Below are 57,671 nucleotides of genomic sequence, written 5' to 3' on the forward strand. Positions count from 1 at the left end.
TACGGGGGCGGCGTGTCGGGCGCCCAGGCCCCCCCGCCGCCCCGCCGTCGTCGCGTGCCGTGCCGCGCCTGCGCGCGCCCGGACCGCCGGTCGCCGTCGGCGACGCGTCAGTCGACGCTGGGCAGGATGTGCGGTTCGGCGAGGTCGTCCTCGTAGCCGGCGAGCCTGATGGGGGCGGAACGCGCCCACACCTCCAGGCTGCCGAGTGGTCCGTCGCCGTCGGCCGCGCTCCGGCCGGCGGGCGCCTCGCTCGCGATCGCCGTCATGGACGTCGTCTTCTCCGGTGTCACCGCGCACTCCTCATGTTGGGTCACCCTCGAGGCGCGGCGTCGTGGTGGTGCTCGACGCCCGGGCGCCTCCCGGGTGCGGGTCGGTCGGGAGGCCTTTCGGGCGCGGTGGCGCCGGTACCTCGATGTGGGCAGGCCGGTGTGTCCGGCTTGTCCGGCGACGGCGGTGAGGGGCCGGTACGGCCCGCCACGCTCTCCGTCCACCCCAGAGTAACCAAATGAGCGGGCTCCCGCTCGATAGCGCCGAAAACTTTGCGTTACCGTCTCACGACGCCCCGGTCACCACGCCCCGGTCACCACGCCCGGGCGGACACCCCGCCCGGGGTCACCGCATCCGCACGGGTCGCCCCGTCCGCACGGTCACCGAGTCACCGAGTCACCACTTGCCGGGCGCGTAGTCCTTCAGGAACACCCCGTACAGGTCCTCGCCGGCCTCGCCGCGCACGATGGGGTCGTAGACCCGGGCCGCACCGTCGACCAGGTCCAGCGGGGCGTGGAACCCCGCCTCGGCGAGACGCACCTTGTCCGGGTGCGGGCGCTCGTCGGTGATCCAGCCGGTGTCGACCGCCGTCATCAGGATGCGGTCCTTCTCGAACATCTCCTCGGCGCTGGTGCGCGTCAGCATGTTGAGCGCGGCCTTGGCCATGTTGGTGTGGGGGTGGCCGGCGCCCTTGTACCCGCGCCCGAAGACCCCTTCCATCGCCGACACGTTGACGATGTACGTGCGCCGGTTCGGCGAGGCGGACATCGCCTGGCGCAGCCGGCTGATGAGGATGAACGGGGCGGTGGAGTTGCAGAGCTGGACCTCCAGCAGCTCCACCGGGGTGACCTGCTCGACGGACTGCACCCAGCTGTTGGTGTCGTGCAGGTCGGGGACGAGTCCGCCGGCGTCGATGGCGGTGCCGGCCGCGATCCGCTCCAGGGAGGCGGAGCCGGAGACCAGCGCGAGGTCGGTGACCTCCTGGGCGCTGACGGCCCCGCCGCCGGCCACCGGCAGCGCGGCGACGGCACCGGAGCCGAACGCGCCGATCACCCGGGCGGACGGCAGCTCGCCCTGGGGCAGCGGCGCGGACTCGGCGGCGACCAGTTCGCTGTAGGCCTGCGGGGAACGGCGCACCGTCTGGGCGGCGTTGTTGATCAGGATGTCGAGGTGCCCCTGCGCGGTCACCGAGTCGGCCAGCGCGACGACCTGGGCGGGGTCGCGCAGGTCGATGCCGACGATGTCGAGCCGGTCGATCCACTCGTCGCTGTCCGGCATCGCCTTGAAGCGGCGGATGGCGTCGTTGGGGAAGCGGGTGGTGATGGTGGTGTGGGCGCCGTCGCGCAGCAGGCGCAGCGCGATGTACATGCCGATCTTGGCGCGGCCGCCGGTGAGCAGCGCCCGCCGGCCGGTCAGGTCGGTGCGGGCGTCGCGGCGGGCCCGGTTCTCGTCGGCGCAGTCCGGGCAGAGCTGGTGGTAGAAGTAGTCGACCTCGACGTACCGGCCTTTGCAGGTGTAGCAGGAGCGCGGGCGCTGGAGTATGCCGGCGATCCGGCGGCCGTCGTCCACGGAGGAGGACGGCAGGATGCCCGCCGTCTCGTCGTCGATGCGCTGGGCGGAGCCGGTGGCGGTGGCCTCGGTGACGGCGCGGTCGTGCGCGGTCTTGGCGGCGCGGCGTTCCTGGCGGCGGCGCTGCTTGACCGTCCGGTAGATGTGCGAGGTGGCGCGCCGCACCTGGACGGCGTCGGGGTGGTCGAGCTCGATCCGGTCGAGCTCCTCCAGGACGCTCAGGCAGACCGCCAGGCGCTCGGGGTCGATGCCGGGGCCCCACTCGCCGGTCTCCCCGGTGCCCTCGGTCTCCCCGGCCTCGGCGGCGCCCCGCCCGGCGTCCTCCGCCCGGAGCGTGTCCCGCTCCGGCGTCCGCGCCTCGCCCTGCGCGGGGATCCGCGCGGGGCCGTTCGTCTCCTGGGCGCGCGTGGCAGTGCCCTGGCCGTCGTCCGTCACCGTCATCGCCGCTGTGTTCCTCGTGTCACTCGCCCAGCCGCGTAGCTCGATCGAGTGACCGCGCGGCTCCCACATGAAAAGCGGTGGGAGCCGTGTCGCGGATCGCCGTCCGGTTCTGTCCCACCAGGTGGGGAGGATACTGACGCCCGGGAGGCTCCGCCAAATGAACGGCGGCCCGGGCGTCACGTCTCACATGGGGGCCGGGACGGGCTGCGCCTTGCCGAGGACGACGACGCCGTTGTCGGAGACGGTGTACAGCTCGGCGTCGCGTTCGGGGTTGACGCCGATGGTGGCCCCGGGCGGGACGTCGATGTTCTTGTCCAGGATGGCGTTGCGCACGACGGCGCCGCGGCCGACCCGGACCTTGTCGTGGAGCACGGAGTTCTGCACCACGGCGTCCTGCTCGATCACCACGCCCGGGGAGAGCACGGAGCGGGTGACCTGCCCGCGGATCAGGCAGCCGGCGCTCACGATGGACTCGGTCGCGTTGCCCCCGGCGTTGAAGCGTGCCGGGGAGAGCATCGGGTGGTGGGTGTAGATCGGCCAGTCGCGGTTGTAGAGGTTGAACACCGGCCGGTCGGCGAGCAGGTCCATGTGGGCGTCGTAGTAGGCGTCGATGGTGCCGACGTCACGCCAGTAGCCCTGGTCGCGCTTGGTCTCGCCGGGGACGTGGTTGGTGCTGAAGTCGTAGACGGCGGCGTCGCCGCTCTCGGTGAGCATGGGCAGGATGTCGCCGCCCATGTCGTGGTCGGAGTCGTCGTTCTCGGCGTCCCGGTGCAGGGCCTCCACCAGCACGTCGGTGGTGAAGATGTAGTTGCCCATGGAGGCGAGGATCATGTCGGGGTCGTCGGCGAGCCCCGGCGGGTCGGCCGGCTTCTCCAGGAAGCGCTCCACGGTCCGGCCGTCGGCGGCCGGCGTGATCACGCCGAACTGCGAGGACTCCGACCGCGGTACCCGGATGCCGGCGACGGTGGCCCCGGCCCCGCTCTCGATGTGCTGGCGCAGCATCTCGCGGGGGTCCATGCGGTAGACGTGGTCGGCGCCGAAGACGGCCACGTAGTCGGGCTGCTCGTCGCGGATCAGGTTGAGCGACTGGTGGATCGCGTCGGCGCTGCCCAGGTACCACTGCTTGCCGAGCCGCTGCTGGGCGGGCACCGGGGTGACGTAGTTGCCGAGCAGGCTGGACATCCGCCAGGTGGTGGTGATGTGGCGGTCCAGCGAGTGCGACTTGTACTGGGTCAGCACGGCGATGTGCCGGATGTCCCCGTTGACCAGGTTGGACAGCACGAAGTCGACGAGCCGGTAGGTACCGCCGAAGGTGACGGCAGGCTTCGCGCGGTCCGCCGTCAGCGGCATCAGCCGCTTTCCCTCACCGCCCGCCAGCACAATGCCGAGTACGGAAGGCCCACCACGACGCATCGCCGCTCCTCTCACCGGTTCACCCGCCCCCTTGGTCCTGAACCGAGTGCCCCCTGCCCCGACCTGCTAAGCCTGCCCCCTGAGGAGGCCCGTGTCACCCGTCCGGGGGAGGATCGCGCCTTTCCGGGTACTCCACCGTCAGGAGGATCCGTGAAGGACGGAAGGACGCCTCCGGAACGACGACGAAAGAGGGCGTGACCGGCATCGTGAGTTCCGTGCGAGATGAGCGCGTGCCGGAGTGCCGCCGATGAGCGCCCTGATGTGGTCCGTCGTCCTGTCGCTCGTGTCCGCCGTGGCGTACGCCGGCGGGGCGATCGTCCAGGAGCGGGTGGCGTCGGTCCGGGGCGCTTCCGTCCCGCTGGGCGACCCGGTGTGGTGGTCGGCGGTGCTGCTCAACGGCCTGGGGGCGGCGCTGCACGTGGCGGCGCTGGCGCTGGGGCCGCTCAGCGTGGTGCAGCCGATGGGGGCGCTGACCATCGTGTTCGCGCTGCCGATGGCGGCCCTGTTCGTGGGCCGCGCGGCCGGCGACCGGAACGCCTGGCGGGGGGCGCTGCTGGCCACGGCCGGGCTGGCGGGACTGCTGGCGCTGGTCTCCGGCTCGGGCACCCGGACGCCCTCGGGCGGGGAGCGGATCGCGCTGCTCGCGGTGACGGCGGGCGTGCTGGCGCTGCTGCTTGCGGTGTCCCGCATGCCGCGCACGCCCGACGCGGTGAGGGCCGCCGTGCTGGCCACCGGGGCGGGCGTCGCCCACGGCCTGGCCTCGGTCTTCACCAAGGCGGTGGCCGCCGACCAGTCGGACGGTTTCGTCCTGGCCGGCCTGCCCTCGGTCGGGGCGGTGCTGGCCCTGTCGGCGGCGGGCCTGGTGCTGTCCCAGTCCGCGTACCACGTGGGCGGACTGCACGCGCCGCTGGCGACGCTGACCGTGGTCAACCCGGTGGCCGCCACGGTGGTGGGCCTGGTGCTGTTCGGCGAGTCGTTCCGCATGGGAGCCCTAGGGGCCGTCCTGGCGGTGGGCTGCGGCCTGGTCGCGGTGGCGGGGCTGGCCCTGCTGTCCGCGGGGCGCGCCCACGCCGCGGCGGTGCCGGCACAGGGGACCCCGGACCACGACCGGGACGGCGCCGGGCACGACGACCGGGAGGGGAAGGACGCTCACATGGCGACGCCGCCGGCCCGCAGGTAGGCAACCGGATCGATGTCGCTGCCGAAGCCGGGGCCCGTGCGGACCTCGAAGTGCAGGTGCGGGCCGGAGCTGTTGCCGGTGGAGCCGGAGCGCCCGAGCCGCTGTCCCGCGGTGACCGACTGCCCCGCCTTCACGGAGATCGCCGACAGGTGGGCGTACTGCGAGTACCGCCCGTCCTGGTGACGGACGACCACCTGGTAGCCGAACGACCCGCCCCAGCCGGCCGTGACGACCTGTCCGGCGCCGATCGACTTCACGGCGGTGCCGGTGGGCACGGGGAAGTCGATGCCGGTGTGGTAGCCCTTCGACCAGGAGGAGCCGTGCTTGCGGTAGGCCGTGCCGAGGGCGGCGTTCACCGGGGCGACCCGGGTGCGGGTCGCGGCGGGACGGGAGTCGTTCCCGCGCCGGTCCGCGGTGCGTTCCTCGTTCTTCCGGGATTCGGTCTTCTTCGGCTGCGTCTTGCGCTGCTCGGCCTTCTTCCCGGCCTCGCCGCCGCCGGCCTTCGCGGCCTTCTCGCTCTTCTCGGCCTTCTCGGCCTTCTCCGTCTTCTTCTGTCCGTCGGCCTTGTCCTGGCCGCGGGACTTCTCCTTCGCGGACGAGTCGGGCCGCGGGGCGGGGGGGGTCGAGCCGTCGGGCATCCGCAGGCGCTGGCCGGGCATGATCAGGTCGGGGTCGGAGCCCACCGTGGAGCGGTTGACCGCGTAGAGGGACTGCCACCCGCCGTCCACGTCACGGGTGTCCGCGATGGCGGAGAGGGAGTCGCCGCGGACCACGGTGTACAGGTCGGTCTGCCCGGCGCGGGACTGCGGCGTGGTCTGCGGCCGGACGTCCTTGCCGCTGTCCTTCGTCCCCGTCCGTGCCGCCGCCTTGCCGCCGGTCCCGCTGCCGGGGGCCTTGCGGTCCGAGGCCTTCGCGGCGGCGCCGCCGGAGCCGTCGCCCAGGTCGGGCGCGGGGCCGCCGCGGGTGAGGCCGGCGCGACCCGAGCAGACCGGCCAGGCGCCGGGTCCCTGGACGTCGAGGACCTTCTCGGCGACGGCGATCTGCTCCTCGCGGGAGGCCTGGTCGGCGCGGGGCGCGTAGACGCGGCCGCCGAAGCCCTCCCAGGTCGCCTGGCTGAACTGGAGCCCGCCGTAGTAGCCGTTGCCGGTGTTGATGTCCCAGTCGCCGCTCGCCTCGCAGGCGGCGACCCGGTCCCAGGTGGAGGCCTCGGCCGCCTCGGCGGTGCCGGTCCCCACCAGCGGAAGCGCGATGCCCGCGCCACTGGCGGTGACGGTGAGCGATGCGCGGTTGAGTCTGTTGGGCTGGTACCGGCGGTGCCGACCGCGTGCGGCCATTGGTGCCTCCTCGACACAGGTCAGGAGACACAGAACGTAAGCGCAGTGACAGAGGGTCACAAGCAGGAATTCGGACGGCTGCGCGCGACAGGAAGCCGGTAAACCCGCAGTTGACGGATATCGCCGGACGAATATGCCGGGGTGAACGCGGTGCGGGGCGTCTGGCGCGAAAGCGTCGGACGCCCCTGAGGTTCAGCTCACAGCGCCGGGTCGCCGGAGCGCGGCGGCCCGGGTTCCGGGTCGGGCACGGGCTCCGGACCCGGCGGCCGCGGGATCGGCGACGGCGAGGGCTCCGGCGGCACGGGCCCGGGGGCCGGCGGGGTAGGACCCGGCGGCGTCGGTCCGGGCGGGGGCGGGCCGGGGGGTTCCGGACTCGGGACCGGGTTGGGGCCGGGCTCGGGCACGGGATCCGGGAACGGGTCCGGTCCGGGCCCCGGCGCGGGGGTCGGGCCGGGCTCCGGGAACGGCTCGGTCATGGCTTCGTCTCCCATCCGGTCGGCTCCGGCGGCGCCGCGCCGGCTTCTGGACCTGTTCCACGCCTGCCCGCTCCGGGCGGTCTCACTCACCCCGACGGGGTACCGGCCGCGGAAAACGGGTCCGCCCGTGTTCGGGCCGGCGGGACCGCGCCCGGTCAGGCCACCGCCTCCGGCACCGCTCCGGTACGCGCCCGGTGCAGTTCGGCGTAGCGGCCGCCGAGGGCGAGCAGCTCGTCGTGGGTGCCGCGCTCCACCACGCGGCCGGCCTCCACGACCAGGATCAGGTCCGCGCCTCGGATCGTGGAGAGCCGGTGGGCGACGACCAGCGCGGTCCGGCCCTCGAGCGCCTCGGCGAGCGCCTCCTGGACGGCGGCCTCGGAGGGGTTGTCGAGGTGGGCGGTGGCCTCGTCGAGCAGGACGACCCGCTGGCGGGCCAGGAGCAGCCGGGCGATGGTCATCCGCTGGCGTTCGCCGCCGGAGAGCCGGTAGCCGCGCTCCCCCACCACCGTGTCCAGGCCGTCCGGCAGGGACCGGACCAGCTCCTCGAGGCGCGCGCGGCGCAGCACGTCCCACAGCTCGTCCTCGCCGGCCCCGGGGCGGGCGAGCAGCAGGTTGGCCCGGACCGTGTCGTGGAAGAGGTGCCCGTCCTGGGTGACCATGCCGACCGCCCCGCGCAGCGAGGCCGCGCCCACCTCGCGGACGTCGACGCCGCCGACGCGGACCGTGCCGGAGTCGACGTCGTACAGGCGCGGGAGCAGCTGGGCGACGGTGGACTTGCCGGCGCCGGAGGAGCCCACCAGGGCGACGGTCTGCCCGGGCTCGGCGCGGAAGGAGATGCCGTGCAGGACCTCCGCGCCGCCGCGGGTGTCGAGGGCGGCGACCTCCTCCAGGGAGGCCAGCGAGACCTTGTCGGCGGACGGGTAGGCGAACCGCACGTCGTCGAACTCCACGGAGAGCGGGCCGTCGGGCAGGTCGCGGGCGTCCGGGCGTTCGCGGACCAGCGGCTCGAGGTCGAGGACCTCGAAGACCCGCTCGAAGCTGACCAGCGCGGTCATCACCTCGACGCGGGCGCCGGCCAGCGAGGTGAGCGGGGCGTAGAGCCGGGTGAGCAGCAGGGCGAGGGCCACCACGGCGCCGGGTTCGAGGCTGCCGCGGAGCGCGAACCAGCCGCCGAGGCCGTAGACGAGGGCGAGCGCCAGGGCGGAGACCAGGGTGAGGGCGGTCATGAAGACCGACTGGGCGGTGGCGGTGCGGATGCCGATGTCGCGGACCCGCCGGGCGCGTTCGGCGAACTCGGCGGACTCCTCCTCGGGGCGGCCGAAGAGCTTGACCAGGGTGGCGCCGGGGGCGGAGAAGCGTTCGGTCATCCGGGTGCCCATGGCGGCGTTGTGGTGGGCGGCCTCCCGCTGGAGGCGGGCCATCATCGAGCCCATCCGGCGCGCGGGAACCACGAAAACCGGCAGCAGCACCAGGGCGAGCAGGGTGATCCGCCAGGACAGGGTGAGCATCACGACGAGGGTGAGCACGAGGGTGACCAGGTTGCTGACCACGCCGGAGAGGGTGTTGCTGAAGGCGCGCTGGGCGCCGATGACGTCGTTGTTGAGGCGGCTGACCAGCGCTCCGGTGCGGGTGCGGGTGAAGAAGGCGACCGGCATCCGCTGGACGTGGTCGAAGACGGCCGTCCTGAGGTCCAGGATGAGGCCTTCGCCGAGGGTGGCGGAGAGCCTGCGGGCGACGACGCCGACCACCGCCTCGGCCACGGCGATCAGCGCGATCAGCAGGGCCAGCCGCACCACCCGGCCCTCGTCGCCGCCGGAGACGACGGCGTCGACCACCCGCCCGGCGAGGACGGGGGCCGCCACCGCGAGCAGGGCGGTGACCACCCCCAGGGCGAGGAACAGCGCGATCCGGCGGCGGTGCGGGCGGGCGAAGGCGGCGACGCGGCGGAGCGTGGCGCGCGCCAGGGGGCGGCGGACCTGGTCGTCGGCGTTCACCAGGCTGTGGAGCTGCGTCCAGGCGGTGGTCTCCATACTCATGCCGGGAACCGTAGAACCTCAAGTTCACTGGAGGTCAACGCCGTCGCGGCCCGGTTCCTGCGGCATGGTGGGCGTCGGGCCGTCGCGGGCGTCGGGCCGGGCCGTCAAGGCCGGTGCGGCGCGGGCCGGATGACGGTGCGTCGGCCGGGTGGGGCAGGATGTGTCCGCCCGCCCGGATCGCACGCCTGTCCGGGCGGTGAGCGGCAGATCCCCCGAAGAACCGAACAGGTGACAAGGTGACGAGACTCCCCCTCCGTCCGACGGCGAGCTCCGGAGGCGCCCGGTGAACCGAGCGCTGGAGCTGCAGGACCTGATCCGCGCGGGCGTCGCGGTGGGCGCCGGCCTGGTGCTGGCCTTCCTCGCGCGGACGCTGATGCGCTGGCTCGGCCGGCACGCGGAACGCACCCGCTGGCAGGGCGACGACGTGATCGTGGGCATGCTGCGCACGGTGGTGCCGTGGGCGGCCGTGCTCGGCGGTCTGGCGACGGCCTCGGCCCTGCTGCCGCTGACCGCCGCGGTGGACCGGACGGTCGGCCGGTCCCTGACGGTCGTCATGATCACCGTGGTGACGCTGACCGTGGCCCGCGGGGTCGGCGGCATGATCGGCACGATCACCCAGGCGCGGTCCGGGGTGGCCTCCTCGGCCTCGATCTTCGCCAACATCACCCGGGTGTCGGTGGTGGCGCTGGGGTTCCTGGTGATCCTCCAGTCGCTCGGCATCTCCATCGCCCCGCTGCTGACCGCCCTGGGGGTCGGCGGTCTGGCGGTGGCCCTGGCGCTGCAGGACACGCTGGCCAACCTGTTCGCCGGCATCCACATCCTCGCCTCGAAGACCGTCCGCACCGGTGACTACATCCGGCTGACCAGCGGCGAGGAGGGGTACGTCGTCGACATCAACTGGCGGCAGACCACCATCCGCAACCTGTCGCAGAACCTCGTGATCATCCCCAACGGGAAGCTCGCCGGGACCAACATGACCAACTTCAGCCGTCCCGGCGAGGACATGACGATCATGGTCCAGGCGGGCGTCGGCTACGACAGCGACCTGGAGCACGTGGAGCGGGTGACCGCCGAGGTCGTCACCGAGGTGATGAAGGAGGTCGAGGGCGCGGTGCCGGAGCACGAGCCGGCGATCCGCTTCCACACCTTCGCGGACTCGCGGATCGGCTTCACGGTCATCCTGGGCGTGGGCGAGTTCAGCGACCAGTACCGGATCAAGCACGAGTTCATCAAGCGCCTGCACCGCCGGTTCCGGGCGGAGGGCATCAGCGTGCCCCCGCCGATCCACGACGTCACCGTGCGGCAGCAGGACCCGGCGATGCCGCACCAGCGGGCGGCCCAGGCGGCGCCGGGCCTGCCGGGCTGAGCGGGCGCGGGACGGACGGCCGCGGCCCCGGGGGAACCGGGGTGCGCGGCCGTCCGCGCGTCCGCGCGGCCCTCCGTGTCCGGAAGGGGCGGGCCGGGGGTCGCGCCACCGCGATCACGAGATATCTTGATGTCGAGCAATGTTGCAGACGTGGAGCGGAGCACCCGGTGACTGACTCGACCATCATCTATACGCACACCGACGAGGCGCCGGCGCTGGCGACGTACTCGTTCCTGCCGGTCGTCCGGGCGTACGCGGCCCAGGCCGGTGTCCCGGTGGAGACCCGTGACATCTCCCTGGCGGGCCGGATCCTCGCCGTGTTCCCGGAGTACCTCACGGAGGACCAGCGCATCCCGGACGCCCTGGCGGAGCTCGGCGAGCTGGCCAAGAAGCCCGAGGCCAACATCATCAAGCTGCCGAACATCTCGGCGTCGATCCCGCAGCTGAAGGCCGCCGTGGCGGAGCTGCAGGCGCAGGGCTACGCGCTGCCGAACTACCCGGACGACCCGAAGACCGACGAGGAGCGCGAGGTCCGCGCCCGTTACGACAAGGTCAAGGGCTCCGCGGTCAACCCGGTCCTGCGCGAGGGCAACTCCGACCGCCGTGCCCCCGCCTCGGTGAAGAACTACGCCAAGAACCACCCGCACCGCATGGGCGCCTGGTCCTCCGACTCGAAGACCGACGTCGCCACCATGGGCGAGAACGACTTCCGCTCCACCGAGAAGTCCGCCGTGATCGCGGAGGAGGGCTCGCTGCGCATCGAGCTGGTCACCGCCTCCGGCGAGACCAAGGTGCTGCGCGAGTCGGTGCCGGTCCTGAAGGACGAGGTCGTCGACGCCTCCGTGATGCGCGCCGCCGCCCTGCGCGAGTTCCTGACCGCGCAGGTCGCCCGCGCCAAGGAGGAGGGCGTCCTCTTCTCCGTGCACCTCAAGGCGACGATGATGAAGGTCTCCGACCCCATCGTCTTCGGCCACGTGGTCCGCGCCTTCTTCCCGAAGACCTTCGCCGAGTACGGCGAGAAGCTGGCCGCCGCCGGTCTCTCTCCCAACGACGGTCTGGGCGGCATCTGGAAGGGCCTGGAGTCCCTCCCCGAGGGTGACGCGATCAAGGCGTCCTTCGACGCGGAGCTCGCCGAGGGCCCGGCCCTGGCGATGGTCGACTCCGACAAGGGCATCACCAACCTGCACGTCCCGTCCGACGTCATCGTCGACGCGTCGATGCCGGCCATGATCCGCACCTCCGGCCACATGTGGGGCCCGGACGGCCAGGAGGCCGACACGCTGGCCGTCCTGCCGGACTCCAGCTACTCCGGCGTCTACCAGGCCGTCATCGACGACTGCCGCGCCAACGGCGCCTTCGACCCGTCGACCATGGGTTCCGTCCCGAACGTCGGCCTGATGGCGCAGAAGGCGGAGGAGTACGGCTCCCACGACAAGACCTTCGAGATCGCCGAGGCGGGCACGGTCCGCCTGGTCGACGCCAAGGGCGACGTCGTCCTGGAGCAGCCGGTCGAGCCGGGCGACATCTTCCGCGCCTGCCAGACCAAGGACGACCCGATCCGCGACTGGGTCAAGCTGGCCGTCACCCGCGCCCGCGCCACCGGCGACCCGGCCGTGTTCTGGCTGGACGCCGAGCGCGCCCACGACGCCAAGCTGATCGAGAAGGTCGAGGCGTACCTGCCGGAGCACGACACCGAGGGCCTGCAGATCGAGATCATGGCGCCGGTCGAGGCGACCAAGTTCTCCCTGGAGCGCATCCGCAAGGGCCTGAACACCATCTCGGTCACCGGCAACGTGCTGCGCGACTACCTCACCGACCTGTTCCCGATCCTGGAGCTGGGCACCAGCGCCAAGATGCTGTCGGTCGTCCCGCTGATGGCGGGCGGCGGCCTCTTCGAGACGGGCGCGGGCGGTTCGGCCCCCAAGCACGTCCAGCAGCTGGTCAAGGAGAACTACCTGCGCTGGGACTCGCTCGGCGAGTTCTTCGCCCTGGTCCCCTCCCTCGAGCAGTTCGCCGAGGTCACCGGCAACGCCAAGGCCAAGGTCCTGGCCGACGCCCTCGACCGCGCCACGGCGACCTTCCTCAACGAGGACAAGTCCCCGACCCGTCGTGTCGGCGGCATCGACAACCGCGGCTCGCACTTCTACCTGTCCCTGTACTGGGCGCAGGAGCTGGCCGCGCAGAAGGACGACGCCGAGCTGGCCGCCGCCTTCGCGCCGCTGGCCAAGAAGCTCTCCGCCGACGAGGCGAAGATCGTCGAGGAGCTGAACGCGGTGCAGGGGCAGCCGGCCGAGATCGGCGGCTACTACCAGCCCGACCCGGAGAAGGCCGCCGCCGTCATGCGTCCCTCCGCCACCTGGAACGAGGCGCTGGCGTCCCTGAACGCCTGATCGGCTCGCAGCGTCGCACCGCCCCGCCCGGACACCGGGCGGGGCGGTGCCCGTTTCGCCGCGGGGTGGCCCGGGCGGGTCCTTGTGGGGCCGCACGGAGCAACCGGACGCGACACCGGCCCCCGACCGGCCCAGGGTGGTGCCATGACCCAGGAGATCACCGCCCCGACCCCGCCGCCGCCCGTCCGGGACTGGGTGCCGCCCGAGATCGACGGCCCCGGCTTCGACCCGCTGCTGGCGGAGCTGATGCGCGAGGCCCCGCTGACCAGGATCCGGCTGCCGCACGGCGAGGGCTGGGCCTGGCTGGCCACCCGTTACGAGGACGTCCGCGCCGTCACCAACGACCCCCGTTTCGGGCGGGCCGAGGTGACGCGCCGCCAGGTCACCCGCCTCGCGCCGCACTTCAAGCCGCGGCCCGGCTCCCTGGCCTTCGCCGACCAGCCCGACCACAACCGGCTGCGCCGCGCCTTCGCGGGCGCGTTCACCGTCGGGGCGATGAAGCGGCTGCGCCCCCGCGCCCAGGAGCTGCTCGGCCCGCTGGTGGACGGGCTGGTCGCGCAGGGACCGCCCGCCGATCTGATCGCCACGGTGCTGGAGCCGTTCCCGCTGGCCCTGGTGAGCGAGGTGATGGGGGTCCCGGAGGCGGACCGTGAGCGGGTGCACGCCTGGACCCGGCAGATCATCTCCACCTCGGGCGGCGCCGAGGCCGCCGAGCGCGCCAAGGCCGGGCTCTACGGGTGGATCACGGAACGGATCCGGGCCGGGCGCGCGGACGCGACGGACGCCGGGGACGCGGCGGACGCGGCGGACGCCGGGGACGGCGCGCGGGGCGGCGTGCTGGCGATGCTGGGCGCGGCCGTCGGCCGGGGCGAGCTCTCCGAGGAGGAGGCGATCGGGGTGGCCGGTCCGCTGCAGATCGGCGGCGAGGCGGTGACCCACAACTGCGGCCAGATGCTGTTCCTGCTGCTCACCCGCCCGGAGCTGATGGCCCATCTGCGGGGCGTGCTGGACCGCCCGGCCCGGCGGGACGCCGCCCTGGAGGAGCTGCTGCGCTGGATCTCGCACCGCAGCACCGTGGGGCTGGCGCGGATCGCGCTGGAGGACGTGGAGCTGGCGGGCCGGACGATCGCCGCCGGCGAGCCGGTATACGTCTCGTACCTGGCGGCCAACCGCGACCCGGAGATCTTCCCGGACCCGGACGGGATCGACCTGACCCGGGACCCCAATCCGCATCTGGCCTTCGGCAACGGCCCGCACTTCTGCACGGGCGCCGTCCTGGCCCGGCTGCAGACCGACCTGCTGGTCACCACCCTGCTGGAGCGGCTGCCGGAGCTCAGGCTCGCGGTGCCGGCGGAGCAGGTGCCGTGGCGGCGGCGCACGATGATCCGCGGGCCGAAGGCGCTGCCGGTCGCCTGGTGACGGCCGGCGCCCCGGGGCCGGGCCGCCCGGCCGCGGCCCCGGGGGTCGCGGTCAGACCCGCAGCCACTCGGTGACGACGACCTCGTCGCCGGTCCGCACCCTGAGGGCGAACGGGCCGGTGACCTCGACCGGGCAGGAGAACCCGCCGGTCTCGTCCGCCGCGCAGGACGCGGCCGCCTCCGGGGAGGGCCGGGTGAGGACCTCGACGGCCGCCTCGCGGGGCGGCAGGAGCTGGCCGAGCAGTCCGTCCTCGCCGACCTCGACGTCCACGGTGAGGTCGCCGGCCGCGAAGGTGAGCATCCGCGGGCCGTCCTCGGCGCCGCGCACCGGCGCGGCGTCGAGCAGCGAGTCGAAGGTGAGCTCGGCGAGCCGGGCGTCCAGGTCGTGGAGGGCGAAGGCGGCCAGCGCCGCGTCCCGCAGCGCGTACGGCACCGGGTCGCAGACCAGGGCCGCCTCCCTCAGGAGGGCCTCCACCTCCGCCAGTTGGGCCTCGTCGAAGGGCTCGTCGGCCTCGTCGAAGGTGGTCTCGCCGTTCACAGAACCCCCCGGTCGCTCAGGCGCTTGCGCAGTCTGCGCAGGCACCTCTGTCGAATCGGTCCGATGGACCCCACCGCGATCCCCAGCGACGCCGACACCTCGCGGTAGCTGGGCGGCGGCTGGGCGATGATCAGGCGCAGCAACTGCCGGCAGCGGTCGCCGAGCGCGTCGAACTCCTCCCACACCGTCCGGTGCCGGTCGGCCTGTTCGGCCTCCGCCTCGGAGTCCAGCACCTTCTGCTCGGGCGAGCAGCTGTCGCAGGGCCGGTCCAGCACCTGCGGGTCGTCGGTGGGCGTCCAGCGGCGCATGGACCGCAGCACCTTCAGGCATTCGTGCCGCGCGGTGGCGGCGAGCCAGGAGCCCGCCTTCTCCGGCTCCCGGATCCGTCCCAGGTGCTGGGCGAACCGGAACCAGGCGATCTGGTAGACCTCGTGGGCGTCGGCCTCGGAGAGCCGGTGCCCCCGGACCACGGACCACACCAGCGGGCTCAGCCCGTCCACCAGTCCTCGCCAGGCGTCCTGGTCGCCCTCGACCGCGGACTTCACCAACGCGGCGACTGTCGCTCGTTCCACTCCCCCACCCCTCGTGTACGGCACGTCATGGTACGCCGTACGGAAGTGGATCAAGGCAGCGGCCGTCATGCCTGGTCCGCGGGGGACTCGACGGGACGCCAGGTGGGCGGGCGCAGCACGGGCGCCTTGGTGCCGCGGACGGCGGCGGTGCTTCTGAGCTGGCCGAGCAGGTCGCGGCGGGCGCGGCGCGGGTCGGTCTCCTTGTGGGCGGCCATGTGCGCGGCGATCATGGCGGCGGCCACCGGGGTGGCGAAGGAGGTGCCGCTCCAGCGGGCGTAGCCGGTGAACTCGACGCGCTCCGGCTCCCCCGGGGACTCGTCGCCGTCGGCGCTGAGCACGCCGTGACGGACGGGGTGGCGGCAGGTGCAGGAGTAGTCGCCGCCGTGCCGGCACTCGTCGTAGCTGGAGTGCTGGTAGACGTACGGGACGGGGGTGTCGAAGCCGGTGAGGGGGCCGGTGAGGCGCTCGCCGGGGGCGTAGACGTCCACCCAGGGGCCGTGGTTGCTGAAGCAGGCGGGGCCCTCGCCGTCGCCGCGCAGGGCTCCGACGGAAAGCACCGCCTTGGCGTACTTGCCCTTGGCCGCGTAGGCGGCGGGGAAGAACGGGATGTCGTTGCCGTTGTTGCCGGCCGCGGCGACCAGCAGGGTGCCGGGGTGGTCGAGCAGTTCGGCCATGAAGCGCTCGAGCCCGATGAGTCCCGCGTCGTCGGCGGTGGAGGTGCCGGCGGAGAGGCTGATCAGGGCGGGCCAGCCAGCCTGTTCGGCGGCGTCGAGGAGGAGGTCGCCGAACTCGGACTCCAGGACGGCCCCGGCGTCGTTGAGGGCGTTGGTGACGGTGATGTCGGTGTGCGGGGCGACGGCGGCCAGGACGCCCGCGATGAAGGTGCCGTGTCCGGCGTACTGCCGCAGCAGGCCCTCGGAGTCCCGCTCGGACTTCTCCAGGTCGCCGTGGACGCCGCCGAGTTGGGCGCAGCGGGCGTGGTCGCTGGTGAGGCCGGTGTCCACCACGAGCACGCCGACGGCCGGGCCGGGGTGGTGGACGGCGGCCGCGGGGGCGGGGTTGGGCGCCTCGCCCGGCTCGGCCGGGACCGGCTCGTCGCCCGGGCAGGCGTTGGGGGTCACGGAGATGACGTGGTTGCGGGAGGCCAGCCGGCGTCCGGCGCGGGCCTCGACGGCGCGGACCGCGCGCAGCGCCCCGGCGACGGCGGGGTCGGCGTCCTCGGCGGCGGCGGTCGGTTCGGCGACCCGGATCCGCACCACGCCGGAGCGGTTGCCGGGTCCGGCGAGGCCTATCCGTTCGCGGCGGGCGGCACCGGGTATGTCCGCGAGACCGCCGCGCACGGTGTCGGCGACCAGGCGCGCGTCCTCCCCGTCGCGCACCAGCAGGTGCCCGCGCTCGTAGAGGTACCCGGCCCGCTCGTCCACGGCCAGTGGCACGTCGGGCATGGAACGTCGGACCTGCTCGCACTGCTCGCTGAACCGCCGTGCCGGCATAGGGTTTCCTCCCCCGTGGACTGCTGATGTCTCGGTGACTTCGGTGTCGAGTCGACTGCCGTGTCGTCAGGGAGAGTCTGCCTCACCCATTCTGATACACCGCCTTCACATCGCACCGGGTGAATGCCCTGGCCAGGGCCACTACGATGCGTCGGGTGACAGCGGGAAGCGGAACCGTCCTCGAACTGCTGCCGATGGTCTTCGCCAGTCCGGCCGTGGCCCTGCGCAGGGCGGAGCGGCTCCTCGAGTCCGGTCCGGCGCCCGAGGACGCGTCGGTGGCCCACCAGGTGATCGGCATCTGGCAGCGGGACTTCGGTGATCTGGACGTGGCGCTGCGCCATCTGCGGCGTGCCCGGGACCTGGCGGCGCGGGCCGGGTCCGAGGACCGGGAGGCCGACGTGCTGGCCACCCTCGGGGTGGCGCTGGTGCACGCGGGCCGGACCCGGCAGGGGCTGGCGGCGTTCGAGCGGGGGGTGCGCCGGGGTTCGGCGCACACCCGGGCGCGGGTGCTGTACCGCAGGGCGTACTCGTTCTGGGTGCTGGGCCGTCACCGTGCGGCGCTGGACGACGTGCGGCGGGCCGTGCCGGTGCTGCGGCAGGCCGAGGACGTGATCTGGGTGGCGCGGTCGCTGACCCTGCGGGCGACGGTCCACCTGGCGCTGGGCGCGGTGGACCGGGCGGCGGCGGACTTCGCGGCGGCGGAGCGGCTGTGGGGCACGACCGGCCAGGACCACGACAAGGCGGACGTGGTCGAGTGGCGGGCGATGACGGCGTTCCGCGCCGGCGACATCCCGGCGGCGCTGCGGCTCTTCGACGAGGCGGCCGAGCGGTACACGGCGCTGGGCACCCCCACGTTCATGCTGAGCATCCGCCGCTGCGAGGTGCTGCGGGCCGCCGGTCTGGCGGCGGAGGCGCTGGCCGAGGCGGACGCCGCGGTCGCCGCCCTGGACCGGGTGGGCGGGCAGCGCACCCGCAAGGCGGAGCTGCTGCTGGCGGCGGCGCGGGCCGCCGGTCCGGCGGGTGCCCCGGAGACGGCGGTGGACCGGGCGGCCGCGGCGGTGCGGCTGTTCTCCCGGCAGCGGCGGCCGTGGTGGGAGGCGCACGCGCGTCTGGTGCTGGCGGAGGCCCGGTTCGCGGCCGGGCGGCGTACGGGCCGCATGGTCGCCCAGACCGCCGCCCTGGCGGAGCGGCTGGCCTCCTTCGGTTCGCCGTCGGCGCCGGAGGCCTCGCTGCTGGCGGGCCGGATCGCGCTGGCCCTGGACCGGCCGGCGGAGGCCGAGCGGCAGCTCGCGCTCGCCGCCCGGGCCCGCCGGAGCGGGGCGCCGCAGGCCCGGGTGACGGGCTGGGTGGCGCAGGCCCTGCGGGCGCGGGCGGCCGGTTCGCGCCGCGGGGTGCTCCAGGCCTGCCGGCGTGGGCTGGACGTGCTGGACGAGCACCGCACCACGCTGGGCGCCCCCGAGCTGCGGGCCCGGGTCACCGAGCAGGGCGCCGAACTGGCCGCGTTGGCGCAGGAGGCGGCGCTGGCCTCGGGCGGGTCGCGGCGGTTGCTGGAGTGGAGCGAGCGGTGGCGGGCGGCGGCGCTGGCCGCGCCGGTGGCCCGGCCTCCGGCGGAGCCGGAGCTGGTGGGCGCGCTGGCGTCGTTCCGTGAGATCGCGTCGCGGGCCGAGGAGGCGCGCCGGGACGGCCGTCCGGTGCCCGCGCTGGAGCGTGAGCAGCGGCGGCTGGAGCGGGACATCCGGGCGCGGACCCTGCGGGCCCGGGGCGGGCGCGAGGGGGACGGCCGGCGGTTCGACCCGGTGGCGCTGCTGGGGCGGCTGGACGGCGACGGGGCGCAGCTGGTCGAGCTGGTGGTGCTGGACGACCGGGTGCGGGTGCTGCTGTGCGAGGGTGGCCGGGTGCGGCGGTTCACCGGCGGGTTGCTGTCGCGTGCGGTGGCGGAGGCCGAGATGGTGCAGGCCGGTCTGCGGCGGCTCGCCCATCCCGGCGGCGCGGCGCGGCTGCCGCTGCTGGAGGCGGCCGGGCGGCGGCTGGAGGAGCTGCTGCTGGGCGACGCTGCGTCGGCCCTCGGGCCGGGGCCGGTGGTGGTGGTTCCGCCGGGGCGGCTGCACCGGGTGCCGTGGGCGCTGCTGCCGGCGCTGCGGGAGCGGGTGGTGAGCGTGTCCCCGTCGGCGGGTGCGTGGCTGCGTGCGCGGGAGACCACGGCGCCGGTGGCGGGGCGGCACGTCCTGGTGCGCGGGCCCGGGCTGGCGACGGGCGGTGCCGAGGTGCCGGAACTCGCGGACCACTACGGGCGGTTGACGCTGCTCGAGGGTGGCGGCGCACGGGCCGGGGAGGTGTTGCGGGCCCTGGACGGGGCGTCGCTGGCGCACATCGCCGCGCACGGGGTGTTCCGTGCCGACAACCCGCTGTTCTCCTCGCTGCGGCTGGCCGACGGTCCGCTGATCGTGCACGACTTCGAGCGGCTGCGGCGGAGCCCGTACCGGCTGATCCTCTCGAGCTGCGACACGGCCCGGCTGGCGCCGGTCGGCTCCGACGAGCTGCTGGGCCTGGTCACGGCGCTGCTGCCGCTGGGCACGGCCGGTGTCGTGGCGAGCAGCGCGCCGGTGAACGACGCGGCGGTGGTGCCGTTGATGCTGGCGCTGCACAAGGCGCTGGCCTGCGGTCTTTCCCTGGCCGAGGCGCTGCGGGACGCCCGCGCGGCGCTGCCGGGGGACGCGGTGCACCAGGCGACCGGGTGGGCGTTCACCGCCTTCGGGGCGGCCTGAGCCGCGGGGCGGGCGGATCGGCGCGGTCGGTGGGCACCGGGGGTGCGTCGCGGGTGGCGCGGGCGGTCGGTGTGCCGGCGCGGGGCCGGGCCGTGTCAGGCCTCGCGGGCGGCGAGGCGTTCGGCGCGGGTCTCGGCGGTCGCCGCCCTGCGGCGCGTCTCCCCGAGGCGGCGGGCGGCCTCGCGGGCGCGGTCGCGGGAGGCACGCTGCTCCGCCTCGGCGGCGCGGGCCCCGGCGCGGGCGGCGCGCAGTTCCTGTTCCAGTTCGGTCACGCGTCGTTTCAGGTCCCCGACGCGGTCGGACGCCTCCTGGGCCTCCCGGTCGGCGTCGGCGGTCTCCTCCTCCGCCGCCGCGAGGGCACGGGCGGCCTCCTCGGCCTCCCGCCGGGCGGCCTCCCGTTCGCGACGGCGTTCCCGCTCGGCCGCCTCCCGCTCGGCAGCCCTGCGTTGTGCCGCCTCGCGTTCGGCGGCCTCACGTTCGGCCGCTTCGCGCTCCCGGGCGCCGGGTTCCTGCTCTGCCGCGTCCCCGCGGGCGCGCCGGCCCTTCGCCGCCGTGCGGGCCCCGCCGCGCGGGGCGGCGCGTCCATGTGACGGCGGCTCTTGGCCCTCCGCCCGGTCCGGCGGCGGCACCAGCCGGAGGTCGGGCGGGGCGGCGCCGCCCAGTGCGGCGGCGAAGCCGGGGGCCGCGGTGAGCGGTTTCGCCAGCCGTCCCTCCGCCCAGGCCCTGGCGGCCTCGGGGTCGGCCAGTACGGCGCGGAGGGTTCCCTCGACCTCCTCCCGCGCTCCTTCCCCGACCCGGTGGCCAGCAGCCGCGGTCAGCTCGACGGCCTGCCGGGCGAGTGCGGCGACGAGAAGGTTCTGCTGCCGGGACAGTTCGCGCAGCGATCCGCCGTCCAGGTCGAGGTGTGCCTGCCGCAGGGCCTCGCCCAGGGCGAGCAGCGGCTCGATCTCCTCCTGGCGCTCCCGGACCAGCAGGTTGCAGGCCCATGCGGAAAGGGTCGGCTTCCGCAGGGCCTTGATGCTCGCGGCCAGCTTCCGGTCGCCCTCCGTGCGGGCCTGCGCCGCGCGCTCGTCACGCAGGCCGGTGAACGCGTCGGGGCGCGCCCCGTAGAGCTCGTCGGCGACCTCCTCGAAGTCCACCCGCGCCTCCCTCCGTCCGGGACACCGAGTCTGTCACCGTTCGCGCGCGGGCCCTCGGCGGACGTCCTCCGTCCGGCGGATCCGCGACACCCGAGGCAGAGCTGGGGTGTATGCGGCGAGCACCAGGTCCGCCCGTCCACCCGTGGCCCGCCTGAACGGACAGCACCGTCATGCTCGGCTCCGCCGTCACCGCCCGGTCTGCGCCCGGACCGCCTCCAGCAGCGCCTCGTGGGTCTGCCGGTCGGCCGCCGCGATCAGACCGTTGCGCCCGGTGTACGGGGCCCGCCCGTCGAGCCCGGTGACCACGCACCCCGCGGCCTCGCAGAGGGCGGTTCCGGCGGGGAAGTGCACACTGTCGCGCAGGTCGCCGTCGGTGACGTAGGCGGCGCGGCGGCCCGCCGCGACCCAGGCGACGGCCAGCGTGGTGGAGACGACGCGGGGCCGGAAGCGCCTGGTGAACGCGGGGTCGGACAGGAGGCGGGCGGCGAGGAAGCTGGGGGCGTTCGGGAACGGCGGGTCGAGGTTGAGGTCGACCAGGGCGGACCCGGCCGAGGGGGTCAGGTCCGTCTCGGCACCGCTGCCGGCGAGGAGGCGGGCGCGGTCGCCGTCGGTCCAGTACACCTCCTCGCTGAACGGGTCCGCGGTGGCGGCGGCCACCACGCGGTCACCGGCGCGCAGGGCGACGTTGACGCCCACCAGCATGGAGTGCACCGCGTAGTTGAGCGTGCCGCAGAGCGGATCGACCAGCCACCGGCGGCGGGCCCCTGCCTCCCCGGTCGCCCCGCTCTCCTCCCCGGTCACCGCGTCGCCCGGCCGCAGGGCGCGCAGCACGTCCAGGACGGCCTTCTCGGCGGCGAGGTCCGCCGCGGTGGCGAAGTCCCCGCCTTCCTTGTCGAACCGTTCCGGCGCACCGCCGAACATCTCGCGCACCACCACCGCCCCGGCCCGCGCCGCGACGACCGCCACCCGCGCGTCCGTGTCGCCGGCCCCCTCGCCCATCGTCAGCATGCCGCGAGCCTAGTGGCGGGGTCGACCTGGACCGACCGGTCGGATCGCCGAGCACGCGAGGGGCCCGGACCTGGCACCCGCCGTTTCCGGTATCGGTGCCGGCCCGTCACACGCTCGCGAAGGCGGAGATCAACGTGTCGGCCCGGAGGCGGAGTTCGCGGTTCGGGAGGCCGGTGACGGTGACCATCAGGACGTCGCCGCCGGCGGCGCGGGCCAGCGACACCTCCACCTCGGCGCGGGTTCCCACCAGGGGGTAGGCGTACCAGCCGTCCGCGCGCTCGTCGTCGGTGTCCTCGATGCCCGCCGCCACCGTCCGCCAGTCCGTGCCGTCGAAGGCGTAGCCGACGTAGTGGGAGAGCAACTGGAGGAAGGGCAGCAGGTTCTGGCTCCATATCCAGCCGCTGACCGGCTCGGCCATGTTCCCTCCCGCCAGGGAGGGCCCGTCGGTCCGTCCCTGGAATTCACCTTGCCCGAAACGGCGTTCGTCTGCGAGCCTCCCCGCATGACAGAACGAAAGGACATCCGGGCCCTCGTCCGGTGACCCGCACAGACTCGTGGGACCTCGGCGGTCCCCTCTCCGACGGCCCCTCGCTCCTCGACCTGGCCCGAACGCCGAAACCGTCCCTCCCCCGGGACCCGTGCCCCAGCGCATCGGACCGCGGCGACCGTGCCGCGCCCCGCCTCGTGGCCACCGTCGCCCGGGTCGTCTCGTCCTCACCTCCGCCGCGGGACCTGCTGGCGGTGCTGGACCGGCGGCTGAGGCGGATCCGGTGGGACGTCCAGGAGCGCCGGCTCCAGGCGCTGATCCGGCAGCGGGCGCTCTGCCCCGACCGCCTGCGCGCCCTCGCCCGGTGGCTGGTCCGGCACTCCACGCACTCCAACGCCGTGCGCCTCGGCATCCAGCTCCTCGCTCTGGTCGGCACCGAGGACGACCGCGACAGCGAGGTCCTCATCACCCTGGGCGCCCTGGGCGCCTTCTCCCGGCAGATCGCGCCGGCTCTGGAGCGGTGCTCCCGCGATGCGTGGCGTGCCCGCTTCGAGGTCGCGCGGCGTTCCGAGGGGTGGGCCCGTGTGGACGCGGTGGGACGCCTGGAGGGGGCCACGGACCCGGCAATCAAGGAGTGGCTCGTGCGGGACTCCTGCACCGGTGACGTCCTCGACAGCTACTTCGCCCTGACCGCCGCCCGCACCGGCGACCTGGCGGGCTTCCTCGCCCGCGAGGTGCTGGACGCGTCGGCCCTGGACGGCGCCTCCCTGCTCATCGAAGCGCTCACCGACCTCGGCGGCCCGGGCGCCGCCCTGGGCGCCTACCCGGAGGCGGTCACCGCCCTGGAGGGGTTCCTGCGCCACTGCCGGACCGAAGGTGCCTCCCTGCGGCGGCTCTCGACGCTGCTGACGCTGGACGCGTTCCTGGACTCCCGTCTCTCGGCGCACCTGTGGACCGACCCGCGGGTTCCGCGTGTGCGTGCGGAGGTGAAGGCCCTGGCGACCGGCCCCGCGGCGCGGCGGCTCGTCGTGGACGGACTGGAGTCGGACGAGGACCGCGTCTTCCGCCCGGCCGCGTGGGCCGCCCGGCGGATGGGCGTCCGCGCACATTCCGCCCTGCTGGCGCGGGTGGAACGCACACCGCTCGACTCCGGCTTCTGGTACCTCCTGGTCGACGGCTGTCCGGCGGACGACATCGCCCGCGTCGTGGCCGCCGCGGAACGCCTGCTGCCCCTGGCCGAGCTGCGGACGGGACCGTCGACCGATGTCGGCCTCGGCCGGGAGTTCAGGACCGACCAGGTCCTGGACATGATCGTCAGCCGCCTGGGCACCCACCCGGGCCACGGCTGGAATCTCCTGGCCACCGCCCTGCGCAACCGGACCACCCGCAATCGCCGGATGGCCCTGAACGCTCTCGGCGAGTGGCCGGTGGACGCCGTACCGGCCGCCGCCGTACCGCTGCTGGAAAGGGTCGCCGAGGAGGAACCGGAAGCGGAGCTGCGGGAGTTGACGCTGACACAGCTGCACCGGCTGGCCCCGGACGGGCATCCTCCGGTGAGGGCGGAGGCGGATCCGGACCCGGTGGTCCCCGACGAGGTCCTCGCCGCGCACCGCACGGCCGTCGTCGCCGACCTGGAACTCGGCGAGCACTTCCGGGTCCACGGCCCGGTCGCCGGGTGGGACACCAGAACCCGGGCCGCGGGCGCCGAGTTGCAGCGTGCCCGCGAGGCGGCCGGGAACGCGGTGGACCAGGCCGTCCGCGCCAGCGGCCTGAGGGAGTCCCGGGCGGGCCGCCGGGCGCTCGGGCGCGCCCTCGCGCGGGCGGCGGAGGGCGTCGAGGACGCCTGGCGTGCGAGCCGCCTGGAGGAGCCCCGCGGCGGTACGGCAGGATGAGGGCATGAGCGTCGTGAAGATCAACGTCCTGAACGTGCCTGCCGAACAGCGGGAGGTGCTGGAGAAGCGCTTCGCCTCGCGGGCGCACGCCGTGGAGAACTCCGACGGGTTCGAATGGTTCGAACTGCTCCGTCCGGTCGAGGGCACCGACACCTACCTCGTCTACACGCGCTGGCGTGACGAGGAGTCCTTCCAGGCGTGGATGGAGGGTCCGATGAAGTCCGCCCACCAGAACGGCGGCCAGGCGGAGGGTGAGCGCCCGAAGCCGGCGGCGAGCGGGTCCACGCTGTGGTCGTTCGAGGTCGTCCAGCAGGCGGGGCCCGGCGGCGGGCAGAGCGCCTGAACCGTCACCGACCGGCCATGGGCCGCTCCCGCGTCACCCGAGGGTGACGCGGGAGCGGCCCTTCTCGTTGCCCGGCCTCCACCCCCCTTCGAGTTGAACACGTTCAAAAGCGTGGCAGGATGGTGCCGGCGGCCGCGCCCGTGCGGACCGCTTTCCGCGGCATGCCGTGAAGGGGGAGGGAGCATGGCCGGTCGAGGCCGGAACTACGCCTGGATGCTGACGATGTCCCTGCTGGTGCTGGGGTTCGAGGCACTGCTGGGGCTGGTGGCCGTGATGGTGTGGGGGGCCACCCTGGAGACGGCCGACGTCGGCCCCAGCGGCCTGGGGCTGGTGGGCCTGGTGGTGTTCCTGCCGGTCGCCGCCCTGGTGGGGGCCCTGGCCGCCGCCGTGCTGTCGCACGTGGTGGTGCTGCCGGCCGTCTGGCTGGGCGACGCGCTGGCGCGGCTGCTCGGCCGGTCGCCGGCGTGGTGGTGGGTGCTCCTCGCGGCGGTGGCCGTCCCGCTGCCGGTGGTGGCGCTGGTGGAGTGGCGGAACGGCCACGGCCTGGGGTGGGCGACCCTCGCCCGGTGGGCCCTGGTGGCCGCGGTCGCGGTGCCGCCGGCCCTCCTGTGCCGGCTCCGCGGGCCGGGGCGCGGCTGGGCGCCGATCGGTGTGGTGGCGCTCTGGGGCCTCGGCGCGGTGGTCGGAACCGGCCTGTTCGGCGGGGTGGCGCTGGCCACCGGCGTGGTGGAGTCCTACGAGCCGCCGCGCGTCTCCCGCGAGGTCCTCACCGGCACCTGGTCCGACGGTGAGGAGGGCTTCCTGGTCCTGCGCCCGGACGGCACCGCGAGGGCCACCGGGCTCGCCCAGTTCGACTTCGAGGAGCGGGTGGCCCCGTGCAGCGGGGAGGGCACCTGGTCCTTCGACCCCGGCGCCGGCACCTGGGACCAGTCGATCGAGATCGCGATTGCCGAGTGCGCGCAGGACGACTGGCAGCTGATGGGCACCCCGGAACGGCCCACGCTGTACTCGTACATCGGCGACCCGGACTCCGTGGATCTCTACGAGCTCGCCCGGCTCGACGACTGACGCCGGGCGCGAACTCCCGTGCGGCGTGCGGCAGTCGGCTGGGGTCAGGCGGCAACGCGCGAGGGCAGGTGGAGGGCGGCGAAAAAACCGGTGTATCGGCCATGTTCACAGCGGGTCCCGGCTTCTAAGGTGATCACGCACGACCCCCCGGAGAGTTGTCCGCAACCACTGAGGAGTAGGGAATGACTGTGCGCCGTTGGATCGCGGGGCTGGCCGGCATGGCGCTGACCGCCGGACTGGGCACCGCCGCCGTCACCATGACCGCCACGTCCGCGGCGGCGATCCCGCCGACCTCGCACTGCGGCACCGAGGCCTCCGGCTCCGGCAGCAACGGGTTCGTCGACCACGCCCAGCTCACCCGCGCGCTCCAGCAGGTGGAGGCGAGCACCGGCGGCACCGTCGACGTCGAGGTGGCCGGCCACTCGCAGCAGGGCAGAGCCATCCACACCGCGCGGGTCGGCGAGGGCGACCAGGTCGTCCTCATCCAGACCCAGATCCACGGCAACGAGATGCACGGCACCGAGGCGGTGCTGGAGCTGCTCAAGCGGTGGGGCGCGGACACCCCCGCCGCGCGGGAGCTGCGGGAGCAGGTCACCGTCGTGGTCATCCCGCGTCTGAACGCGGACGGCGGCGAACTCGACCGCCGACAGAACGCCATGACCTGGGACGAGGTCGTCGCCGACTTCCCGCAGCTCGCCGGCGTCTCCCCGGCGTGGAACTACAACTCCCGCGTGGGCGGCTTCGACGTCAACCGGGACTTCAACCCCGACCTGGACTACGTGCCCGCGCCGCAGGACTTCCCGGGCAACAGCGCGGACACCGGCTGGTACGTCACCCCGGAGGCCCAGACCTCCCGTGACGTCTACCGGTCGCTGGAGGCCGAGTTCGGCACCGTCGACTACTTCGTCGACCTGCACAACCAGTGGTCCTGCTACGCCACCGAGGACCTGGAGCACATGTCGCCGCTGTCCATCTCCGCCAAGTTCATCGACAACCCGGCGGAGTTCGGCGACTGGCCCAAGTTCGACCTGGAGGCCTCCAAGCGGGCGAACGTCGCCGTGTACGAGGCGCTGCAGAACCAGGGCGAGTCGGGCTTCGGGCACCTCACCCTGTACCCGCAGGACACCAACCTCCCGGGCACGGCGCTCGGCTCCTACCAGCTCCGGGGGTCGGCGGTCGTCCTGTTCGAGACCTCGTCGCAGACCCAGTACGACGGCATGAAGCGCAACGGCATGCTCGCCAAGCAGGTCGAGACCGGCCTCGGCGGACTGGTCGACGCGGTCGCGGACGGCTCGGTGGACCGTCTCGACGAGGGCGTCTACGACTCCATCCCGGAGCGCGTCACCCTGCCCGCCGACTGACGCCCCTGGCGGACACCACACGGGGCCCCGGCCGTCGGCCGGGGCCCCGCCCGTACCTGGCCGTGGACGGCGGGGGCGGACCCGCCGTCCCGGCGAGAGGCGGAGGCCGATCAGGGGACACCGCCGTGGGCCGCGCGGCGGGTGGGGGCGGCCCCCGGTAGAGAGGGGGCATGCCGACCAAGAAGCTCAGCGTCAACCGTGCCGCCCTCGGCCACCGCATCGGCTACACCCTGCGGCACCCGGACCGGGTGCCGCGTCACCTGGTGCGCGCCGCCCGCGACATGTGGTTCCGCCACACGTCGTCGGACCACGTGTCCTACTACCGCGCCGTCATGCGGTCCGACACCAAGGCCGATCCGGACGCGGCGGTCGGCAGCCGCAGCAGGGAACGCTGGATGGCGCTGGGGGCGATGCAGTTCGACTACCTGGTCGGCCACGGTCTGCGGCCGGGGCACCGGATGCTGGACATCGGCTGCGGCAACCTCCGGGGCGGCTGGCGCTTCATCGGGCACCTCGAGCCGGGACACTACTACGGCATCGACATCTCGCCGGACATCCTCTTCGCCGCCCAGGACACGGTCGTCCGGATGGGGCTCCAGGCGCGGCTCCCCGTCCTCACCCCCGTCCAGGACCTCACGCTCCGCTTCCTGCCCGAGGCGCACTTCGACGTGGTGCACGCGCACAGCGTCTTCTCCCACTCACCGCTGCCGGTCGTCGAGCAGTGCCTGGCCAACGTCGGCCGGGTGCTCGCTCCCGGCGGCTGGTTCGACTTCACCTTCGACCGCACCGAGGGGGAGGAGCACCACGTGCTCCGGGAGGACTTCTACTACCGCGCGGAGACCCTGCTCGCCCTCGCGGAGCGGCACGGTCTGAAGGCCTGCTTCATGGACGACTGGGAGCGCCTGCCGCACGGGCAGTCGAAGATCCGCGTGCGCCGGCAGGAGGAGCCTCTCGGCTGAAACCGGGCGGGTCCCCGAAGGCGTCCCTGTGACCGGATCCGATCACGGAAGGGGTACGCCATGGCGGTCGGAGGGCCGTACGGGCAGGTCGCAGGGGTCGTGGGGGACGTGTCGCCCGCGCCGGTGCCCTGGGAGGACGTCGTCGCCTTCCGGCTCGGCACCGCGGAGCGGCCGGCCCGCCGCTGGTTCGGCCGGGCGGTCAGGGGTCCGCTCGCGCTGCGGGTGCGGCAGGGCACCGGCCGGAACCGCGTGTTCCCGCCCTGCGCCTTCCCCGGCCCGCCGCCGGCCGCGGGTGCGGCGGACGGGCCCGTGGCGGCCGCGGGTGCGACCGGCGGGCCGGGGGCGGTCGCCGCGGTCTACGCGGACGCCGGCCGGAACCGGCCGATCTGCACGGTGGACCGGCCGGTGCGGCTGGGCCGCGAGCGCCACTGGGTGGTCCGCGACACCGGGGGCCGCGAGATCGGTGCCGTACGCGAGGTACCCGGACCCTTCCGGCGGCGTCCGCGGTCCTGGCGCATCGAGCAGCCCGGCCGGCCGGGGATCACCGGCCGCTCCGACTGGCTGACCTGGAACCCGCTGCGGGTGGTGTGGAAGCTGATCGGTGGGCTCTGGGGGGCGGTGATGATCGTCTTCTCGTTCGCCCTGGACTCCGGAGACGTCGAACTGCCCGACGATCCGCCGAAGTTGATCTGGCGGACCGGCCGCAGGACCGTGGCCACCTCGCGCGGCTCCTGGAAGTTCCGGGTCCGCGCCGACCGGCTGGACCGCCGGCTCCTCTTCGCCTTCACGGTGATCGACAAGCGGTGACCCGGGCGGGGGTTCGCCCGGAGCCGACCGCGAGACGCCTCCGGGTCAGCTCCGGGCGAAGAACTCCACCTCCGCCAGGGCCAGATGGCGCCCTTCGGTCAGGCCCGCCGGTGAACGCAGCGTGATGCGGACCGTCTTGGCGTCGCTGACGCGGACGGGGAAGGTCTGCGGGCCCGGCTTGTCGCTGAGGGTGAGTTCCTTGTGCCGCCGCTCACCGTCCTTGGTCGTCACCTCGAGGTCCAGCCGGAGAGCGCGGGCCTGCCGGGGGTAGGACTGCGGGTTCTTGGACGGGCCGTTGGTGACGATCAGGTCGACGAAGCGGAACGGTTTGCGGAAGGTGTACGTCACCGAGGCTCCCGGAGCCGGTGCTCCCCAGTAGCGGTTGCTGAGCCCGTCGGTGGTGTGGGTCGCCGGATGCCCGGACGTCTCGGCGCTCGCCTCGACGGTCACCGGTGTCACGGACTTGGACTTGCCGAGCTTGTCCCGGGTGTCCTCGACGAAGGCGCGTCCGGCCGGCAGCAACAGGACGCCGCCCGCGCACAGGGCCGCCACGACGACCAGGACGACCAGGAGCCGCGTCGCCCTGCCCGAACCGGCGCGCACGCGGCGGCGGAACGGCCATGTCGTCCGCCACCACGGCAGCGGCTCGGGCTTCTCGGCAGCGTGCAACAGCGTCGCGCAGCGGCGGCAGAACCGGCGGCCCGGCGCGTTGAGCGCGCCGCAGGCGGGGCAGGGCGTGCCGTCCTCCTCCTGCGGCGTAGCCGCGGCCGGCCGTACGACGGGGCGCGGGGCCACCGCCTTGGCGGGACGGACGGGTCCGACGGCGGAGGGGGTCGTACCGGGCCGGGGGGTCCGCGCGTCGGCGGGAGTCACGCGCGAGGGACTGGTGGGAGGGGTCGGACGCTCGGCCGAGGCCGCCAGGGAGGGGGCGCCCGCGGCGGGCCGCGGGGCGGGGCGGGTGGCGGGGCGGGAGGTGGGCTCGGGGGCGGGAGCGGTGCCGGACGCGGCACTGGCGGCCGAGCCGGAGCCGGCGCCGGTACCGGTGCGCGGTTCCGCCTCGGCCGCTCCGGTCGCGCGCGGGGCCGGTGGGGTGCCCGCCTCCGCAGACTCGCCCCGGTTCCGCCCCGCACGACGGGCCCGCGGTGACAAGCCGCGTGACGGCGGGGCAGGCGGCGCGGTCTCGCCCGCCGGGGCGGCGGACTCCTCGGGCGCCGCCGACGGCTCGGGCTGCGCAGCAGCGGCGGAGGCCGCCTCGGGCGCCGAGGGCGCCGCCGCAGAGGCCGCTTCACGTGCTGAGGCCGCCGAGGGCCCCCGCGTGCCCGGGGGCGCGGGCGCGCCCGGGCACGCGGCGGTCGGCGCCGCGTCCGGTGCGGCCGGGGCTTCCGGTGCCTCGGGTGCCGGGGGCGGGGCAGGCGTGGGCTCCGACCAGCCCAGGTAGGCGCCGCAGTTGCCGCAGAAGTCGTCGGTGGGGCCGTTGAGCACCCCGCACGAAGGACACGCGCGCATGGGCGTCACCTCTCTTCGTCGCTGGACGGGCCGGGGAGGATCTCCACCCGGCAGGCGGTGTGCACCGGGCACATGGCCCGGACGACGGCGTGGACCCGGTCCGGGTCGATCGGGGCCCCGTCGCGGCCCGGCCGGACGCGGACCAGGGGCCCGGCGGGGTCGGTGGCCGGCAGGGCGGCGCCGGGGGTGGCGGACCACACCGCGCCGCCGTCGCCGGTGACCTCGGCGTCCGCGCCCAGCGCGAGCCGCAGGCCCTCGACCAGCCCGCGCGCCGTGCCGCGCCACCGGTGCAGTTCCACGGCGCGGAAGACCGCCTCGCGGCGCAGTGCCGGCGGCCGCCGCGGGTCGTCGACGACACCGACCCAGGACGCCAGCCAGGCCACGAAGTCGTCCGGGGCCACCCGCGGGTCGAGGTAGGCGGCCAGGTTGTCCAGGGTCGCGAAGACCGGGGCGAGGACGGTGTCGAGGCCGGCCGTGAACCGCTGCGCGAAGTCGTCGTCGGCGTACAGGGCGGGCAGTTGGGCGCCGATCGGGTACCGGCTCGGCAGGCCGGGGACGGCGGCGCGGCTCATGCTCCCGCCTCCGGCCGGGAGGAGGTGACGACCACCTGGTGCTGGTAGGAGAAGACCAGCGCGCCCTCGGCGACGTCGATGCGGTCGGTCGGCGCGCCGCGCCGGCCGGTGATCGGGTCGGCGGGGAAGAGGCGGATGTCCTCCACGAGGGCGTCGCCCGCGGCGCGCTGCAGCACGCCGAACACCTCGCCGTACTGCACCGGCCGCCCGAACGGCCACCCGGTGCCGTCCAGCCCGCCGTGCAGGGGGTTGAGGTGCCGGAACAGGGCGTCGAGCGACGCCTCGCGCACCCGGTCGACGTCGCCCGGTGCCGCGGTGAGCCGGGCGACCACGGTGACGCCCTGGTAGACCGGCGGTTCGACCACCAGGCGGGTGCCGATCAGGCGGCGCTCGTCGAGGCTCTCGGTGATCGCCCGCAGGACCTGGTCGGAGGGGATCAGCTGCTCGAAGCGGAGCCGGTCGTCGCCCTCGTCGGCCACCGCGTCCGGCACCACCAGGACCCGGACCGCGCCCGCGCCGTCCTCGGCTGGCAGGCAGCGGACGCGGCGGGCGGAGGGCGCCGCCTGACGGGCGATGATCTCGTGGTCCTCGGCGGTCACCGCCCGTTCCTGCGTCCGCAGCGCCCGCGGCGCGCGCAGTCCGGCGTTCTCCACGGTCTCCCCCGCGACGCCGCCGCGCGCCGCCTCCCGGTTGACGACCCGGGCGACGTACGGGACGGAGGAGCGCAGCACGGAGATGGCGCCGCGGGCGACGTTGCCCTCCGGGCCGCCGCCGGTGCGGTAGCGGGCCACCCGCACCTGGGCGCCCTTGGGCGGGACGGCGCCGCACTGCCGCAGCGTGCCGTCCGGCTCGCGCAGCACCGGCGGGAAGCCGAACTCGCCGGTGGTGGCGTCCACACGCACGTGCCGGTCGTCGGGGCCGGAGCGGCCGAAGTGCTCGACCACGTCCCAGCGTTGCCAGCCCTCGTCCGTGGACACCTCCACCACGGGCGGCTCACCGTCGAGCAGGACGGGCGGGCGGCCGAGCCGGAACGACTGTCCCGCGACCCCTTCGGAGGTGCCGAGCGGCACGTCGGTCACGGTCTCGGCGTGTTCGACGGACATGGTGCCGCCCACGGTGAACACCGCCGCCTCGCGCACCGTCGGGGACTCCGAGTAGAACGGCTGGCCCGGCTCGGCCTCGGTGACGCGGCAGCGCAGCCAGCCGGCCCGGGTGCCGCCGATCACCGACGCCGTGTGGCCGGCCGGCACGTACACCACGACCTCGCCGGGCCTGTTGAGCCCTCCGGTGGTGTCCGGGCCGGTCTCGCAGACCCGCCAGCCGCCGCCGTCCCACGCCTCCCAGGCGAGCGGTGGCTGACGCGGGTCCACGCCGACGCCCTCCACCCGGCTGTCCAGGCGCACCGCCACGATGCAGCCGGGCACGGCCGTCGGCAGTCCGAACAGCAGGGCGTCGCCCGGCTGGGGCGCGGCCTGGAAGCAGGGGATGTCGCGTCCTTCGGCGAGCGTCCCGGTGCGGTCGGTCTGCTCGCCTCCGTGGTGGGCGGTCACCAGGCGGGTCAACTCGCTGGGCAGGATGTGCAGGTCCGCCGTGGTCGTGAAGACCACCGACTCCTCCGCCTCGCCGGGCGCGGTGGTCACCTCGGTGCCCGCGGGCAGCGTCACCGTGTCGGGCTGCGGCGCCGAGAGCCAGAAGTCGACGTCGGCCACGGCCGCGGCCGGCGGGAAGAGGCGGATGCCGAGCAGGTCGAGGAAGGCGATGTAGTTCTTGTCCGGCACCCGGTTCAGCCGGTACAGCAGCTGGTCCACGAGGTACGCGAAGGTCTCGATCAGGGTGACGCCCGGGTCCGAGACGTTGTGGTCGGTCCATTCCGGGGCGCGTTGCTGCACGTACCGCTTCGCCTCGTCGACGAGTTGCTGGAAGCGGCGGTCGTCCAGGTTCGGGGAGGGCAGGGCCATCAGTCGGCGACCAATTCCTCGGCCCCCTCCTCGGAGGGGATCGTGTAGAAGGGAAAGACCAGGTTGCGGCGGTCGTTGGTGGACCGCACGGTGTAGCGCACGTCGATGTAGAGCGTGCCGTCCTCGACGGCGTCGAAGGCGACGACGACGTCGTCCACGGTGATGCGCGGCTCCCACCGTTCAAGGGCCTCGCGCACCTGCTGGGCGACGCGTCCGGCGGTGGCGCCGTCGCCGGGGGCGAAGACGTAGTCGTGGATGCCGCAGCCGAACTCGGGGCGCATGGGGCGCTCGCCCGGCGCGGTGCCGAGCACCAGGCGGATCGCCTCCTCGATCTCCCGTTCCCGGTCGACCAGGGCGATGCCGCCGGTCGGCCCGACCCGCAGCGGGAAGGCCCAGCCGCGCCCGATGAACCGTTCGCTCATCACACTCCCCCGATCAGGACGTTCGGGGCGCCGGTCAGGATCACCGCGCCGCACACGGTCCGGTCGCGCGCCCGCGCGGCGGGCAGTCCGCCGATCAGCACCGTGGCGGCGACCGGGTTGGGCAGGATCACGTTGGCCGGTCCGGTGGCCGCGTGCGGCGGTATCGGGCAGGTGTGGAGGCTGCCCACGACGGCGGCGGGCCGGCCGCCGATCAGCACGCGGGCCACGGTCGCGGCGGCGGCGGGCGGCGGCGTGGCGATCACCCCGCCGTGGGCGGTGGGGTCACCGGTTCGGGCTGCGGCCGGCATGCGTTGCTCCTCGGGGCGTCGGCATCGGGAACTCGGGTCGGGGATTCGGGGTCGGGGACTCGGGTCGGGGACTCGGGGTCGACGGTGTGGGCGGGAACGGGTCGACGAGTGGCGTGGTGTGGTCAGTTGATGCGGATGAGCTTCGCCTTCAGGACGCCCAGCAGGCCGCCGTCGACGGTGACGTCCTGGATGCCGCTGACGCTCACCGAGCGGCCGCCGACCTTCACGCCGACCCGGCCCTGGATGTCCACGTTCCGGCCCGACACGCTCACGTTGCCGCGCCCCGCGTCCAGGGTGATGCCCTGCTTGTCGAGCAGGACGGAGGTGAGGGGCTGCCGGCCCTTGGCGAAGACCGTGAGCTCGATCCGGTCGCGCCGGTCGTCCAGGAAGACCTCGAGGCGCTCGTCCCCGGTGGTGAGCCGGACGCCCGACGGGCCCGGCGCCCTGGCGTCCAGCAACTCCACCCGGTGCCCCGAACGCGACACGACGGAACGGCGGTTGACCTTGCCGGTGGTCCCGTCGATCAGGGGGACGTCGTGCGGCGACGGCTTGTCGACGCCGTTGTAGAGCCCCCCGATGACGTAGGGGCTGTCCAGCAGGCCCTGTTCGAAGCCCACCAGCACCTCGTCGTTGACCTCGGGGCTCACCACTCCCCCGCCGCCCTTGCCGCCCCACTGCACGGTGCGGACCCAGTCGGTGGTGTACGTGTCGTCCAGCCAGGGGAAGCGCAGCTTCACGGCGCCGGTCTCGGCGCCGCCGGGCTCGCGGACGTCCGTCACCACGCCGATCGCCAGTCCCGGCATGCGCGGCCCCCGGCCCGGTGCGTTGGCGCCGGTGACCAGGCCGGTCAGGGAGCGGTCGGGGCTGGCGCTCACCCACACCGTCGTCCGGTATCCGCCGTGCGGTTCCAGGACGTGCTGCACGGCCGTGGCCGTGTACCGGCCGGAGAACGCCTGTCCGACGTTGCCGAGCGCCACCGGCTTGCCGGCCCGCAGCCGCGGGTTGCCCTCGGCCACCGCCTCCAGCTCGCCGAAACCGGCGCTGACCTGGGCGGCCGTTGCGGCAGCCGCCGCCGTCGTCTCCGCCTGGGTGCGGTACGGGGTGTCGGTGACCGTCAGCTTCGCCGACCTGCCGAACCGGGCCGCGAACGCCGGGCTCAGGCCCGGCACCACCGTGTCGCTGTCCACCGACGGCTGCCGGGCCACCAGCGGCCGCTTGGTGGTCACGTCCCAGCCGCGCACCTCCACCTGGGAGGCGCCGTCCGCGGCCGACAGCGAGGCGCGCAGCGCCAGCAGGTTGCGGCCGTACTCCAGCACCATCGGGTTGCGGGCGGCCGAGGTCGCCGGCGCGGGCGCAGCGGACGCCTTGCGCGGCTTGGTGAACTGGAGCAGGCCCTTCTCGTCGACGCGGACCTGCGCGCCGCTCTCGGCCGCCAGGTGCTGGAGGAAGTCCCAGTCGGACACGTTGGCCTGGGAGAGCTGCCGGTAGGTGACCGGCGCCGCCTCCACGGTGCCGCAGGCCAGCCCGGCCCCGGCGGCCACCTTGCGGACGATCGCCGCCGCCGTCATGTTCCGGTAGGCGACCACCTTGCGGCCCCGCTGGAGTCGGTGGGCCTTGGAGAAGGCGCGCACCACCGTGAAGGAGCCCGAGCGGTCCCGGTCCACCTCGAGGGCGGTCACCTCGCCGTCGAAGAGCCGTTCCCGGGCCTGGCCGGACACGGTCACCACCGACACCCTGAGCGGGGTGCCGATGGTGATGCCGGTGGCCCTGAGGAACTCGTGGTCGGGGTCGCGGAAGGTGAGCTGCGCCGCGTCGGGCAGCCCCACGTTCTCGTCCACCACGCAGCTCACCAGCTGCGCCGCCCAGACGGGCGGAAGTTCGCCGGGTGTCTCGACGACGGGATCCGCCGCGAACGACCGGCCGCCCTGTGCTCCGGACGCGCTCACCGCTCCTCCTCACCGCCCGCGTCGCGCAGGCCCGGCACCACCAGTTGGGTGCCGGGCGTCAGCGCCATCGGGTCGTCGATTCCGTTCGCCTCCGCGATGACCCGCCAGGCCGTCGCGTCCCCGTACTCCCGCCAGGCCAGCAGGGCCAGGCTGTCGCCGGCCACCACGGTGTGGGTGCTGCGGGCCGTGCGCGCGCCGGACGTCGGGTTCTGGCCCGGCGGGTCGACGCTCGCCTCCTCGATGGACAGGGAGCAGGTGGCCCGCAGGGGTTTGCCGTCCACGTCGAACAGCGTGTAGCTCACCGAGAGGCTGGTGAGGACGCCGTCGAACGAGGTGGTCCGCGCGCTCCCCCACTCGAACCGCACCCACGGGCTGGCGGGCTTCTTGCGGCCCAGGCTGGCCGGGGTCGGCACGCACGCCTTCATCAGCTTCTCCACCGCCTGCTCCACGGAGTTGTCGTGGGTGGCGGTGGCGTCCAGGAACACCTGCAGGCTCAGCTCGCGCGGGCCGCTGCCGACGAACTCCGGCAGCGCCGACTGCTCCGCCATCCGGGACGGGGAGCGCCGCCACTCGGTGCTCTTGCGCAGCTCCAGGGTGGAGGGGTTGAACTGCAGGTCGAGCCGCGCGATCGTGCCGCCCGGCTTGGCGCCGACCGAGGCCGGGGGCTCCTTCAGCGTCAGCTGGGCCCTGGCCCTGCTGGAGCGGACCGCTGGGGACATCCGGTGCCTCCTTTCCGTGCGGCGGGTGGGTGGGTGGCGGGTCGGGGTCGGGGTCGGGGTGCGGCGGGGCCGGCGGGTGGTCGCGTCAGGACCAGCGCAGGCCTTCGTGGGCGATCTCCAGGCTTTCGACGGCCGCCGCAGGGTTCGAGGGGTCGAAGGACGGGCCCTGCCAGCGCACGGGGACGATCCCGAACACCTGCCAGCTCATGATCGGGGTCAGGTCCGGCCTCAGGGCCACGATCTCGCCGTCCTTGGGCTCCACCCGCTTCAGCGTCTCGTCGAGCCAGCGCCCGATCTTCGCCGAGTCGGCGGTGACCGGCCGGGTGAGCGTGATGTTCGACCAGGTGACGCGTCCGGGCAGTTGCCAGGTGAAGCCGTTGTTGCCGCCCTCGGCGTAGCTCTCCATCTCGACCTCGGCCCCCATGCCGGAGCAGGTGTGGAAGGCCCCCAGGTCGTCACCGCCGATGGCGAGCCGGAAGAACACGCTCGTCGCGAAGATGCTGTCCGTCATCCGTTCCCTGACCTCGTCCGATTCCTGGTTGTTCTCCGTGCCCGCGTCCGCCGCGCCGCTGTCGCCGCCGTGGTCTCAGCGGCGTCCGTCGTGCGGGCGCCCGGTGCGTTCCCGGCCGCGCCGCAGTTCGGCGCGGAGCAGCCGGGCGACCGGGTCGAGCAGGCGGCGCGCCAGGTCGTCGAGGTCGAGGCCGGCGTCCCGCGCCGGATCGGTGCCACGGGCCGTTCCGGCGGCGGAGGCGGAGCCTGGGGTCTGCGCCGTGGCGGGCGAGGACGCCGACCGGGGCCGGCCACCCGCCGGGGCCGCCGTGGCGGGCACGCGCGGAGGGACGCGGTCACCGGCGGTCCCGGACCGTGGCCCGGGGCCGGTGCGCTGGACGGTGGTGGACGCGCCGCCCGAACCGCCGTCAGATCCGGCACGCCTCCAGCGGACGACCGGCACCTCGCCCGCCGCGGCCGGGATGCCCGCCACGGCGGGCGGCCGGTCCGCGAGCGGCGCGGCCTGCGGCGCGGTCACCGGCAGGGCCCGCGCCGGGACGGCGGCGGATGCCGCGGGTGCGCCGGTCCCGGGCGCACCGGTCCCGGGCTCCCGGGAGGCGGGCGGCGCGGGCCGCACGACGGGGACGCGCTGGACGGGCGCCGGGCCGCCGGTCGGCCCTGGGGCAGCGCCCGGCGTTTCATGACGGCCGGTCACGGCACGCCGGCCTGGCACACCCGCCGGGACGGCAGGTGCGTTGCCGGGGCCGGCGGCGGGCGTACGGACCGGAGCGGGTCCGCCCGTGGCCGAGGCGGTGGCAGGCCGGGGGGACACGGTGCGCGCGACGGCATCCGGGGTGGTGGCCCAGCGGGCCGCGACCACCGGTCGGCTGCCGGCCCGGGCCGGAGGTGGGGCGGAACCCTCCGGGAGCATGGTGTTCAGGGAGAGCGGGCGGGCGGCGAGCAGGGAAAGGCTGCGCGACACGGGCAGCGGCCGCGTCCCCATCACGCCCGAGGGACCGTGCCCCACGCCACCGTGACCCGGCGCGGCGCCCTGGGCCACACGCCGGGCGACGACGAGCGGCACGGGGCTCGCCTTGCCGGACGCGGCTCCGGGCGACTGCCCAGCGGCGGGACGCTGCCCGCCCGGCGACGCGGTACCGGGTCGCCGCTGTTCCCGCGGAGCGCGGCCCGGTGCGGCAACGGCGGGCGCAGGAGCTGGACTTCCGGTCACGGTGGTGGGCTGAGGCGGCGTCACCACGGGCGTGGCGGGGCCCTCGACGTGCGGCGCGGTGCCGGGCTGTGCGGTGCCGGGCTGCGTGGTTCCCGGCTGCCCGGTGCCCGGCTGCCCCGTGCTCGGGCCCGAGGCGTCCGCCGCGAGGCTGCGCTGCACGCCGCCCCTGCCCAGCAGCGGCGCGTCCACCGTCGGACGGGAAGGGCGACCACCCGGCACCGGGCCGGAGGCGGGTGCGGAGGCTTGCGCGACCTCGGCGCTCGGCGGCAGCGAGGGCAGGGGTGCGCCCAGGCCGCCGCGTGCGCGAGCGCCCGTGCGGGTCGGTCGGTCCGCCCCACCGGCACGGGGGGCGGAGCCCTCGGCACCGCTCGCGTCGTCCGTGTGGCGCTGGACGACGGGAAGCGCCGGACCGGACGCGCCCCGGCCACCGGGCGGGACGGCGGCGCCGCTGGCCAACGGCACAGCGGTGGGCGGCAGCTCGCTCAGCGGTGCGCCGAGCGGCGCGCGGCTGACCGCGCCCTGCGCCGGGGTGGCCGGTGGGACCGGAGCGGAGCGGGTGACGGGAGCCGGAGGGTGCGCGGGCCGGAGGGCGGGGACGCGGCGCACCGGGTCGGCCGGGCGCCGGGCGACGGTCAGGGCGGGCCCCGCCGGGCGGGGCCGGACGGAGGGGCGGGGCGCGTCCGCGCCGGAGTCCGGGCCGTCCGCGCTCCGCGGCGCGCGTCCGCCGGCACCGGACGCGCGCCCGGAGTCGGTCCCGGGCGCTCCGGACCGTGTCCGTGGGGCGGCGGGACGGTCGGCCGCGGGCCGGGCCGGGGCGCCGTCCGCGGTCGCGCTCGGGACCGCCGCCACGCGCCGCACCAGCGGGATCTCCGGCACGGTGGGCCCGCGGTCGGCGTCGGCGGGCGGCACGACCGGGCCGGTGCCCGGCTCCGCCGTCCGCTGGACGGCGGGAGGCGCGGAGGAGAGCACGGCGGGTGAACTCCCGGACGTCAGACCACGCTCACGCGGAGCGTCGCCCGCACGTCCGCCGCCGGTGGCCCCGTCACGTCCGGGACGCCCCACCACGGGCTCCCCACCGCCCGGGACCGCACCGGACGAAGCCGCACCAGGCACAGCCGAGCCGGCACCGGGCACAGCCGAGCCCGCACCGGACCCGGCCGAGGCCGCGCGGGACACACCCGGTGCCGCACCGGACGTACCCGAGGCCGCGCCGGACGAAGCCGAGGCCGCGCCGGACGAACCCGTGGTGGACGCCCGCCCTCCCGGCCGTGTCCGCCGCGCGACCCGCGGTGTCCGGGCCGTCGGCGGACGGGGCGTACCGCCGGAAGCCCCGGCGTCACGCCCAGCGGCGGCCGCCGCGCGGGTGTCCACCACCCCCGCGTCCGCACCGTCGCCCTGCGGTCCCTCGGCGTCGTCCACCCGCAGTGACCGCAGCAGCAGGGGCCCGCCGCCGCCCCCGGTGGCCTGCGGGGCGGCCGGGCGGGTGACGCCGCGCACCAGGCCGGTCGGTGCCGTGGGCAGCACGGCGTGACCGAGGCCGGAGTCGAAGGACGGGTTCTGCCAGGCGGCGAGGCCCGCCCGGAAGGCGAGGCCGTCGCTGACGCCGAGCGGGGCCCGGGAGACGGTGAGCCGCGGCGGTGGGGTGCGGCGCCAGCCGCCGTCCCAGTCGCCGGGCACGGAGGAGACCCCGGCGCCGGGCACGGAGGAGCCCCCGGCGTCAGGCGCGGAGAGGGCTCCGGCGTCGGGCGCGCTCCGGTCCGCCGCCGCGCCGGACGTGCCGTCCGCGGTGGTCGGTCCGGCGGCCCGGCGGCGCAGCCTGTCCCGCCATGCCATGTGCTCAACCGCCTTCGTTCACGCGGGTGTTGATGCGGGCGATCTCGGCCACCCACTGACGGCGTTCGTCGTGGGTCAGGTCGAGGATCTCCTCGCGGGGCCAGTGGAAGTGATAGGCGACGTACGCGATCTCCTCCCGGAGCCGGGGAAGGGCGTACGTCACGATTCCCCCAGGCGCCCGCCCGAGAGGTCGACCTCGAAGCCACCCTCGCAGTGCGGGCAGGTCACCGCCGCCCGGGTGTGGCCCTCGCTGTTGACGCGGCGGTAGAAGTCCTGGAGGAAGGCGACGTCGGTGGCGTACATCCGTTCCACGATCCCGGCGTGCACATCGGTGATGGAGCCGATCCGGGTGATCACCTGGCTCAGCAGCACCACGCTCAGGTACGCGGGGTTCTCCTTGACCCGCAGGTCGATCTGGGGGCGCAGTTCGTCCCGGGCGGTGGCCAGGCGCATCGCGCCGTGGCGGTGGACGGTGCCCGCCTCGTCGACGTAGCCGCGCGGCAGTTCGAACTCGAACTCGGTGCGCAGCCCGTGTTCCTCCCGGGGCGGCGGCGGGGCGGCGGCGGGGGATGCCGCCGGCTGCTCGGCGGCGGCCCCGGCCGCCTGGGCGGGCGCCGTCACCTGGAGGATCTCCTCCAGGTTGCCCGCCGTCACCGTACGGCGCCTCATTCGACGACGATCTCCTCGAACACGATGGTGACGGTCTCGGTGGCGTGGGAGGCGTCCCCGGCCTTCAGCGACGGACCCTCCCACTTGGAGGCCCAGCCCTGCATCAGCTGGATGCGGCGGACCGTGCTGCCCTCGGTGTCCTTGATCTCGATGGTGATGTTCTGGCGGGCGGCGTTGACCGCGCCGTTGTTCAGGGTTTCCTTGATCCAGTTGGTGAACTCGCTGCTCTGGTCGAGTCCCCGGGTGATCGTGATCTCACCCGCCTGCCGGCCGCCGGGCTGCTTGCGGATGATCTGCTTGCCCTCCGCGCTGACCTGCTTGATCTCGACGACGTCCTCCTCGACGGTCAGCCCGCTGATCTCCTGGATCGACTCGACCAGGTAGCCACCGAGTTGCACGCCGAAGACGTGGGTGGAAAGCGCATCGCCCGTTGCCATGACTGTCTGTCACCTTTCTTGCGGAGCCGTTGTCACGGTCCCCGGGATCACTCGTCGATGAGGCTGGTGCTGTCGGAGAACTGGGCCAGCCGGAACACCACGAACTCCGCGGGCTTGACCGGCGAGACGCCGATCTCGCAGACGACGCGGCCCTGGTCGATGGACTCCTGCGGGTTGTTGTCGCGGTCGCACTTCACGTAGAACGCCTCTTCGGCGGTGCGGCCGAACAGCGCGCCCCGGCGCCACTCCTCGGTGAGGAACGCCGTGACGTTGCGCCGGATGCTCGACCAGAGCCGGTCGTCGTTCGGCTCGAAGACCACCCACTGGGTGCCCAGGAGGATCGACTCCTCCAGGTAGTTGAAGAGCCGGCGCACGTTCAGGTAGCGCCAGGCCGGGTCGGAGGAGAGGGTGCGGGCTCCCCAGATCCGGATGCCCCGGCCGGGGAAGGCGCGGACGCAGTTCACGCCGATCGGGTTCAGCAGGTCCTGCTCGCCCTTGCTGAGCCGCAGCTCCAGGTCGACCGCGCCGCGGATCACCTCGTTGGCGGGCGCCTTGTGCACGCCGCGCTCGGCGTCGCTGCGGGCCCACACGCCGGCGATGTGACCGCTCGGCGGGACGGTGGTGTTGCGGCCGGAGGCCGGGTCGAAGACCCGCACCCACGGGTAGTAGAGGGCGGCGTAACGGGAGTCGTAGCCCGCCTCGTCGTTGCGCCAGGTCCGCACCTGCTGGGCGGTCAGCCCGGGCGGGGTGTCCAGGACGGCCACCCGGTCGCCCATCTGCTCGCAGTGCGAGATCACGGCGAGCTGCACGGTGCGCACGCCCTCGGCGTCGATGTCGCCGCGCCGGTGGGCGCTCATCAGGTCCGGCACCGCGACCATGGTGATCTCGTCGATGGCCTCCAGGCCGCCGAAGCCGGTGCGGTCACCGGCGTCGCCGACGTACTCGGCCGCGCCGAGGCGGGCCACCTCGCCGGAGCCGGAGGACGCGGGTGCGGCCGGCGCGTCGGTCAGCGCCACGGTCTGGTTGGCGGGCCTGGTCTGCGGGGCGCCCTGCTGTTCGGTGACCTCGACCAGCTTGGAGGCGCGGGCCTGGTTGACCAGGTAGCCCTTGACGTTCTTCCGGGTGGAGACCTCGTACGTCTCCGCCACCTGGTCGCCGCGGCGGACCAGGACCTTGAAGCGGTCCTCCGGCGGGTTCTCGCCGTCCGCGTCGGCGATCTCCACCGACACGCCGGTGACGCCGGGCCGCGCCGCGACCAGGAAGCCGCCCAGTTCGGCCGGCCGGGCCGCCTCGGTCGCCTGCCCCGCCGGGGCGGAGGCGTCGTCCGGGGAGCCGCCGACGCGCACGACGTACGCGGTGCCGCCGCCGTTGGCGAAGTAGCCGTGGAGGGCGTGGGCGAGGTAGGTGCCCTCGGTGAAGCCGCCGAAGGTCCGGGTGTACTGGTCCCAGCTGGTGACCAGCGTCGGCGTGTGGAACGGGCCGGTCTCGGCGAACCCCACGAACGCGGCGACCGCGGTGCCCACCCCCTCGATGGGCCGGGCACCGGACTGCACCTCCTCCACGTACACGCCCGGGGTGAGGTACGTCGGCATGCTCGCTCCTTCGGGTCCTGCGGTTCCTGGCGGTGCTGTCACCTGTGTCCAGGCCGAGTCTGCGGGGCGGAACCACGAGGTGACAGGGCCGTGCGGACCTGGCCGGGGGCAGCGCGGCTGCCCCCGGCCGCCCGTGACGACCGCCCGGTCACCCCTCGGGCCTGCCCCCGCGCTGCCCCCCGGGGCCTGGACGCCCCGCGCGTCGGCACGTTCGACTGGGGGCCGCACCAGAGGTGCGTCGACGAGGAGGCAGCGGATGCGGACGTCCAGGTCGCGTGCCGAGCAGGAGGGCAACCAGCGGACGGCCGCCGATGCCGCGGCCGTCCGGAAGGCGTCCCCGCACGGCGCCGCCGTACCTCCCCCGCTCACCGCCGGCGCCCTCCACACCGCCCAGCGCGGTGCGGGCAATGCCGCGGCGACCGCGATGATCGCCCGCCGAGCCCGCTCCGAGGCCGCCCCCGACGCGCCCGCCACCGGTGTGCGCGACGTGCTGCGGTCGGCCGGTAAGCCGCTGGCCGGGCCGGTGCGCGAGGAGATGGAGGCCAGGCTCGGCGCCGACTTCTCCGACGTCCGTCTGCACACCGGTGCGAGCGCTCGCAGGTCCGCGGCGGACATCGGCGCACGCGCCTACACCTCGGGCAGCCACGTCGTGATCGGTGACGGCGGCGGCGACAAGCACACCCTCGCCCACGAACTGACGCACGTCGTCCAGCAGCGCCGGGGCCCGGTGTCCGGCACGGACAACGGCGCGGGCCTCTCCGTGTCCGACCCGTCGGACCGCTTCGAGCGTGAGGCCGAGGCGAACGCGCACCGGGTGATGGCCGGCCCGGCGCCACAGGCCCCGTCGTCGCACGACGGGACCACGCGGGCGGCGACCGCCGGTGCCGGTCACGCCGTCCAGCGCCGTTCCGCGACCCCGCTGGCCGACCGGATCGGTGACGAGGCGGTCCCGGCCGACGTGTCCACCGCCGTGGCGCGCTACGACAAGCTCAAGGATTTCGACCTGCAGCTGCAGATCCAGGAACTGCGGGCGATCCAGGCGCTGCTCCCAAACGCGCCCGGCCCGGTGCGGGACACGGTGGCCGGCGAGCTGCAGTTCGTCACCGCCGAGCTGGAAGCCCTCCGGGCGACCCTGCAGGGCGAGGACGGCGCCTACGACCTGATGACCCAGCAGGGGCTGCTCTGGACGGAGGAGGGCTTCCCTTACAACACGGGCGTCATGGAACGGACCGGGCGGCCCTATTTCGAGGCGCTCTCGGCGGGGAACCTGCAAGGTCTGCAGGCGGAGAACGCAAGCCCGGTGGACGCCGAGTGGTACGGACGGATGCGTGGCGAACTGGAGCAGGAGCTGCGCACCTTCGTCGTCCGCCACTACACCCCGGAGAGGAGGGTCAAGGGCCTCCTCTCCGACGGCATGCAGTCCCGGGCAGGCCTGGAGGCGAACCACGGGGGCGGCGAGAACAACACGGACCCCTACGACGTCCACGTCCTGGCCAACACGGGCTTCGTCTTCTTCTACCTCGAGGCGCCCGATGCCGGGTTCCGCGACTCCCGCTTCACCGGACCAGGCGTGGCGGGCGACGAGGGGCGCAAGACCCGCATCACCCTGGGCCTCGAGGAGTCGGGCCTGCTCAGCAAGGGCTGGATCATGCTCAGCGACTTCTCGGCACGGGAGTTCCCGACCTTGCTGGCCAAGCGCGAACCGGCCGTCGAGCTGCGGAGCGTCTCCAAGAACATCAACCACTTCATCAAGAACAACAAGGGCTTCGCCAGACTGCGCGAGCACAAGCGCGACGGGATCGGCGGGACGCCGGCCCCGCAGGACGTGACCCAGGAACGCCGCACAGAGTGGAACAAGGTGCGAGGCCAGCTGGCCGACGAGGCCAAGGGCAGGCAGGTGTATACAGGCCCCAAGGTCGGGAGGGAGCCGGCCGCCAAGGTGGAGCGCCCCGAACTGCTGCACCAGAACCTGCTGGTCGGCCGGGACATCGTCCCCGGTCTGGTCGAACGCGCCCTAGCCGAGGTGCACCGGATCGACGAGGTCGATCCCAAGGCGGGGCAGGTGCTGCGCGCCAAGAACGCGCGGGACCTGCTGCTCTTCCTCCTCAAGGACGTGATCCGCCCCCAGGCCATGGTGCCGGGCCCGGTCCACGTGGAGGAACGGCACATCGAGTACGCCTGACCACCCCGGAGAGGACGGGGGCCGTCAGGCCTCCGTGGCTGCCGCCAGGTGGGGCCCGAACTCGCTCGGCAGGATCAGGCGGCCCAGCTTGCGGTACTCCTGGGCGATAGCGGTGATCAGCTGGCGCATGGTCAGCGCGGTGCCGGTCTCCGCCGCGAGGTAGGCCGCGGTCACCGCGCAGGAGCGGATGGACCCGCCGGCCAGTTCGAAGCGGTCCGCGCAGAAGGCGAGGTCGAGGTCGTCGGCCCGGGGCAGGCGGTCGCCCAGGCAGCGGTCCCAGAGGGCGAGGCGCTGGCCGGGGTCCGGCACCGGGAAGTCGGCCACCACGTCCAGGCGGCGGGTGAACGCCTCGTCCAGGTTGGCCCGCAGGTTGGTGGTCAGCACGGCGATGCCGTCGAAGGACTCCATGCGCTGGAGCAGGTAAGCGGACTCGATGTTGGCGTGCCGGTCGCGCGCGTCCTTCACCTCGGAGCGCTTGCCGAAGATCGCGTCGGCCTCGTCGAAGAGGAGCACGGCGTTGACCGCGGAGGCCTCGGTGAAGATCCGCTCCAGGTTCTTCTCGGTCTCCCCGATGTACTTGTCGACCACGGTGGACAGGTCGACCACGTAGAGGTCCATGCCGAGGTCCGCCGCGACGACCTCGGCCGACATGGTCTTGCCCGTGCCCGACTCCCCCGCGAACAGCGCGATCACGCCGCGCCCCCGGCCGCCGCCGGGCCGCATGCCCCACTGTCCGAGCACCTGGTCGCGGTGGCGGGCGCGCAGCGCTAGTTCGCGCAGGCGGCGGTGGGTCGTCGGTGGGAGGACCAGGTCGTCCCAGCCGACCCCGGGTTCGACGCGGCGGGCCAGTCGGTCGAGTCCCGCGCCGTTCTGGGCGCGCACGGCGGCGCGCAGGTCGTCGGGGCCGACCGGACGGCCGGCCAGGGCGGCGGTGCGCACCGCGACGTCGGCCGCGCGGCGCAACTGCGCGGAGTCCAGCCGGTGGGCGGCCACCGCCCGGGCCAGCTCGTCGACGCCGACGGCACCGCCGGTGCCGGTGCCGGTGGCCGCGACCCGGTCCAGGGCGTGGCGCCAGCGCTCGGCCTGCCGTTCGGGCGAGGGGGCCGGCACGGTCAGCACGACGGGGCTGTCGGGTGCCCAGAGCGGGTCCCAGCCGCCGGAGCCGTGCGTCAGGAGGGGAAGGCCGCGCAGCGCGCCGCACACCGCCCGCAGCGTCCGCGCCCGCTCTGCGGGCTCCCCGGGCAGCGCCTCCAGCGGGCCGAGGACGACACCGCCCCCCGTCAGACGGCTCTCCAGCGCGGCGAGCCGCGCCACTTCGGGCACGTCGCCGGGGCGCCGGGCGAGCGCCGCCGCGTCCAGGACGAGGGGGCGCAGCCCGGCCGCGCGCAGGGCCGCGACGGCCAGGCCCTCCGCGTCGCCGCCCCGGCTGCGCAGGTGGACGAGACCGCTGCCGCTGCTCGCGGCGGCCGCCGCCCGGTGGACCGCCGCCGGGTCGGCGGCCGGGTCCTCGTGCGCCGCGCCGAGCAGGCCGGCGAGCCGGGCGTCGGGCCGCGCCGCGCCGAGGAGGTGGGCGGTGACCCGGTCGGGGACGACCAGGACGCGGGAGAGCGGCGGCCGTTCCGGCTCGGTGACCGTCAGCAGACCGCCGTCGACCAGCGGCGCTCCGGCGGCGAGCCGGAACCGGCCGGGGCCCGCCGGGGAGAGCCCGCACAGTTCCAGGGCGAGCCCGACCGTGGGCCTGCGGCGCGTCAGGTCGTCGTTGAGGTAGCCGTAGAGCGGCTCGAACCGGGCGTCCAGGTCGGGCGCCACCGCGACCAGGAGCAGGTCGAGTTCCAGCGGCGACAGCCCGAACCGCGCGGCGAGCACGCCGAGGACGGAACCGGCCGGTGGCTGCGGGGGCGCGTGGCCGGGGACGTCCAGCCCGCCCGGCGCGTCCAGGATGCGGGCCGCCGCCTCGGGGGTGAGGTACTGCCCGCGGTACGGATCGTCGGGCTCGGGGTCGGCGGCGCGCCGGACCGTCACGGCGTGCCGCACCCGTTCCTCGACGGCGCGCAGCCGTGCCCACAGCGGGTCGGGGCCTGCCGGGGCGGGTCCCGGTCCGGCGGCGGTCCCGGTCTCCGGCCCCGTCCCGCCCCGGGGGTCGTGGTGCACGGGCGGCTCGGCCACGGGTGACTCGGCGGTGTCCGTCATGGCTGGCGGTCCCCCCGGCGGCGGCGCCGGGCGGGGGCGGCTCCTCGCTCGCGGGGACCGGCGAAGCCCTCCGGTCCCGGGTCGTCCGTCTCCAGGTAGCGCAGCCGGCGTCCGGGCTCCGTCTCCCCGCCCTCGCGCCGGGCGGCGGACCGCACGACGAGGCCTTCGGTGACCGGCGGGGCGGTGGCCGTGGTCGCCCCGGCGAGCGGCGCCCGGACCCGCACCCCGAGGGAGGCCTTCAGCTCACCGCCGAGCGCCGACCACACGTCGGCGGCGGCCGGCGCGTCGGCCGCCGCCCCGGCGGTGTACAGGGCGACGGTGAGGCCCAGTTCGGCGAGCGTGCCGGTGAGCAGCCGCGCGGGAAGGGTGTCGGTGGCCGTCAGGCAGGTGAGCACCTCGGAGAGCAGCCGGTGCTCGTCCTGCGGGCGGCCGGCCCACGCCGTGACGAGGTAGGTCAGCTCGAACCACCGGGGCGGCGTGCGCCGCGCAACGAGGTGCCCGTCCGCGTCGTACACCTCCCCGGCTCCGCTGCCGCGCCGGGTGGCGTCCTCGCGGATGTCGTAGAGGAAGACGCAGACCGTCGGCGCGCTGCGCCGGGCGGCCCATTCCCGGGTGGGCGCGTCGAAGACCACCTCGACGCCCGACGCCTCCAGGCCCGCTTCGCCGAGCAGCCGGCGCAGCCCTTCGTCGACCTCGTGGATCACCGGCGGGTCACCTCGTCGGGCGGCTGGACGGTACCGGTGACCACCAGGAAGTCGGTCTTGACCGGCGAGAACCCGGGGCCGCGGGCGGTGATCACGCGCGGTCCGGTCTGGTCCTTGGCGAGGATGAGCAGCTGGCCGATGAACGTGCCGTCCGCCTCGGGCACGGTCGGCGCGGCCGCCGCGGTGATCCCCGGCTTCCAGGTGAAGCGCACCGGCGCGCCCGGCGGGAAGTCCTCGCCGCGCACGGAGGTGACGAAGCCGGGCTTGCCGATGTCCGGCACCGCGACGATGCGTGGCTGGAGGATGCGCAGCCGCTGCCGGGCGGTGTTGTCGCCGCGGTCGGCGTCCGTCCCGCTGGTGGTGAGTTCGCCGGTGACCTGGCCGGTCAGCGCCTTGTCGGGGCGCAGGACGACCCGGACGACGGTGCTCGCGCCCGGCTCCAGGTCCGGCAGCGCGCACGACCAGGAGGCGTCGCAGCCGGGCGGCCGCGCACCGGCGGCCGGGATGCCGGCGGGAAGCCCGACGCGCAGCCGCAGTCCGGTCGCCAGCGCGTTGCGGCCGTTGCGCACGGTGTACGTGACCACGACGCGCCCGCCGACGTACCCGGGGTTCGGCCGCGCGGTGACCCGCACTCCCGGCCCGGCCTCGGGCGCGGGCGGCGGGACGGCCGGCGGCCGGGTGGTGGGCGGCGCGGTGGTGGGCGGCGGGGTCGTCGGCGGCACGGTGGCCTCGCGCACCGGCACCACCGTCCGGCCGGCGTTGTCGCTGGGCTGCGGGTCGAGGACGGTGCCGGTGACCGACCAGTCGACGGGCGCGTCGCCGGGGACGAGCCCGGTGAGGGTGACGTCCACCGGAACGGTCGTGCCGGGCGGCACCACGCCGACGTCGCACTGGAGGGAGGCGGCGTCGCAGGCGCCCCCGGGCCAGGTGACGGCGGTGACCTGGACGCCGGCCGGGGGCGCGACGGTCAGCCGGGTGCCGGGCGAGGCGGCGGGGCCGTTGTTGACCACGTCGACGCGGACCGTGGTGGAGCGGCCGACGGTGACCGCGTCGACGCCGTCGGGCGCCCGGACCGCGAGGTCCACGGACTGCTGGACGGCGGGTTCCTTCTGCCGGCCCGGCAGGGAGCCGGTGAGGGAGACGAGGTCGCCGGAGGCGAGGTCGAGGAACTTGACGCTCTCGGGGCTGTTGGCGGCGACCCGGGCGCGGGCGCTGAAGACCAGGCCCGTGCCGTCGGCCGTCCAGGCGGCGTCGCGCGGCTGGTGCGGGCCGGTGCCGGAGGTGTCCGGCAGTTCCCGGCCGCAGGCGCCGGCCTGGTCACGGGCGGCGGCGGGCAGCAGGACCCGGCACCGGTCGCCCGACACGGACGTCACGAGGATGCCGTTGCGCTCGTCGACGCGGCCGCCGCCGTTCTTGCGGTTGAAGGCGATGTTCCGGCCGTCCGGGGAGAACGCGGGGCTGTCGTCGATGACCTCGCAGGCGCCCGGGCAGTTGTCTGCGCTCAGGTCGTGCTGCCGCGTCAGGTTGTTCACGGGCGCGGTCCAGACGTGCTTGCTGCCGCCGCGTCCGCCGATCACGTGGTTGCGGGTGAAGGCCAGGGTGGTTCCGTCGGAGGACCAGGTGGGCTGGGCGTCCTGGCCCTGGAGCTCCCCGGCCGGCGGGGTGATCCGGCCGGTGATCTCGCCGGTGGCGACGTCGGCGACGAGGATGCGGCTGGGGCCGGCGGCCTCGCCGACGCCGCCCGGCGACACCCGGGTGAAGGCGAGGCGCTTGCCGTCCGGGGAGAACGCGGGGTCGGTGTCCCAGTCGTCGGGGCCGCGTTCCGCGAGCGGCAGGGGGGCCGCGTTCGCGCCGTCCGCGTCCGCGACCCAGATCCGCTGGGTCCGGCGCTCGGGGGGGCCTTCGAACCGGGTGACCACGATCCGGCGGCCGTCGGGCGTGTAGCTCTGCCGCTCGGTCCACGGGTCGTAGCCGGCTCTGGGCCTGAAGAGCGGGTCCTTGGCGGGGTCGGTGTTGGTGTCGGCCTCCGGGTCCTCGGCGAGGACCTTCAGTCCCAGGTCCCGGGGGTCGGACCCGTCGAGCCGCACGTCCTGCAGCGTCGCCTCCCGCGGCCCGGCCGCCGAGGTGCGCTCCACCACCGCGCGGCCGCCGTCCCGCGGGCCGAGCCAGGTGGGCGAGCGGACCTCGCGGTTCTCGTTGAGGACCAGCGCGGGGGTGGCGGCGGAGTAGGCCGGCGTCCGGAACACGTGGTCCCAGTCGCCCTCGCACTCGCAGGTGATCTCCGGGCTGAGGAACAGGACCTCGTCCCCGCCGGGCAGCCAGGCCGCACCGTGGGCCCGCCACTCGGTCTGCGCGCCGCCGAGCAGCGGCTTGTCGGTGCTCCCGTCGGTGCCGTCCGTCACCCGCAGCCGGGTCCCGCTCTGCCCGTAGCCGGCGGGGTGGGCGGTGTACGCGATGAGGTCGCGGTGGGCGGCGTCGTCGACCGGGTTCCACACCGGCTCGGTGGCCTCGCCCTTCGCGGGGTCGGTCACGCGCACGGCGTCGCCGCCGGTCAGGAGGCGCACGTAGATCTGCCGCCCGGCCGAGGGGCCGCCGTCGCCGGAGTACGCCAGGCGCCGTCCGTCCGGGGAGACGGTGGGCCACTGCTCGTCGGTGGGGGTGTTGGTCAGCCGCGTCGTGCGGCCGGTGCCGTCGGCGCGCACCAGCCACAGGTCGCGCTGCGTCCCGCCGTCGGTGCCGCCGGGGCCGGCCGAGTCGAAGACCACGGACCGCCCGTCCGGCGTCAGCCGCGGGTGTGCCGCGTTCATGCCGGTGGTGAGGCGGAGCACGGAACCGTCGGCGGAGCGCAGGTAGACCTGCGGGTTCTTCTCGTCGCGGCGGCTGGTGAAGACGAGCCGGTCGCCCAGGGCGGACGGCTGTGTGTCGAAGTGGGCCGGTCCCCGGCCGAGCAGCGGGGTGCTGGAGGTGGTGGTGGCCACCCCACCGAGGCTGCGGTGCCGGGTGCCGGCGTAGGCGACCCGGGTGGTCGCGGCGTCCCGGGTCTCCGCCGCGGTCACGCTCGACGCGGGGTCCGCGCCGTCCTGCCGGGACGCGGCGGTCACCCCCAGCAGCGGGAGCAGCAGCAGCGCCACCAGGCCGAACCGCCCCGGGCGGTGCCGCCTGCCGGGGCCAGCGGTCTTCATCAGGGTCCCCCCAGCGGTCGGTGCGGCATCCGGACGTGCCCCCGCCACCCTGCGGCACCGCGGGCGGGCACGGCAGGGCGGCGGGGCCATACCCGGGGGAAGCGCGTCGTGCGCTTTCGGGCAGTGCCCGTTCCCCGGCCGGCCGCGGCGGGCCGGGGAACGGGCTCGCGGTGGGCCGTCAGATCAGGCCGTTGCGCAGCGCGTAGCCGACCGCGTGGGCCCGGTTGCGCAGCTGCAGCCGCGAGATGACCTCGTGCAGGACGTTCTTGACGGTCCGTTCGGAGTAGGCGGTCTTGCGGGCGATCTCCGCGGTGTCCAGGCCCTCCGACACCATGCGCAGCATGTCCGCCTCCCGCGCGGTCAGCGTGGAGAGGGACATGGCCCGCGGGTCGAGCGCCGACCGCTGGAGGCTGCCCACGTGGGTGAGCAGCGTTCCGAGGAGGTCGCCGGGCAGGACGCCCTCGCCGTTGGCCACGGCCAGGACCAGGCTCAGGAGCTGCTCCTGGTCGGCCTCGGACCGCCGCAGCACGGCCGCCACGCCGCACTCGATGACGCGCTGCAGCGAGCCGGCGCCGAGGGTCGCGACCACCAGGCCGGTGCGGGTACGGGAGTTGTGGCGGAGCTTGTGCAGCAGGGCGGCCACCTCGTCGTCGACGTGGTCGACGACCACGAGCGACACCTCGGCGCGTTCGGCGTCGGGGTCGGCGACCAGATCGATCTCGGGGCGCTGGCGTAACTGCTGGACGACGCCCAGCCGCAGCACCGGGTCGGCGGCGTAGACGGCCACGGTCACGCGCTCGGGGCGTTCGGGACGGGAGGTTCTCCGCATGGTCCAGGACTGAGTGGGCACATGTGCCGCGGTGGACACGGCGGCGGAGTCGGCGGGAGCGGCCTTCTCTGCGGTGGGCATAACGGCTTACCTGTCTGGGAGGGGATCCGGTCGGCGGGACGGAGGGAGCAGCCGTACGGCGGCGGGTGGGCAGGGCATGGCACGGTGGGCGGCGCCCGGGGAGCGCCGGGCCGCGGTGACGGCCCGGCGGTACCGTCGTCGGCGCGTGACCGCCGGGGCACCCTGACTGCCCGGGTTCTGCCCCCGCGTCCGTTCCGGTGGTCCGGGGGCGGTCCTAGCGTGGCGGCGTGACGCCTTCTGCAGCCTCTTCCCGTCCCGGCACACCCGGTCTCGACATCCCGGAAGTGACCGTGGTCCCGGGTGACACCGCCACGACCAGCCTCACCGTCCGCAACGACAGCGACATCGTCGAGGCGTACGGCCTGGAGGTCGTCGGGGACTGCGCCGCCTGGACCACGGTGGAACCGGCCCGGGTCTCGCTCTACCCCGGCACCTCCGAGACGGTGACCGTCCGGCTGGCCCCACCCCGTTCCCCGGAGGTCCGGGCCGGTGAGATGCCCCTCGGCGTGCGGGTCCTTCCGGCCGAGCACCCCGAAGCGGTGCGAGTGCTGGAGACCACCGTGCACGTCGAGGAGTTCCGGGACCTGCACACCGAGCTGGCTCCGCGCCGCCGCCACGGCTGGCTGCGCGGCCGCTACCGGCTGGCCGTGCAGAACCGTGGCAACGCGCCGGTGGAGGTGGGGTTCGCCGCCGGCCAGGCCGGTGAGGAGCTGGCCTTCGCCTTCGCCCCGGCGGAGAAGAAGCTGGAACCGGGCGAGTCCGCGGAGGTCGGTCTGAGGGTCCGCACCGGCACCCCGGTGTGGTTCGGCGCGCCCGTGGTGTGGCCGTTCACCGTCGACACCACGGAGACCGCCGGCACCGCCGACGCCGCCGAGTCCGGTGTCCAGGAGGCCCGGCCGGAGGAGACCGCCGCCGTCCGGACGCCGCTGGACGCCGAGTTCGTGCAGATCCCCGTCTTCCCCCGCTGGCTGCTGGTGGTGCTCGCCGCGCTGCTCGCGCTGCTGCTCGCCTGGTTCACGCTGGTCCGCCCGGCCGTGCGCAGCGCGGCCAAGGAGGCCGCCGTCGAGGCCGTCGATCCGAGCCCCGCGGCCGCGGGGGAACGGGCGGCGGGAGAGCAGGCCGCCGGTGACGCCGGTCCCGGAGCGGGTGCCGGCACCGGCGCCGAGGGCCAGGGGGCGGGCGCCTCCGCCGGAGCCGGGGCCGGAGCCGGAGCCGGGGCGGAGAACGGCGCCGCGCTCGGCGGCGGCCCGCAGATCTCCGAGACCATCGACGTGCAGACGGCCGGCGGGGAGACCGAGACCGGTACCTACCGGGTGCCGGCGGGCAGCGTCTTCGGAGTGACGGACATCGTTGTCGCGAACTTCCAGGGCGACGAGGGTCTGCTCACGATCACCTTCGGCGACCGGAAGATCACCACCATCGCGCTGGAAACCTTCCGCAACCAGGACTACCACTGGGTAACCCCCATCAAGATCCCCGAGAACGAAACCGTCACCATCGAAGTGACCTGCGGTAAGCCCGGGACACCGGCGTCCGGCCGACAGGCGCGGGAGTGCCACGAGGTTCTGAACGTGAGCGGCGTACTCAGTCGCACCGCGCAGTGACTCGGGCCTCACCTGTGCAACATTCTCGACCGAAATAGCCCGGCATCGCCAAGAGTTGGCTCTTGCTCCGGCCGGAAACAATCACGATGGGACCGGAAAGCGTCACCTCGGCCCCCGGTGGTGAACACCGGGGGCCGTTGACGTCGTCCCTCACCGGCCTGGGGAGCCCCCGCCGGCCGCGCCACCTCAGCGCGGCACGCCGGCGGGGTCCTCCACGGGGAGGTCGTCGGGCCGCAGCAGGCGCAGGTCGTCCAGGCCGGGCGCGGCCAGCGTGCCGATCCGCCGGGCCTGCCGGGTCATCATCGCCTCCACCAGCCGTCGCCCGGTGCGGGCGTTGCCGAAGTGGCGGTCCCGCGGGATCGCCGCGACGTACCGGCCGATCGCCGCCACGGTCTCCGGCGGGCAGTCGTAGCCGGAGTCCGCGGCCTGCGTGGTGACGATCTCGACGAGCTCCTCGGTGGTGTAGTTCTCGAACTCCACGGTGCGGGTGAACCGCGAGGACAGGCCGGGGTTGGATTCCAGGAACCGCCGCATCTCGGCGGTGTAGCCGGCCGCGATGACGACGATCTCGTCCCGGTGGTCCTCCATCAGCTTCAGCAGCGTCTCCACCGCCTCCCGGCCGAAGTCGCTCGTCGCGCCCTCGGGGGTGAGGGTGTACGCCTCGTCGATGAACAGCACGCCGCCCAGCGCCCGTTCGAAGACCTCCTTGGTGATCTGCGCGGTGTGGCCGACGTACCGGCCCACCAGGTCCGCGCGGGCCACCTCCACGAGCTGGCCCTTGGGCAGCACCCCCAGGGAGTGCAGCAGCTCCGCGTACAGACGGGCGACGGTGGTCTTGCCGGTGCCGGGCGGGCCGGAGAAGACCAGGTGCTGACTGATCCTCGGCGTGGGCAGCCCGGCCGCACGCCGCTGACGGGTGGTGGCCAGGAGGTTCACCAGGTCGGTCACCTCGCGCTTGACCGCGCCGAGGCCGACCATGGCCTCGAGCCGGGCGAGCAGTTCCTCGGAGCTGGTCGTCCCCGGTGCGACGTCGCCCGCGTCGGCGCCGACGTCCTCGGGCAGCAGCAGCGACAGGTCCGCCTCGGCCGGGTCCGTCATCGAACCGAGCCGGAACGCCTGCCGGTCCACCATCTCCTCGAACACCCTGCGCGCGGCGCGGCCGTTGCCGAACGTGGCGCCCCGCTCCATCTGTCCGTAGTGCCGGGCGAGCGCGTCCAGCGTGCGCGGATCCAGCACGTAGTGGTGGGCCTCGCACATCCGCTCGGTGATGGTGACGAGCTCCTCCACCGAGTAGTTGGCGAACTCGATGGTGCGGGTGAAGCGGGAGGCCAGGCCCGGGTTGGAGTTGAGGAAGTCGGCCATCTCGTCGGTGTAGCCGGCGGCGATCACCACGACGTCCTCGCGGTGGTCCTCCATCAGTTTCAGCAGGGTGTCGATCGCCTCGCGGCCGAAGTCGGCACCGCTGCCCTTGCTGTCCGAGAGCAGCGTGTACGCCTCGTCCAGGAACAGCACGCCGCCCAGCGCCTCGTTGAACGCCTCGGTCGTCTTGATCGCCGTACCGCCGATGACCTGGGCGACGAGGTCGGCCCGGCTCACCTCCACCAGGTGCCCCGAGCGCAGCACGCCCAGGTCGGTGAGGATGCCGCCGTACAGGCGGGCGACGGTGGTCTTGCCGGTGCCGGGCGGACCGGAGAAGACCAGGTGGCGGCTCATCGGCGGCACCGGCATGCCGAGCCGGGCGCGGCGCTGTGCCAGCTGGTTGAGGTTGACCAGGGTGCGGACCTGGTGCTTGACGTCGGCCAGGCCGATCAGTGACTCCAGCTCCTCCAGCGGACCGGACGGGGCCGGCTTCCCGGCGCGCCCCCCGCTGCCCGCGTCGCCCCCCGGCGCGGAGCCGGAGACCTCGGCACCCCACACGTCGGGGGCGCCGTTGCCGACGCTGGTCAGGTCCTCCACGGTGCACCGGTCACCGGCGCGGGTCTGCTTCAGTCCGGCGCCCCGGTTCTCCCGTACGGCACAGCCCGTCACGGTGACCGGCTCGGTGCTGTCGACGCGGATGCCGTCGCCGAGGCTGCCCGTGATCGTGCAGGCGTCGAGGGACAGCCGGGCCCCGTCGACGGCCATCACGCCGTGCGCCCCCGCGTCGCTGATCTCGGTGCGCAGCACGGAGAGTTCGCCGCCCTTGTCCACGGCGACACCGGAGGCGCCCGAGCCGTGCACCCGGCCGTCGCGGACCGTTCCCCGGCCGTCGGCGCCGACCTGTATGCCGGCGTCGGCCGCGCCGCGCACGGTGGTGTCCCGCAGGTGCGGGTTGCCGCCGTCGGCGATCCGCACGCCGGCCGCCCCGGCGTCCGCGATCTCGCAGTTCTCCAGCCGGCCGCGCCCGTCGTCCACGACCTCCACGCCGCACCCGCCGGGGGCGGTGATCCGGGCGCGGCGGACCAGCGGGTTGCCTCCGCCCCGGATGAGGACGGCGGTGCCGGCCGCGTCGGCTATCTCCAGCCGGTCGAACTCGGCGGCCGAGTCCTCCTCCAGCACCACGGCGCCCTTGGCGTCCGCGCAGTCGCGCACCGTGGTGTCGGTCAGGGTGGGCGTGCTGCTGCCGATCACGCGGATCGCCGGTCCGCCCGCGGTGTCGAACTCGCACTCCCGGAAGGTGCCGCGGGAGCGCTCGGTGACGGCCAGGCCGTTGCCCTTGGTGCGTGAGGTGCGGCAGCGCAGCACCTCCGGGTCGGCGCCGGTCGCCACGACGAAGCCGGGACCGCTGGTGTCGGACACCGTCACCTGCTCGACCACCGGACGCGAGTCGCTGGTGACGTACACGCCGACGGCCGCGTCGTGGACGCGCACGCGCTGCACCCGGGTGCTGCTGCTGCCCTCCAGGGCGAGGGCGGGCTTCTCCGTGCCGGAGATGTCGCAGTCCTCGACGACGCCCCGGGCCTCGCCGTTGGTGAGCACGCCGTTGCCGCGGGCGTCGCGGATGCGGCACCCCCGCACGGTGGTGCGGCCCTTGTCGCTGATCACGACGGCGGTGGTGCCGAGGTTCTCGAGCACGCAGTCGGAGATCACGCTGCCGGTGTCCGTGGTGTCCACGACGCCGGCGCCGACCGGGTTGCTGACCCGGCAGTCCCGCACGGCCAGGGAGCCCGACTCGCGGGCCAGCAGGGCGGTCCAGCCGGATCCGACGACGGTGCAGCCGTCCATGGCGACCTGGCCGCGTGCCGCGTCGACGACCGGTACGTCCTCGGAACCGCCGCGCAGCGTCAGGTCGGTGAGCATGACCGCGTCGGCCACGAGGACGATCGCACTGCCCCTGCGGGGACAGATCTCGACGCTACCGCGCTCTCCCTCGGCGACGATCGTCGCCCGGGTGCGGACGGTCAGGTTCTCCGGGTAGCGGCCGGGCATGACCCTGACGACGGCGCCGCTGCGGGCCTGAGCCAGGGCTTCACCGATGGTCCCGAAACTATCCGGCTGATCCGGGCAGACGGTGAGCAACTGCCGTGACAAGCTCGATCCTCCTCGTTCCGGCGCCGCGGTCGGCCCTGTGGGACGGCGGGACGCGCCGGATGCAGGCTACGTGACGGCCGCGGGCATCTTCCAGGCGGGTACGGGGAGTTGACGTCTGTTCACCTGGATGTTCCGCACCGTGGGGACCGTCGGGGCCTCTCCCGCGGACGTCATAGGATGCCCGCCATGCGACGCGACCCCACCTCCGGGCGTGCGACCGCGGCCGCCCCGCCGGCCGCCGTACCCCTGCCGGCCGCCGTACCCCTGCTCGCCGCCGTACTCCTGTTCGCCGCCGGTGCGACACCCGCCGCGGCCGACTCCGGCCCGGTGGAGCTGCCGGTCGTCCGTACGGAGCTGGCCCCGGACGAGGCGTGCGCGAAGGCGTCCGGGCGGACCGCGAGGAGCGAGCCGTGGACCACCCGTGCCCTCGGTCTGTCCCGGGCGTGGCAGCAGTCCCGGGGAGCCGGGGTGACCGTGGCGGTGGTGGACACCGGTGTGGGCTCCTCGATCCCGGCCCTGTCCGGCCGGGTGGAGACGGCCGGCGGCGGGGGCGGCGACTGCGTCGGACACGGCAGCTTCGCCGCCGGACTGATCGCCGCGGCCCCGGCCGAGGGTGTGGGTGCCGTGGGCGTGGCTCCCGCGGCGAGGATCCTCGCGGTGCGGGCCACCCGGGAGCGCGGCGCGACCACCCCCGCCCTGCTCGCCGCCGGCATCAGGACGGCCGCCGAATCCGGCGCGAAGGTGATCTACGTCGCGCGGGCGCTGCCGACCGGCAAGGAGGAACTGACCGACGCGGTGGAGTACGCCACCGGCCGCGACGCCCTGGTCGTCGCCCCGTTCGCCCCGGACGCCCTGCCGAGGGACGCGGACGAGGAGGCCGCCCCGCTCTGGTACTGGCCGGCCTCGGCGCCGGGTGTCCTGGCCGTGATGGACTACGGCTCCGGTGGCGGCCGGCCCACCGGGGCCCCCACCGCCCTGGCGGCGGACCTCGCGGCCCCCGGTGTCGCGGTGGTCGGCAACGGGCCCGAGGGCACCGGGCACTACCTGGGTTCCGGGTCCTCCCTGGCGGCCGCGCACGTGGCCGGCGCGGCGGCACTCGTGCGGGCACGCCATCCCGACCTGGACGCCGCCGAGGTGTCGCGCCGGCTGACCGACACGGCGTACCCGGCCTCTCCCCCACGCCTGGACGCCTACGCCGCCCTCACCGCCGTCCTGAGCGACACCGCCGGCACGGTGCCGCGGCAGCCCGCCGCCGAACTGCCCGCGGAGCCCTCGCGGACTCCCCTGGTCCGTGCCGTGGTGGTCGCGTCGGTCGGCGGCGGGCTGGTCGTGCTGGTGGCGGCGGGCGCCGCGGTGATCCCTCGGGGCCGGGCACGCCGGTGGCG

General features: G+C 74.9%; 43 protein-coding genes (1 of these 43 only partly in view). 14 read left to right on the plus strand and 29 right to left on the minus strand.

Going from position 1 to position 57,671, the window contains the following annotated elements; translation table 11 throughout:
- Positions 1–107: 107 nt before the first annotated feature.
- The 3 genes from ACWD3O_RS29160 to glgC all read right to left on the minus strand — a co-directional run bounded on the left by ACWD3O_RS29160 (position 108) and on the right by glgC (position 3,690).
- Positions 108–290: a hypothetical protein gene (locus tag ACWD3O_RS29160; protein WP_356133014.1), complete on the minus strand. Its 183-nt coding sequence runs from the start codon at positions 288–290 to the stop codon at positions 108–110.
- 373 nt (positions 291–663) lie between these two features.
- Entirely contained in the window at positions 664–2,277 is a 1,614-nt protein-coding gene (locus ACWD3O_RS29165; protein ID WP_451417971.1) for an SDR family NAD(P)-dependent oxidoreductase, read from the minus strand.
- Positions 2,278–2,460: 183 nt separating this feature from the next.
- The gene (gene glgC / locus ACWD3O_RS29170; protein WP_451414296.1) at positions 2,461–3,690 is read right to left on the minus strand and encodes a glucose-1-phosphate adenylyltransferase; all 1,230 of its coding nucleotides are present in this window, start codon (positions 3,688–3,690) and stop codon (positions 2,461–2,463) included.
- 247 nt (positions 3,691–3,937) lie between these two features.
- On the opposite strand from glgC, the gene ACWD3O_RS29175 reads away from it, so the two are divergent.
- A complete protein-coding gene (locus tag ACWD3O_RS29175) occupies positions 3,938–4,870 on the plus strand; it encodes a DMT family transporter (RefSeq protein ID WP_451417972.1) in 933 nt (310 codons plus the stop codon).
- On the opposite strand, the gene ACWD3O_RS29180 is transcribed toward ACWD3O_RS29175, so the two are convergent.
- Positions 4,840–6,204 (minus strand): transglycosylase family protein, encoded by a 1,365-nt coding sequence (locus tag ACWD3O_RS29180; protein ID WP_451417973.1) that lies wholly within the window; start codon positions 6,202–6,204, stop codon positions 4,840–4,842. The two genes, ACWD3O_RS29175 and ACWD3O_RS29180, sit on opposite strands and share 31 nt — an antisense overlap.
- A 631-nt stretch (positions 6,205–6,835) precedes the next feature.
- Positions 6,836–8,716 (minus strand): ABC transporter ATP-binding protein, encoded by a 1,881-nt coding sequence (locus tag ACWD3O_RS29185; protein WP_451417974.1) that lies wholly within the window; start codon positions 8,714–8,716, stop codon positions 6,836–6,838.
- Positions 8,717–8,999: 283 nt separating this feature from the next.
- Between ACWD3O_RS29185 and ACWD3O_RS29190 the strand changes: the two genes are divergently transcribed.
- From ACWD3O_RS29190 to ACWD3O_RS29200, 3 genes are all read left to right on the plus strand, one after another.
- The gene (locus ACWD3O_RS29190) at positions 9,000–10,082 is read left to right on the plus strand and encodes a mechanosensitive ion channel family protein (RefSeq protein ID WP_451414292.1); all 1,083 of its coding nucleotides are present in this window, start codon (positions 9,000–9,002) and stop codon (positions 10,080–10,082) included.
- 167 nt (positions 10,083–10,249) lie between these two features.
- Positions 10,250–12,472 (plus strand): NADP-dependent isocitrate dehydrogenase, encoded by a 2,223-nt coding sequence (locus ACWD3O_RS29195; protein WP_451417975.1) that lies wholly within the window; start codon positions 10,250–10,252, stop codon positions 12,470–12,472.
- Positions 12,473–12,616: 144 nt separating this feature from the next.
- The gene (locus ACWD3O_RS29200; protein WP_451417976.1) at positions 12,617–13,891 is read left to right on the plus strand and encodes a cytochrome P450; all 1,275 of its coding nucleotides are present in this window, start codon (positions 12,617–12,619) and stop codon (positions 13,889–13,891) included.
- Between the two features lie 51 nt (positions 13,892–13,942).
- Here ACWD3O_RS29200 and ACWD3O_RS29205 read toward each other — a convergent pair whose 3' ends face one another.
- The 3 genes from ACWD3O_RS29205 to ACWD3O_RS29215 all read right to left on the minus strand — a co-directional run bounded on the left by ACWD3O_RS29205 (position 13,943) and on the right by ACWD3O_RS29215 (position 16,493).
- A complete protein-coding gene (locus ACWD3O_RS29205; RefSeq protein ID WP_451417977.1) occupies positions 13,943–14,428 on the minus strand; it encodes a hypothetical protein in 486 nt (161 codons plus the stop codon).
- Positions 14,425–15,000: an RNA polymerase sigma factor gene (locus ACWD3O_RS29210; protein WP_451417978.1), complete on the minus strand. Its 576-nt coding sequence runs from the start codon at positions 14,998–15,000 to the stop codon at positions 14,425–14,427. The genes ACWD3O_RS29205 and ACWD3O_RS29210 overlap by 4 nt, the downstream gene beginning before the upstream one ends.
- A gap of 65 nt (positions 15,001–15,065) precedes the next feature.
- Complete coding sequence (locus ACWD3O_RS29215; RefSeq protein WP_451417979.1) at positions 15,066–16,493, minus strand: S8/S53 family peptidase; 1,428 nt, start codon at positions 16,491–16,493, stop codon at positions 15,066–15,068.
- A gap of 146 nt (positions 16,494–16,639) precedes the next feature.
- Here ACWD3O_RS29215 and ACWD3O_RS29220 point away from each other — a divergent pair, with 146 nt between their 5' ends.
- Positions 16,640–19,258: a CHAT domain-containing protein gene (locus ACWD3O_RS29220; protein WP_451417980.1), complete on the plus strand. Its 2,619-nt coding sequence runs from the start codon at positions 16,640–16,642 to the stop codon at positions 19,256–19,258.
- Between the two features lie 95 nt (positions 19,259–19,353).
- Here the strand turns inward: ACWD3O_RS29220 and ACWD3O_RS29225 are convergent, their stop codons facing one another.
- The 3 genes from ACWD3O_RS29225 to ACWD3O_RS29235 form a co-directional block, all read right to left on the minus strand.
- The gene (locus ACWD3O_RS29225; RefSeq protein ID WP_451417981.1) at positions 19,354–20,397 is read right to left on the minus strand and encodes a hypothetical protein; all 1,044 of its coding nucleotides are present in this window, start codon (positions 20,395–20,397) and stop codon (positions 19,354–19,356) included.
- A 186-nt stretch (positions 20,398–20,583) separates the two neighbouring features.
- The gene (locus ACWD3O_RS29230) at positions 20,584–21,405 is read right to left on the minus strand and encodes an inositol monophosphatase family protein (RefSeq protein WP_451417982.1); all 822 of its coding nucleotides are present in this window, start codon (positions 21,403–21,405) and stop codon (positions 20,584–20,586) included.
- Between the two features lie 106 nt (positions 21,406–21,511).
- Positions 21,512–21,823, minus strand: coding sequence for a hypothetical protein (locus ACWD3O_RS29235; protein WP_451417983.1), 312 nt, complete (start codon positions 21,821–21,823; stop codon positions 21,512–21,514).
- A gap of 119 nt (positions 21,824–21,942) precedes the next feature.
- Here ACWD3O_RS29235 and ACWD3O_RS29240 point away from each other — a divergent pair, with 119 nt between their 5' ends.
- The 6 genes from ACWD3O_RS29240 (at position 21,943) to ACWD3O_RS29265 (ending at position 28,322) form a co-directional block, all read left to right on the plus strand.
- Entirely contained in the window at positions 21,943–23,784 is a 1,842-nt protein-coding gene (locus ACWD3O_RS29240) for a hypothetical protein (RefSeq protein WP_451417984.1), read from the plus strand.
- Positions 23,785–23,788: 4 nt separating this feature from the next.
- The gene (locus ACWD3O_RS29245) at positions 23,789–24,127 is read left to right on the plus strand and encodes an antibiotic biosynthesis monooxygenase family protein (RefSeq protein WP_451412228.1); all 339 of its coding nucleotides are present in this window, start codon (positions 23,789–23,791) and stop codon (positions 24,125–24,127) included.
- A gap of 183 nt (positions 24,128–24,310) precedes the next feature.
- The gene (locus ACWD3O_RS29250) at positions 24,311–25,195 is read left to right on the plus strand and encodes a hypothetical protein (RefSeq protein ID WP_451417985.1); all 885 of its coding nucleotides are present in this window, start codon (positions 24,311–24,313) and stop codon (positions 25,193–25,195) included.
- 182 nt (positions 25,196–25,377) lie between these two features.
- Entirely contained in the window at positions 25,378–26,556 is a 1,179-nt protein-coding gene (locus tag ACWD3O_RS29255; protein WP_451412226.1) for a M14 family zinc carboxypeptidase, read from the plus strand.
- Positions 26,557–26,726: 170 nt separating this feature from the next.
- Positions 26,727–27,515, plus strand: a complete 789-nt coding sequence (locus ACWD3O_RS29260; RefSeq protein WP_451417986.1) for a class I SAM-dependent methyltransferase — start codon at positions 26,727–26,729, stop codon at positions 27,513–27,515.
- Positions 27,516–27,575: 60 nt separating this feature from the next.
- Positions 27,576–28,322, plus strand: coding sequence for a hypothetical protein (locus ACWD3O_RS29265; protein ID WP_451417987.1), 747 nt, complete (start codon positions 27,576–27,578; stop codon positions 28,320–28,322).
- A gap of 45 nt (positions 28,323–28,367) precedes the next feature.
- Here the strand turns inward: ACWD3O_RS29265 and ACWD3O_RS29270 are convergent, their stop codons facing one another.
- The 13 genes from ACWD3O_RS29270 to ACWD3O_RS29330 form a co-directional block, all read right to left on the minus strand.
- On the minus strand, positions 28,368–29,195 hold the full coding sequence (locus ACWD3O_RS29270) for an NADase-type glycan-binding domain-containing protein (RefSeq protein ID WP_451417988.1): 828 nt from the start codon (positions 29,193–29,195) through the stop codon (positions 28,368–28,370).
- Positions 29,196–29,833: 638 nt separating this feature from the next.
- A complete protein-coding gene (locus tag ACWD3O_RS29275) occupies positions 29,834–30,400 on the minus strand; it encodes a phage tail protein (RefSeq protein ID WP_451417989.1) in 567 nt (188 codons plus the stop codon).
- Entirely contained in the window at positions 30,397–32,358 is a 1,962-nt protein-coding gene (locus ACWD3O_RS29280; RefSeq protein WP_451417990.1) for a putative baseplate assembly protein, read from the minus strand. The genes ACWD3O_RS29275 and ACWD3O_RS29280 overlap by 4 nt, the downstream gene beginning before the upstream one ends.
- Complete coding sequence (locus ACWD3O_RS29285) at positions 32,358–32,780, minus strand: GPW/gp25 family protein (protein ID WP_451417991.1); 423 nt, start codon at positions 32,778–32,780, stop codon at positions 32,358–32,360. Before ACWD3O_RS29285 ends, ACWD3O_RS29280 begins: the two co-directional genes overlap by 1 nt.
- Entirely contained in the window at positions 32,780–33,088 is a 309-nt protein-coding gene (locus ACWD3O_RS29290) for a PAAR domain-containing protein (protein WP_451412219.1), read from the minus strand. Before ACWD3O_RS29290 ends, ACWD3O_RS29285 begins: the two co-directional genes overlap by 1 nt.
- Before the next feature lie 122 nt (positions 33,089–33,210).
- Entirely contained in the window at positions 33,211–35,034 is a 1,824-nt protein-coding gene (locus tag ACWD3O_RS29295) for a VgrG-related protein (protein WP_451417992.1), read from the minus strand.
- A complete protein-coding gene (locus ACWD3O_RS29300; RefSeq protein WP_451417993.1) occupies positions 35,031–35,753 on the minus strand; it encodes a CIS tube protein in 723 nt (240 codons plus the stop codon). Before ACWD3O_RS29300 ends, ACWD3O_RS29295 begins: the two co-directional genes overlap by 4 nt.
- Before the next feature lie 85 nt (positions 35,754–35,838).
- Positions 35,839–36,264: a phage tail protein gene (locus tag ACWD3O_RS29305; protein WP_451412217.1), complete on the minus strand. Its 426-nt coding sequence runs from the start codon at positions 36,262–36,264 to the stop codon at positions 35,839–35,841.
- Between the two features lie 75 nt (positions 36,265–36,339).
- Positions 36,340–39,306 (minus strand): hypothetical protein, encoded by a 2,967-nt coding sequence (locus ACWD3O_RS29310; RefSeq protein WP_451417994.1) that lies wholly within the window; start codon positions 39,304–39,306, stop codon positions 36,340–36,342.
- A 4-nt stretch (positions 39,307–39,310) separates the two neighbouring features.
- On the minus strand, positions 39,311–39,469 hold the full coding sequence (locus ACWD3O_RS29315; protein WP_164540787.1) for a DUF6760 family protein: 159 nt from the start codon (positions 39,467–39,469) through the stop codon (positions 39,311–39,313).
- Positions 39,466–39,975, minus strand: a complete 510-nt coding sequence (locus ACWD3O_RS29320; RefSeq protein ID WP_451417995.1) for a hypothetical protein — start codon at positions 39,973–39,975, stop codon at positions 39,466–39,468. Before ACWD3O_RS29320 ends, ACWD3O_RS29315 begins: the two co-directional genes overlap by 4 nt.
- Positions 39,972–40,412, minus strand: coding sequence for a phage tail protein (locus ACWD3O_RS29325; protein ID WP_356138174.1), 441 nt, complete (start codon positions 40,410–40,412; stop codon positions 39,972–39,974). Before ACWD3O_RS29325 ends, ACWD3O_RS29320 begins: the two co-directional genes overlap by 4 nt.
- Positions 40,413–40,459: 47 nt before the next feature.
- On the minus strand, positions 40,460–42,004 hold the full coding sequence (locus ACWD3O_RS29330; RefSeq protein ID WP_451417996.1) for a phage tail sheath family protein: 1,545 nt from the start codon (positions 42,002–42,004) through the stop codon (positions 40,460–40,462).
- A gap of 424 nt (positions 42,005–42,428) precedes the next feature.
- Between ACWD3O_RS29330 and ACWD3O_RS29335 the strand changes: the two genes are divergently transcribed.
- Positions 42,429–44,186, plus strand: coding sequence for an eCIS core domain-containing protein (locus ACWD3O_RS29335; RefSeq protein ID WP_451418004.1), 1,758 nt, complete (start codon positions 42,429–42,431; stop codon positions 44,184–44,186).
- A gap of 24 nt (positions 44,187–44,210) precedes the next feature.
- On the opposite strand, the gene ACWD3O_RS29340 is transcribed toward ACWD3O_RS29335, so the two are convergent.
- The 4 genes from ACWD3O_RS29340 to ACWD3O_RS29355 all read right to left on the minus strand — a co-directional run bounded on the left by ACWD3O_RS29340 (position 44,211) and on the right by ACWD3O_RS29355 (position 51,172).
- Positions 44,211–46,376, minus strand: coding sequence for an AAA family ATPase (locus tag ACWD3O_RS29340; RefSeq protein ID WP_451417997.1), 2,166 nt, complete (start codon positions 46,374–46,376; stop codon positions 44,211–44,213).
- A complete protein-coding gene (locus ACWD3O_RS29345) occupies positions 46,373–47,080 on the minus strand; it encodes a DUF4255 domain-containing protein (protein ID WP_451412211.1) in 708 nt (235 codons plus the stop codon). The genes ACWD3O_RS29340 and ACWD3O_RS29345 overlap by 4 nt, the downstream gene beginning before the upstream one ends.
- A complete protein-coding gene (locus ACWD3O_RS29350) occupies positions 47,077–50,262 on the minus strand; it encodes a hypothetical protein (RefSeq protein WP_451417998.1) in 3,186 nt (1,061 codons plus the stop codon). The genes ACWD3O_RS29345 and ACWD3O_RS29350 overlap by 4 nt, the downstream gene beginning before the upstream one ends.
- Before the next feature lie 178 nt (positions 50,263–50,440).
- Positions 50,441–51,172: a response regulator transcription factor gene (locus ACWD3O_RS29355; RefSeq protein WP_451412209.1), complete on the minus strand. Its 732-nt coding sequence runs from the start codon at positions 51,170–51,172 to the stop codon at positions 50,441–50,443.
- A 227-nt stretch (positions 51,173–51,399) separates the two neighbouring features.
- Between ACWD3O_RS29355 and ACWD3O_RS29360 the strand changes: the two genes are divergently transcribed.
- Entirely contained in the window at positions 51,400–52,776 is a 1,377-nt protein-coding gene (locus tag ACWD3O_RS29360; protein WP_451412208.1) for a COG1470 family protein, read from the plus strand.
- A gap of 186 nt (positions 52,777–52,962) precedes the next feature.
- Here the strand turns inward: ACWD3O_RS29360 and ACWD3O_RS29365 are convergent, their stop codons facing one another.
- Positions 52,963–56,286, minus strand: a complete 3,324-nt coding sequence (locus ACWD3O_RS29365; RefSeq protein ID WP_451417999.1) for a right-handed parallel beta-helix repeat-containing protein — start codon at positions 56,284–56,286, stop codon at positions 52,963–52,965.
- Positions 56,287–56,472: 186 nt separating this feature from the next.
- Between ACWD3O_RS29365 and ACWD3O_RS29370 the strand changes: the two genes are divergently transcribed.
- Positions 56,473–57,671, plus strand: the 5' portion of a protein-coding gene (locus ACWD3O_RS29370) for a S8 family serine peptidase (RefSeq protein WP_451412206.1). The gene runs 13 nt beyond the window's last position; the window shows 1,199 of its 1,212 coding nt (coding positions 1–1,199); the start codon lies at positions 56,473–56,475; its stop codon lies off the right edge, out of view.

The sequence above is a fragment of the Streptomyces sp. NPDC002640 genome, from assembly GCF_053592575.1.

Coding starts and splice junctions, on each gene's coding strand:
- ACWD3O_RS29185 (WP_451417974.1), bottom strand. CDS start 8,716: ATGAGTATGGAGACCACCGCCTGGACGCAGCTCCACAGCCTGGTGAAC.
- ACWD3O_RS29285 (WP_451417991.1), bottom strand. CDS start 32,780: ATGAGCGAACGGTTCATCGGGCGCGGCTGGGCCTTCCCGCTGCGGGTC.
- ACWD3O_RS29325 (WP_356138174.1), bottom strand. CDS start 40,412: ATGGCAACGGGCGATGCGCTTTCCACCCACGTCTTCGGCGTGCAACTC.
- ACWD3O_RS29335 (WP_451418004.1), top strand. CDS start 42,429: ATGATCGCCCGCCGAGCCCGCTCCGAGGCCGCCCCCGACGCGCCCGCC.
- ACWD3O_RS29350 (WP_451417998.1), bottom strand. CDS start 50,262: ATGAAGACCGCTGGCCCCGGCAGGCGGCACCGCCCGGGGCGGTTCGGC.
- ACWD3O_RS29165 (WP_451417971.1), bottom strand. CDS start 2,277: ATGACGGTGACGGACGACGGCCAGGGCACTGCCACGCGCGCCCAGGAG.
- ACWD3O_RS29230 (WP_451417982.1), bottom strand. CDS start 21,405: ATGCTGACGATGGGCGAGGGGGCCGGCGACACGGACGCGCGGGTGGCG.
- ACWD3O_RS29305 (WP_451412217.1), bottom strand. CDS start 36,264: ATGACGGACAGCATCTTCGCGACGAGCGTGTTCTTCCGGCTCGCCATC.
- ACWD3O_RS29220 (WP_451417980.1), top strand. CDS start 16,640: ATGCGTCGGGTGACAGCGGGAAGCGGAACCGTCCTCGAACTGCTGCCG.
- ACWD3O_RS29355 (WP_451412209.1), bottom strand. CDS start 51,172: ATGCCCACCGCAGAGAAGGCCGCTCCCGCCGACTCCGCCGCCGTGTCC.
- ACWD3O_RS29310 (WP_451417994.1), bottom strand. CDS start 39,306: ATGGCATGGCGGGACAGGCTGCGCCGCCGGGCCGCCGGACCGACCACC.
- ACWD3O_RS29250 (WP_451417985.1), top strand. CDS start 24,311: ATGGCCGGTCGAGGCCGGAACTACGCCTGGATGCTGACGATGTCCCTG.
- ACWD3O_RS29180 (WP_451417973.1), bottom strand. CDS start 6,204: ATGGCCGCACGCGGTCGGCACCGCCGGTACCAGCCCAACAGACTCAAC.
- ACWD3O_RS29290 (WP_451412219.1), bottom strand. CDS start 33,088: ATGCCGGCCGCAGCCCGAACCGGTGACCCCACCGCCCACGGCGGGGTG.
- ACWD3O_RS29275 (WP_451417989.1), bottom strand. CDS start 30,400: ATGAGCCGCGCCGCCGTCCCCGGCCTGCCGAGCCGGTACCCGATCGGC.
- ACWD3O_RS29215 (WP_451417979.1), bottom strand. CDS start 16,493: ATGCCGGCACGGCGGTTCAGCGAGCAGTGCGAGCAGGTCCGACGTTCC.
- glgC (WP_451414296.1), bottom strand. CDS start 3,690: ATGCGTCGTGGTGGGCCTTCCGTACTCGGCATTGTGCTGGCGGGCGGT.
- ACWD3O_RS29245 (WP_451412228.1), top strand. CDS start 23,789: ATGAGCGTCGTGAAGATCAACGTCCTGAACGTGCCTGCCGAACAGCGG.
- ACWD3O_RS29200 (WP_451417976.1), top strand. CDS start 12,617: ATGACCCAGGAGATCACCGCCCCGACCCCGCCGCCGCCCGTCCGGGAC.
- ACWD3O_RS29280 (WP_451417990.1), bottom strand. CDS start 32,358: ATGGCCCTGCCCTCCCCGAACCTGGACGACCGCCGCTTCCAGCAACTC.
- ACWD3O_RS29320 (WP_451417995.1), bottom strand. CDS start 39,975: ATGAGGCGCCGTACGGTGACGGCGGGCAACCTGGAGGAGATCCTCCAG.
- ACWD3O_RS29300 (WP_451417993.1), bottom strand. CDS start 35,753: ATGTCCCCAGCGGTCCGCTCCAGCAGGGCCAGGGCCCAGCTGACGCTG.
- ACWD3O_RS29260 (WP_451417986.1), top strand. CDS start 26,727: ATGCCGACCAAGAAGCTCAGCGTCAACCGTGCCGCCCTCGGCCACCGC.
- ACWD3O_RS29255 (WP_451412226.1), top strand. CDS start 25,378: ATGACTGTGCGCCGTTGGATCGCGGGGCTGGCCGGCATGGCGCTGACC.
- ACWD3O_RS29265 (WP_451417987.1), top strand. CDS start 27,576: ATGGCGGTCGGAGGGCCGTACGGGCAGGTCGCAGGGGTCGTGGGGGAC.
- ACWD3O_RS29330 (WP_451417996.1), bottom strand. CDS start 42,004: ATGCCGACGTACCTCACCCCGGGCGTGTACGTGGAGGAGGTGCAGTCC.
- ACWD3O_RS29175 (WP_451417972.1), top strand. CDS start 3,938: ATGAGCGCCCTGATGTGGTCCGTCGTCCTGTCGCTCGTGTCCGCCGTG.
- ACWD3O_RS29340 (WP_451417997.1), bottom strand. CDS start 46,376: ATGACGGACACCGCCGAGTCACCCGTGGCCGAGCCGCCCGTGCACCAC.
- ACWD3O_RS29235 (WP_451417983.1), bottom strand. CDS start 21,823: ATGGCCGAGCCGGTCAGCGGCTGGATATGGAGCCAGAACCTGCTGCCC.